This is a genomic window from Bartonella sp. AP30XZML (genome assembly GCF_042195945.1).
Taxonomy (GTDB): domain Bacteria; phylum Pseudomonadota; class Alphaproteobacteria; order Rhizobiales; family Rhizobiaceae; genus Bartonella.
The window spans coordinates 57,672-115,342 of the sequence record NZ_JBHIPJ010000027.1 but is presented as its reverse complement, the minus strand read 5'-3'; the positions used below and the strand labels follow the sequence as shown (position 1 = coordinate 115,342).

Genomic DNA, 57,671 nt, shown 5'->3' with positions numbered 1-57,671 from the left:
TCATTATAAATCAATGTCTTGTCATCTAGCTACCGTGGATCACGATGAAAATGGCAATGTGATCTATGCAACCGATGAAAATGGAAATCCTATAAGAGACAGTCATGGAAACCCACAGCTGCAATATCATTATTTAACGGATGAAAAACAACAGAATTTACAAAAAGGTTCTGATGGCAAGGTTCATGTCTCCTTTAATGGCATCTTTACTCCACCAGAGGAAGCCGCTGTTTATGTTGTTCAATATGCGAAGGATAAAAATGCACCGCTTTATTTTGTTGTGTTCCCAGAAGCCAATTCTGCTATCTCAGAACTTCTGGTCGCGGGCTATCAGAAGCTTCTGGAAGGCAGACTTTTTGGGGATTGACCAATTCAACACAAGAAGCAAAAGATCTAATGTCTCGCTATGGTAATACAGGATTGCATTTTGATGCCCATAGTTGTGGCAGTTTGACAGGCTTTAATTATGATGAATTCTTTCAAACAAGAAGGTGTAAATGGTATAGCTGGCAATACAACGATCAGTTTCCATGGACCAGCGGCTAATGTTTTAGTTGCATCCGGTCTGTTAGGTTATGTGAGTGATGGCAAACAAACCACTATTGGTTTTCAGGAAGATATTGTTGATTGTGATGACAACGATGCTGTTAAGCAGCGTATAGGATTGATCAATGGTTATTTGAAGTCAGTAGTGAAGGAAGGTTGGGTGGATATTACTGAAGGGAAGAGCCTTTTTGATGATTGTATAATAGAAAAATCTAATAGTGGTTTTGTAGATTATTGTTTACAAATTAAAGCAAATAACCTCTTTTTTTTATTTACATGAGAGAAGTAAAGGGGTTAGTTGGTTTTTTTGTTTTAAAGTCCTTACAGAAGTTCGCAGGCATAGAAGCAAAAATGGAATAATTTTTTTATTGGATGAGTCAGCAAATAATTTACATATTCACCCACAGAGGAAAATATTAAGCTCCTTACAAACTTTATCGAGCATAAAGGGCAATAAAGTAATTTATTCGACGCATTCCCCTTATCTTATTAACGACGATAATTTGGATAATTTGTTTACCGTACGTAATGAAGCAAATGATTTTGAAGCGCCTCGAATTGTTTGTGAAAGATTTCTGGAATTAACTACATCTACTGAAGAAACTGTGAGGGCTGTTGAGCCTATTGTTCAAAAAACATGGATTACACACCTTGGAACAGGAGCTGATTGGATTATAAAAAAATTTAATGGAGTTGCTGCTAATGCAAAGAAAGTAAATCACATTGCTGATTGCGTGAAACATATTATTGGTGGATAATTTTCTCAGTTTATGCCGTAAAGCTTATACTCTTACGAGTTTTATTTAAATGCTAACACCCTTTTGTAAAACTTTACGCAAACTTCGTATTGATCACTCCGAACGTCTCTTAGATATGGCTAAGAAATTAGACATATCTGTATCATTTTTATCTTCTGTAGAGATTAGCAAAAAATCTCTACCTATTGGCATGGAAGAAAAGATCATTGAACTCTATGATTTAGATCAAGAGGTAGCAGAAATTTTGAAAAGAGAATCGGATTCTTGTTGTAAAAGTTTCACTATAAAGTCTTCTGATACATTTAGATGTGAAGCTGTTGGTATGTTTGCTAGACTGATAAACATTATTTCACAAGAAGATTTAGAACTATTAAAAAATTGTTAGAGAAAGCTGGCAAAAAGAATGCGCTTTGTAAAGGAAAGAGTAAAAACCATATTCCCCTAACTTTATTTAGGCATCCCTTAATCTTTAAAAAATATATGAAGAATCAATAACTGAATAGGAATATAAAGCTATATGGTGGGCGATGAGAGACTCGAACTCCCGACATCCTCGGTGTAAACGAGGCGCTCTACCAGCTGAGCTAATCGCCCAATGCAATGATCAGCAATTGAATGGAAACTCTTTAAGGAAAAATTTTTCTAAACGCAAGAATAAAGATAGGATTTGATAATTTTTTTTAAAAATGCATAATCCTTCTTGACATAAACGCATGAACCCCTTACACGACCGCTTGTACCCAATTAAATTGGTTCGAAAAAAAATGCGCGGGTGTAGCTCAGTTGGTTAGAGTGCTGGCCTGTCACGCCGGAGGTCGCGGGTTCGAGCCCCGTCACTCGCGCCATTTCGTGATTCCTTATAAAATTTCCTTTTTAAAATATCCATATGCTATGAGTAATGTGGTGGAGTGTTTGATTGGGGAATAAATATTTTCTTTCTTTTTATATGGTTTATAAGAATAGGGCTTGCGTCTTTCTTTGCTCTGCGTTACCTATGCCGATAAGAAAAGTATCGCTCTGTATGCCTTTGAAGCAGTATGAATAGAGTTAATAGAGCGATTGTTAAATTTGTCTGTTTGGTCACGCAATATTGAATCATTGTGTTAAACTCAGGCATTTCGTTACGATGGAAGAGGGTTATGGCTTATTTATTGAGCTCTTATTTGCCAGTCTTAATTTTCATTATTGTGTCAGCGGTTATTGCTGGAGTTTTGTTGATTACACCTTATATTGTAGCATATCGTTCCCCCGATCCTGAAAAATTATCGGCTTATGAATGTGGGTTTAATTCATTTAGTGATGCACGCATGAAATTTGATATTCGTTTCTATTTGGTATCAATTTTATTTATTATTTTTGATCTTGAAGTTGCATTTCTTTTTCCTTGGGCTGTTTCATTCGAATCAATAGGTATGTTTGGCTTTTGGTCGATGATTGTGTTTTTAGCGATTTTGACTATTGGATTTATATATGAATGGAAAAAAGGAGCCCTTGAATGGAATTAAGATCTAATAATTCAACGATTGAGGCTCCAAAACCAAAAGGAATCATTGATCCAAATACTGGTGGGCTGATAGGATCTGACGATGAGTTTTTTCGTGATATCAATGCTGAATTGTCAGATAAGGGTTTTTTAGTTACCTCGGCAGATGCTTTGATTACTTGGGCACGTACCGGTTCTTTAATGTGGATGAGTTTTGGTTTGGCTTGTTGTGCTATCGAAATGATGCAATGTTCAATGCCTCATTATGATAATGAGCGTTTTGGATATGCACCACGAGCTTCACCCCGCCAGTCAGATGTGATGGTGGTGGCAGGTACTCTAACAAATAAGATGGCTCCTGCTTTAAGAAAAGTGTACGATCAGATGCCAGAGCCACGTTATGTGATTTCTATGGGATCATGTGCAAACGGTGGGGGATATTATCATTATTCCTATTCAGTAGTGCGGGGATGTGATCGTATCGTGCCTGTCGATATATATGTCCCAGGGTGTCCACCTACAGCAGAGGCATTATTATACGGCATATTGTTGCTACAGAAAAAAATCCGTCGTACCGGATCCATAGAGCGATAGAGAGTTTTCTTGTCATGGTGGATGAAACATTGGTTGAGCTTGCTGCTTATTTGGAAAACAAATTAAAAAATAAGCTTGAAGAGACTGTTCTTGCTTTTGGTGAATTGACCATTGTGGCACGTCTTGATGCAATTATCGATGTTTTAATGTTTGTTCGTGATGATTCTTGCTGTCAATTTATTAATCTTACAGACATTAGTGGTGTGGATTATCCTTCTCGCGATAAGCGCTTTGATGTTTCTTACCAATTGTTATCTCCTCGTGAGAATTTACGCTTACGTGTAAAAGTTCGTACAGATGAAAATACTCCTGTTGCTTCAGCTTGCACGGTTTATCCTGGCGCAGAGTGGTATGAACGTGAAACGTATGATATGTATGGGATTTTATTTTCAGGACATCCGGATTTGAGGCGGATTTTAACAGATTATGGGTTTGAAGGATATCCTTTACGCAAAGACTTTCCTGTGACAGGATTTGTTGAATGCCGTTATGATAATGAAGCAAAGAGGGTGATTTATGAGCCTGTTGTTTTTCGCCAAGAGATGCGTAATTTTGATTTTCTTTCTCCTTGGGAAGGAGGAGGACAGTATACTTTGCCATGTGATGGGAAAGCAGATGAAAAAAAATAATATTGGTTTTGATAAGGCATTATATTAGAGTACTGTATTTCTTAAATAATTAAATATTTTTTAGCGTGATAGATTTTTTGATATTTGATATGAAGTTTTTTAAAAAGCAAGGGGTTGATTGTGGCTGAGGTCAATGTTCGAAACTTTAATATCAATTTTGGTCCGCAGCACCCTGCCGCGCATGGGGTTTTGCGCATGGTTCTGGAGCTGGACGGTGAAGTTGTTGAGCGTGTAGATCCACATATTGGGTTGTTGCATCGCGGTACTGAAAAATTAATGGAAACAAAGACTTATCTCCAAGCTGGTCCTTATTTAGATCGTTTGGATTATGTTGCTCCTATGAATCAGGAACATGCTTTTGTTCTTGCTATTGAAAAGTTATTAGATATAAAAGTTCCTAAAAGAGGGCAATTAATACGTGTTTTGTTTTCTGAAATTGGGCGTATTCTTAATCATTTGCTTAATGTAACGACACAGGCAATGGATGTTGGTGCTTTAACACCACCGCTTTGGGGATTTGAGCAACGTGAAAGATTGATGATTTTTTATGAGCGTGCCTGTGGTGCTCGTCTTCATGCAAATTATTTTCGTCCTGGTGGCGTGCATCAAGATTTACCAGAATCTTTAGTTGAGGATATTGATGATTTTATTGATCCATTTCTTGTTTCTCTCGGAAAACTTGATGCGCTTGTGACCCCAAATCGGATTTTTAAGCAGCGTAATGTGGATATTGGCGTTGTAAGTATTGATGAAGCTTGGGCACGCGGTTTTTCTGGGGTTATGATTCGTGGAGCTGGTGTTCCATGGGATTTGCGTAAAAGTCAGCCTTATGAATGTTACGATGAAATGGAATTCGATATTCCTATAGGTAAAAATAGCGATTGTTATGATCGCTATCTTATTCGTATGGAAGAAATGCGTCAATCAGCGAAAATTATGCGCCAATGTGTGGAGCGTTTACTGAGTACTGAAAAAAATGGACCGGTTTCGAGCTTGGATCGCAAAATTGTACCACCGACGCGGAGTGAAATGAAAAGCTCGATGGAAGCACTGATTCATCACTTTAAACTCTATACGGAAGGTTTTCATACACCTCCTGGAGAAGTATATGTTGCTGTGGAAGCTCCGAAGGGTGAGTTTGGTGTTTATCTTGTTTCTGATGGAACCAATAAGCCTTATCGTGTCAAGTTGCGTGCTCCTGGGTTTGCTCATCTCCAAGCTATGGATTTTTTAACCAGAGGTCATATGTTAGCAGATGCTACAGCTATTTTGGGTTCGATTGATATTGTTTTTGGGGAGGTTGATCGCTAATGTCCGTACGCCGTCTTGCAGATGATGTTTATCAGCCTGCGGAGTTTTCTTTTACAAAAGAAAATCAGATATGGGTAAAAAATACCATAAAAAAATATCCTGCAGGGCGTCAGCAGTCTGCTGTAATTCCATTATTAATGCGTGCTCAAGAGCAAGATGGTTGGGTGACACGTGCTGCAATTGAACATATTGCTCAGATTCTTTCCATGGCTTATATCCGTGTCTTAGAAGTTGCGACTTTTTATACTCAGTTTCAGCTTAAGCCTGTTGGAACAAAAGCGCATATTCAAGTTTGTGGTACAACGCCTTGTATGTTACGTGGTTCTGATGAATTGATTAAAGTTTGTCAGAAAAAAATTCATCATGAACCTTTTGCGACCAATCAGGATGGAACCTTATCATGGGAAGAGGTAGAGTGTCTTGGTGCTTGTGTGAATGCTCCGATGGTTATGATTTTTAAAGATACTTATGAAGATCTTACAGCTGAACGCCTTGAAGAAATTATTGATGCATTTGAAGCAGGGAAGGGTTCTGAGATAGCGGTTGGTCCGCAAAATAGTCGTAAATCGTCGGAACCGATTAGTGGTTTAACTTCTCTTATTGATGATGAGAAAGAAAAAAAGATCTCTCAAGTCTTCACCAAAAAAGGATAAGGAAAGAATGGGGAACATAATTAAGTATTTTTCTTGAGAAAATATTTTATTATTCTACCCATGATGGCAACATTTAACGAAAAGTAAGAAGTCTTGAAAATATATTTAAAAATTGCATTTGAGGAAAAGCGGAAAATGCTATGGGTAATAGAAAAAAAGGTGGGGTATGCTAGCTGATAAAGATCGTATCTTCACCAATATTTATGGTTTAAAAGACAAATCATTAAAGGCTGCGATGTTGCGTGGGCATTGGAATGGTCTGAAAGAAATGATTGACAAAGGTCGTGATTGGATCATTGATGAAGTGAAGGCATCGGGTTTACGCGGTCGTGGTGGTGCTGGTTTTCCTACTGGAATGAAGTGGTCCTTTATGCCAAAGCAGAGTGATGGGCGTCCTCATTATTTGGTTGTCAATGCCGATGAATCTGAACCTGGAACTTGTAAAGACCGTGATATTTTACGTCATGACCCCCATACTTTGATTGAAGGATGTGCAATCGCTACTTTTGCTATGGGAGCCAATGTTGCTTTTATTTATATTCGTGGTGAATATATTCGTGAACGTGAAGCGCTTCAAGCTGCCGTTGATGAATGCTATGATGCGGGTTTACTTGGTAAAAAAACGAAATATGGGCATGCTTGTGATATTGTTATTCATCATGGAGCTGGTGCTTATATTTGTGGTGAAGAAACGGCTCTTCTTGAAAGTCTTGAGGGGAAAAAGGGACAACCTCGGCTTAAACCGCCATTTCCTGCCAATATGGGGATTTATGGCTGTCCAACAATAGTAAATAATGTAGAGTCTATTGCCGTTGTTCCAACGATTTTGCGGCGGGGGGCTTCGTGGTTTTCATCAATCGGACGAGCAAATAATGTTGGAACGAAATTATTTATGGTTTCAGGGCATGTTAATGCACCTTGTACATTTGAAGACGCTCTTGGTGTTTCATTCCGTGAATTAATTGAAAAACATACGAGTGGTGTTCGTGGTGGATGGAATAATCTTTTAGCAGTTATTCCAGGGGGGGCTTCTTGTCCAGTCGTTCGTGGTGAGGATATGATCGATGCGATCATGGATTTTGATGGGATGCGAGATGTCGGGTCTTCTTTTGGCACAGGGGGAATGATTGTTATGGATAAATCAACCGATATTATCAAGGCAATTTGGCGTATAGCTGCTTTTTTCAAGCACGAGAGTTGTGGTCAGTGTACACCGTGTCGTGAGGGGACGGGATGGATGATGCGTCTTTTAGGGCGTATGGTTGAGGGAAGAGCGCAAAAACGCGAGATTGATCTTTTGTTTGAAGTGTCTAAACAGGTTGAAGGACACACTATTTGTGCGCTTGGTGATGCTGCCGCATGGCCTGTACAGGGGTTGATACGTAATTTTCGTCCGGAAATCGAGCGTAGAATTGATGAATACACGCGAAATGTAGTCCAAAGCAAAAATATTGCTTTAGAAGCGGTTTAATAAAGGATTTTGTTTTAAGAGCAACCGAATGCAAATTTTAAGTGGGTTATCTGCAGGTTGGATGGGTGATGATAAATATCAAAGTTGATGGCAAAGAGATTGAAGTTCCTGATTACTACACGTTGCTTCAGGCTGCTGAGGCGGCTGGGGTAGAAATTCCACGTTTTTGTTTTCATGAATCTTTGTCAATTGCTGGAAATTGTCGTATGTGTTTAGTTGAGGTTAAAGGTGGTCCTCCAAAACCTCAGGCTTCTTGTGCTATGGGGGTTCGTGATTTACGATTAGGGACTAACGGTGAGGTACCTGAGATTTTTACCAATACGGAGATGGTAAAAAAAGCACGTGAAGGTGTTATGGAATTTCTTCTCATTAATCATCCTTTGGATTGTCCAGTGTGTGATCAAGGGGGAGAGTGTGATCTTCAAGATCAAGCAATGCTTTATGGACGAGATTGTTCTCGTTATACAGAAAATAAACGTGCTGTAGAAGATAAATATATTGGACCTCTTGTCAAAACTGTTATGACACGATGTATTCATTGTACACGGTGTGTTCGTTTTACAACGGAAGTTGCAGGTATTTCTGAGCTTGGTTTGATCGGTCGTGGTGAAGATGCTGAAATTACGACGTATCTTGAAAAAGCTATGACATCTGAATTACAGGGAAATGTTATTGATCTTTGTCCAGTGGGAGCTTTAACTTCAAAACCTTATGCGTTTCATGCCCGTCCATGGGAATTGGTAAAAACGGAATCGATTGATGTGATGGATGCGCTTGGTAGTGCTATCCGTATTGATAGCCGCGGCCGTGAAGTTATGCGGATTATGCCGCGTACAAATGAAGATGTAAATGAGGAATGGATCTCTGATAAAACGCGTTTTATTTGGGATGGATTACGGACTCAGCGGCTTGATAAGCCATATGTACGCAAAGATGGAAAGCTTCAACCTGTCAGTTGGACAGAAGCTTTTGCAAAAATCAAAATGGTAATCTCTAAAATTTTTCCAGAAAAAATTGGAGCCATTGCGGGGGATCTTGCTTCTGTTGAAGAAATGTATGCCCTTAAAGCATTATTGAGCTCTTTGGGCTCAACGCTTTTTGATTGTCGTCAAAGAGGGGGGGCTTTATCGCCAGAGTTTGGGCGCTCGAGTTATATTTTTAATCCTACAATTGTAGGTATTGAACAGGCTGATGCACTGCTTATTGTGGGATCTAATCCACGTCATGAAGCAGCTGTTTTAAATGCGCGTATTTTAAAGCGCCAACGGATGGGCAATTTTCCTATTGCATTAATTGGAGAGAAAGTCGATTTACGTTATCCTTATTCTTACCTTGGATCTGGGAGTGATACATTAACGACACTTATTCGTGGAGAGGATGTTTTTTTTAATGTCTTAAAAGAAGCGAAGAGGCCCCTTATTCTTATCGGAGAGGGAGCGGTTTCAGGAAATGAAGGTTTATCTGTTTTAAAAAGTCTTGCTAAATTAGCTGATAATATTGGTGCTCTTAGTGAGACATGGAATGGGTTTGGGGTTCTTCATAATGCAGCATCAATTGTTGGAGGGTTGGACATAGGCTTTACTTCTAAGCTTGGGGTTGCAAATATACTTAAAACCTGTGAAGTTCTATTTTTGCTTGGTGCTGATGAACTAGAATTAGCCAATACAAAAGCTTTTACAGTTTATATTGGGAGCCATGGTGATAATGGTGCACATGCTGCTGACGTTATTTTGCCTGCATCTGCTTACACTGAAAAATCAGGGCTTTATGTGAATACAGAAGGACGTGTTCAAATGACAAATCGGGCTGGTTTTGCTCCAGGTGAAGCAAAAGAAGATTGGGCTATTTTGCGTGCTTTATCGGATATTTTAGGACAAAAGCTCCCTTTTGATTCTCTCTCTCAATTAAGGCAATGCTTGTTTAACGATTATCCACACCTTTGTGCTGTTGATGATATAGTGCCTTCTGATATAAGTGGTCTTAAGGCGCTTGGTTCAAAAATGGTTTCTCTCGAGAGTCAAGCATTTACTTCTATGGTTAAAGATTTTTATTTAACAAATCCGATAGCACGTGCTTCTGCTGTTATGGCTGAATGTTCATCTCTTGCAAAAAACCATGCTACACAAACAGTAAAGTAAGGGCAAAGGAAAAGGAATAATGATGTATGATTTCTTTATGACTTGGCTGTTTCCATTACTCATTATAATCGGAAAAACACTTCTTCTTTTGGTCGTTCTTTTGGTCTTAGTTGCTTATCTTCTTTATGCAGATAGAAAAATTTGGGCAGCGGTACAATTGCGTCGTGGACCAAACGTTGTTGGACCATGGGGTTTGTTACAGTCTTTTGCAGATTTAATTAAATTTGTTGTTAAGGAGCCTATTATCCCTGCAGGTGCAAATAAGGGTGTTTTTCTTTTAGCTCCTTTTGTTTCAGCGACACTTGCTTTATCAACTTGGGCTGTTATTCCTGTCAATGAGGGTTGGGAGGTTGCAAAGATTAATGTTGGCTTGCTTTATATTTTAGCCATTTCATCTCTTGAAGTTTATGGTGTTATTATGGGGGGATGGGCATCAAATTCAAAATATCCTTTCTTAGGAGCTCTTCGTTCGGCGGCACAAATGGTTTCTTATGAAGTTTCCATTGGTTTTGTGCTTGTGACTGTCATTTTAATAAGTGGTTCGTTGGATCTCACAACAATTGTTCATAAACAAAGTTCTGGAATTGGTACAACTCTTGGTCTTCCTTTTAACAGCTTTCTCGATTGGAATTGGTTGGTCCTTTTTCCAATGTTTATTATATTTTTTATTTCTGCGCTCGCAGAGACAAACCGTCCTCCATTCGATTTGGTGGAAGCAGAATCTGAACTTGTTGCTGGTCATATGGTTGAATATTCTTCAACGCCTTACATGCTCTTTTTTCTTGGTGAATATGTTGCGATTGTTTTAATGTGCGCATTAACAACTATTCTATTTTTAGGCGGTTGGCTGCCTCCTTTAGATGTTTGGTGGCTTAATTGGGTTCCTGGTATCATTTGGTTTGTTTTAAAAGTCTGTTTTGTATTTTTTTGGTTTGCTATGGTCAAAGCATTTGTTCCACGTTATCGCTATGATCAGCTTATGCGGCTTGGTTGGAAGGTTTTTCTTCCTCTCTCACTAGCAATGGTTGTGATAACTGCTGCTTTTTTAAAGTTTACGGATTTCGTTTAAGAGGAGATGTTACGATGTCAGGTTTTATTCAGGCGGCAAAATCACTTCTTCTATTGGAATTTGTGAGTGCTTTTTTCTTAGCTATGCGTCAATTTTTTTCACCAAAACCCACGATTAATTATCCTTATGAAAAAGGTTTTGTATCTCAGCGTTTTCGCGGTGAGCATGCATTGCGTCGCTATCCAAATGGTGAAGAACGGTGTATTGCTTGTAAATTATGTGAAGCGATTTGTCCTGCTCAAGCGATTACAATTGAAGCTGGGCCACGGCGCAATGATGGTACACGTAGAACTATCCGTTATGATATAGACATGGTTAAATGTATTTACTGTGGTTTTTGTCAAGAAGCCTGTCCGGTTGAGGCTATTGTCGAAGGTCCAAATTTTGAGTTTGCGACGGAAACACGTGAAGAACTTTATTATGATAAAGAAAAACTTTTATTGAATGGAGATCGATGGGAGCGAGAAATTGCTCGAAATATATTGATGGATGCGCCTTATCGTTAAGTGTATCGTTAAATGAGGTGTCGGATATTTTTCCGATAAATTGTAATCTGGTATGAAGTTTATACCAATTGTTTGAATAATTAAGGAGAAGCCTATGCTAACAGATCTAGCGGCGGCATTTTTCTATTTGTTTGCTTTTATTATGCTAACAAGTGCAGTTATTGTTATTACAGCACGCAATCCAGTGCATTCTGTTTTGTTTTTAATCCTCGCATTTTTTAATGCAGCAGCTTTGTTTTTACTTGCAGGAGCAGAGTTTTTAGGGCTTATTCTGCTTGTTGTGTATGTTGGAGCTGTCGCTGTTTTATTTTTATTTGTCGTTATGATGCTTGACGTTGATTTTGCTGAGTTAAAGAGTGTAACTCTTCGGTATGCTCCTATTGGAGCTCTTATTGGTGTTATTATCGCTGTAGAATTGATTGTTGTTTTTATGAGTAGCTATTTTTCTCCAGTCTTGAGAACGCATGTTACGCAACCAATGCCAGATTTAGCGCAGCGAACAAATACACAAGCATTAGGTGATATTCTCTATACGGATTATGTTTTCTATTTTCAAATTGCTGGAATGATTTTATTGGTTGCAATGATTGGAGCTATTGTTTTAACACTTCGTCATAAATTAGGAGTAAAGCGGCAATCTATTGCGGAGCAAGTTTCTAGAACGGTAGAAAGTGCCATTGAAATCAAACAAGTTGAATCAGGCAAAGGTATGTAAGGGGGGCTATGCAGATGTATATTGATATTACACATTATCTCACTGTTTCTGCTTTAATGTTTACAATTGGTATTGCTGGAATTTTTCTCAACAGAAAAAATGTGATTATTATCTTGATGTCCATTGAGCTTATATTGCTTTCAGTTAATCTCAATTTTGTTGCATTTTCAGCATTTCTTCATGATCTCGTTGGTCAGGTATTCGCTTTATTTGTCTTAACCGTAGCAGCTGCTGAAGCTGCCATTGGTTTAGCAATTCTGGTCGTTTTTTTCCGTAATCGTGGTTCCATTGCGGTTGAAGATGTTAATGTAATGAAAGGCTAACCAGTGATGTATTATACGATTGTCTTTCTTCCGCTTTTGGGTTTTTTAATTGCTGCACTAGGTGGAAAAACGATAGGAGATCGTGCGAGTGAATTGATAACATGTAGCTTTATGGTTGTTGTTGCCATATTATCGTGGATAGTATTTTTCAGTACTGCACTTGGTCATATTCCAGCGATTGATGTATTGGTATTACATTGGATGACTGTTGGTGACTTAAGCTTTAATTGGGCTTTACATGTTGATGCATTAACAGCTGTCATGCTTATTGTTGTGAATAGTGTTTCGGCATTAGTGCATATTTATTCAATTGGTTATATGCACCATGACCCTTCAAGGTCTCGTTTTTTTTCTTATCTTTCTTTGTTTACATTTATGATGCTTATGTTGGTCACATCCAATAATTTGATTCAGATGTTTTTTGGATGGGAAGGTGTCGGACTTGCTTCTTATTTACTCATTGGTTTTTGGTTTCAGCGCGATTCTGCTAATAAGGCCGCAATGAAAGCTTTTGTAGTTAACCGTGTTGGAGACTTTGGTTTTCTCTTAGGAATCTTTAGTATTTTTGTTTTGTTCCAATCGGTTGATTTTGCCTCTATTTTTGCAAAAGCTGCCGACAAGAGCTTTATACAAAATATGACATTTTTAGATTGGCAATTTGATGGGCAGACGGCAATTACCATTACATGTCTTTTATTATTTATTGGTGCGATGGGAAAATCCGCACAATTTCTTTTACATACTTGGCTGCCTGATGCAATGGAAGGGCCAACCCCTGTATCAGCGCTTATTCATGCCGCTACAATGGTAACGGCTGGTGTTTTTATGATTGCGCGTATGTCGCCAATTTTTGAACTTTCTTCAACTGCTTTGACCGTGATTATTATTGTTGGTGCAACAACAGCGTTTTTTGCAGCAACTGTGGGGTTGGTGCAGAATGATATTAAGCGTGTTATTGCTTATTCTACATGCTCTCAACTTGGTTATATGTTTGTGGCATTAGGTGTTGGAGCTTATGGCGCTGCTGTCTTTCATCTTTTTACGCATGCTTTTTTTAAAGCCTTATTGTTTCTTGGTGCAGGTTCTGTGATTCATGCTGTGTCTGATGAACAAGATATGCGAAAAATGGGTGGGTTACGCAAACATATAAAGATCACCTATTGGATGATGATGGTCGGGACCATTGCCTTGACCGGAGTTGGAATTCCAGGAACACTTTTCGGGACTGCAGGTTTTTTCTCAAAAGATGCGATTATAGAGTCTGCTTTTGCATCTTATAATATTGCTTCAGGATATGCTTTTTATCTTCTTGTTTTTGCTGCCTTTTTAACAAGTTTCTATTCATGGCGACTTATCTTTATGACATTCCATGGTAAACCACGGGCAACAGTTGATGTGATGCATCATGTTCATGAATCGCCTCCAGTTATGTTGATTCCACTCTTTCTTTTATCTATTGGAGCAATATTTTCTGGTGTCGTTTTCCAACCTTACTTTTTTGGTGACTTGTATAATGCTTTTTGGAAGGGAGCATTGTTTACAAGCAGCCATAATCATATTCTTCATGATGCTCACCATGTTTTTAATTGGGTAAAATGGTCGCCTTTTATAGCAATGATTCTTGGGTTTATGTTGGCTTATTTATTTTATATTGTGGCTCCCTCTCTTCCCAAGAAAATGGCGCGTATTATGCCAGGAGTGTATCACTTTCTTTACCAAAAGTGGTATTTCGATCAATTATATAACTTTTTATTTGTTCGTCCTACCTTTAGAATTGGTTCTTTTCTTTGGAAAGTGGGAGACGGTAAGATTATTGATGGTCTAGGTCCCAATGGTATTGCAGCGCGTGTTGTTGATATTACAAATAGAGTTGTTCGAATGCAAACAGGCTATCTTTACCACTATGCATTTGCAATGCTTATCGGCGTTGCATTGCTCATTACATGGATGATGATCGGGGGCGTAAACTAATGACCGATTGGCCTATTCTTTCTACGGTTACATTTTTGCCGCTTGTTGGTGTTCTTCTGATTTTGTTTATCAAAGATGATAGTGAAGTAGCACGCCATAATATACGTAATGTCGCATTTTTTACGACTCTATTTGTTTTTATTATTTCTTTAATTATTTGGATAGGATTTGATTCTAGCAACCAAAATTTTCAAATGGTTGAAAAATCCAGTTGGTTAGGGGGTGGTATTAGCTATCATATGGGGGTCGATGGTATTTCTATTCTTTTTGTTGTTCTCTCGGCTTTTCTTTTGCCTTTCTGTATTTTAGCAAGTTGGGAGAATGTTAAAGAGAGATTAAAAGCATATATGATTGCGTTTCTTCTTCTAGAAGTTGCGATTATTGGTGTTTTTTGTGCTCTTGATGCAATGCTATTCTATGTTTTTTTTGAAGGCAGCCTCATTCCAATGTTTATCATTATAGGTGTATGGGGAGGAGCACGTCGTGTTTATGCAAGTATAAAGTTTTTCTTATATACTCTACTTGGTTCAGTGCTTATGCTGGTTGCTCTTATGGTTATGTATTGGGAGGCTGGGACACTTGATATACCAACTTTACTCAATTATCAGTTTCCTGCTCATATGCAAATATGGTTATGGCTTGCATTTTTTGCTTCTTTCGCAGTTAAAATGCCAATGTGGCCAGTTCATACATGGCTCCCTGATGCTCACGTAGAAGCACCGACAGCGGGTTCTGTTATTTTAGCTGGTGTCTTACTTAAATTAGGTGGGTATGGTTTTCTTCGTTTTTCTTTGCCTATGTTTCCTATCGCTTCAGCAGATTTTGCGCCTTTTGTTTTCACATTATCGCTTATCGCTATTATTTATACATCACTGGTTGCACTTGTTCAAAGTGACATCAAAAAACTTATTGCATATTCCTCAATAGCGCATATGGGATATGTAACGATGGGTATTTTTGCTGCGAATGAACAGGGGATACAAGGGGCTATTTATCAGATGCTATCCCATGGAATTGTTTCAGCAGCATTGTTTCTTTGTGTTGGGGTTATCTATGATCGCTTGCATACACGTGAAATTTCAGCGTTTGGTGGTTTAGTGAATAATATGCCTAAATATGCTGTTGTTTTCTTAATTTTCACCATGGCAAATGTTGGTTTGCCTGGAAGCTCAGGATTTTTGGGTGAATTTTTAACCTTAATAGGTGTTTTTCAAGTAAATAAATTGGTTGTTGTTTTAGCAACAACAGGTGTTATCTTATCGGCAGCCTATGCCCTTTATCTTTATCGGCGTGTGGTTTTTGGTTCCTTGGATAAAGAGAATTTAAAAGTATTAATAGATCTTTCTTTAAGAGAAAAATTCCTCCTTTATCCAATGGTTATTCTTACAATATTCTTTGGTATCTATCCAACGCCTATTCTTAAGGCAACGGCGTTTTCTGTAGAAACCCTCATCAATAAACTGCACTAGATAAGGGAAGAATGCACATGCAAACTGAAATAATAGCGCAATTAGTCTTAATTCTTCCAGAGCTTTTAATTACATTAGGAGCTGTCGTGCTGCTTATGATTGGTGTTTATTCCAATACACGTGCTTCTTTAACAGTGACAGGTTTAGCCATAGCACTTCTTGTGGCAACCATTATTATTCTTATAATTTTTCCGAAAAATGGTTCATTTCAAACCAATGCGCTCGTTATCGATTCCTTTAGTCGTTATATGAAAATTTTAATGCTTATTGGTGCACTCTTTTCTCTTATCATGTCTGTTGGTTTTGCCAATGCACAAAAGTTTAATATATTTGAGTTTCCAGTACTTGTTCTTTTAGCAACCCTTGGAATGATGTTTATGATTTCAGCGGGTAATATGCTGTCGCTTTATATGGGGTTAGAGCTGCAATCTTTAGCTTTATATGTTTTAGCAGCGATTAATCGTAATAATGTAAAATCTTCTGAAGCCGGTATAAAATACTTTGTTTTAGGAGCATTATCTTCAGGGTTGCTTCTTTATGGTATTTCTTTGCTTTATGGTTTTACCGGTCAAATTGGTTTTCACGAAATTGCTCTTGCTTTAAAAGATAAAAATGTACAATTGGGGGTTATTTTTGGAATTGTCTTTATTTTAGCTGGTTTGGCTTTCAAAATTTCTGCTGTTCCGTTTCATATGTGGACACCTGATGTTTATGAAGGAGCGCCCACACCGATTACAGCATTTTTTGCTGGTGCCCCTAAAGTTGCTGCAATGGCTTTAATCATCCGTATTATTGTGGTGACCTTTATTCCCCTAGGGCGTGTTGATAACGTGATGCCTGCATGGCAACAAATTTTGGTGTTCATGGCGATTGCATCAATGATACTGGGTGCTTTTGCTGCAATCGGTCAGAATAATATTAAGCGCTTAATGGCTTATTCGTCGATCAGTCATATGGGTTATGCACTTGTTGGTTTATCTGCTGGAGATATGCTTGGGATAAAAAGCGTTATCCTTTATATGACTATTTATCTTGGAATGACGATTGGTTCATTTGCCTTTATTCTTGGAATGCGCTCTCAGAATGGAAATGTTGAAAATATTTATGATCTTTCAGGGTTAGCAAAGACGAATCCGTTTATGGCTGTTGTGATGACAATACAGCTTTTTTCTTTAGCAAGCATACCTCCTATGGCTGGTTTTTTTGGAAAGTGGTATACATTTTCTGCTGCTGTCCACGCTGGACTTACGCCACTTGCTGTCGTTGGGATGATAGCGTCTGTTGTTGGGGCTTTTTACTATTTGCGAGTCATTAAAATTATGTGGTTTGATGATGCAAAAGCGCATTTTGTTGCTTTATCGAAAGAGCTTCAATTTTGTCTTGGTCTTTCTGTATTCTTTATTTTATTTTACGCGCTTTTTGGAGTTTGGTTCGCTGAGCTAGCAGAAAAAGCAGCAACAGTATTGTTTTAATGAATATGGTTTATACTTTATCAGATTTTGCACAAAAACAGGGATACACTATTGAAGCGTACGATAGTGTTGATTCAACAAATCTCATTGCGCAACGAAAAGCGCTAACTGGTCATCAAGGTAATCTTTGGATTGTTGCACAAGAACAATCACAGGGAAGAGCAAGAAGAGGGAGGACTTGGTCTAGTCCAAAAGGGAACCTTTATTCTAGTCTTTTATTAATTGATGATATTGTTCATCAAACTGCAGCTCAACTTGGTTTTGTTGCTGGAGTAAGTGTGGCAGAGGCAATAAAACAATTGATAAAAGAGGAAAAGCAGACAAACAATATTGTGAGCTTAAAATGGCCAAACGATATTTTGCTCAGAGGAGAAAAAAGCTCTGGAGTTTTGCTTGAGATTTTTAAATTGTCATCACAACAATATGCCTTGGTTATTGGTATTGGAATAAATGTGAAATATAATTATGAAGATGCACCCTATTCCACTTCAAGCTTAAAGAATATCGGTTTGCGTATTGATGCAGAACAATTATTTACGGTTTTGACGGAGTGTTTTTCTAAAAATTACCTTCTTTGGAAACAACCAAAAGGATGTGAAATAATCCGAAAAAAATGGCTTTTATATTCCGCTCATCTTGGGAAACATGTCAAAGTGGTGAATGATGAAAAAGTCATTGAGGGTGTTTTTGATGGTCTTGATAGTGATTTTAACTGCATCATAAAGCAAAAAAATGGTCAGACAGCCATTATAACAGCTGGAGATGTTCATTTTGGTTCGGCTGCTTCTATTAATGCAGGTCGTTATTAAAAAATTATTTTATCATCAGATACCTTAATGATTTGGGAGATGTTTATGGTTGCAGCCAATAGATGTGAATTTGTTTTTTTACCTCTGGGAGGTGTAGGTGAAATAGGGATGAATTTAGCTGCTTACGGATTTGGTCCCCAAAATCTTCGTGAATGGCTGCTGGTTGATATGGGGATTAGTTTTGCTGGTTCTGAATTACCAGGTGTCGATCTTGTTTTGCCTGATATTCGTTTTCTAGAAAGTGAAAAACATAATATACGGGGTCTTGTTTTAACACATGCACATGAAGATCATTATGGGGCCGTTCTTGATTTATGTCCAAAGTTACAAGTGCCGATTTACTGTACGCCTTTTACGGCAGGATTATTGGAAACTAAAAAACAATTAGATTTTGAATCTCAAAAAATTTTACTCAATATTTTTCAAGCTGGTGATTGTTTTCAGGTAGGTTCCTTTGCTATAGAGGCTATAGCCGTTAACCATTCAATACCAGAATCTGTATCTTTAGCAATTACAACTTCTTTGGGGACTGTGATTCATACTGGTGATTGGAAAATTGATCATACTCCTTCACTCGGGGCTGTAACCGATGAAAAAAGATTTCGTGCTTTAGGCAAAAAAGGTGTTTTAGCATTACTTTGTGATTCCACAAATGCATGTCGGGATGGTATTTCTCCTTCAGAACAGCAAGTTCAAGCCAGTCTTTCAGAGATTATTTCCAAAGCTGAAGGGCGCGTTGCGATAGCAACTTTTTCTTCTAATATTGGTCGGATACGTTCTATTGCTCTTGCAGCTGAAGCTGCTGGACGTAAAGTGCTTGTCATTGGGCGTTCCCTTAAGCGAAGTATTATGGTTGCACAAGAGCTTGGTTATATGAATGGTTTAGCACCATTTGTAACGGAAGATGATTATGGCTACATCTCGCGAAAAGATCTTGTTTTAATTGTCACAGGGAGCCAAGGTGAGCCATGTGCTGCTTTAGCTAAACTGTCACGTGATGGAATGAAAAGTATTGCACTTTCCGCTGGTGATACCGTTATTTATTCATCACGAAGTATTCCAGGAAACGAAAAAGCGATTATTGAGGTACAAAATTGTTTCATTGATTTGGGTATTAAAATTATTACGAATGAAGATGCACTTGTTCATGTTTCAGGTCATCCCCGTCGTTCAGAACTTTTACAGATGTATGATTGGATAAAGCCACAAATACTTGTCCCTGTACATGGGGAAGCAATGCATCTTAATGCTCAGGCAACTTTAGCACGTCAAGCGGGTATTAAAACTGTTATGGATATCAGAAATGGCCATATGTTACGTCTTGCACCAGAGTCTGTGAAGGTTGTTGATCAAGTTCCTGTTGGCCGCATCTATAAGGATGGTTGCCTAATTGGAGATGAAGATGAATTAGGAATTCGTGAACGCCGCAAACTAAGTTATGCTGGTCATGTTACTATTTCTCTCCATATAAATAGTAAGCATGAATTATTAGGGGATATAGGTCTAACAACATTCGGTTTACCTGAAAGTAATGGAAAGGGGGAAAGTTTAAAAGATATTCTTTTAGATATCGTAGAAAATACAGTTTATAATATCCCACGCATGAAACAGAAAAATAATGAACTTATTCGAGAGGCAACACGACGTGCAGTGAGAGCGGCTGTTCATGAAATTTGGCAAAAAAAACCTATCTGTACAGTTTTTTTACATCGGTCAAAATAAAAAAACTTTCCTATTACGTTATTTAAAAAGAGAAGAGCATTTTTATTTTATTGCTAAATAAGAAAAATAGAGAATAAAGCACAATAAATTTTTAAATGATAAGATCGTTATATTTGCAAGTATTCAGAATGCGGCTATAGATGAATAGAGGGTGTGATAAATTGTTCCGATATGATAGGTCTGATTAGGAGTTAATTATTTCAATGCGTCTTTCTCAATATTTCCTTCCACTTTTAAAAGAGAATCCTAAAGAAGCAGAAATTGTTTCTCATCGCTTCATGTTGCGCGCTGGAATGATTCGACAACAAACATCAGGGATTTATTCTTGGCTTCCTTTGGGAAAAAAAGTGCTTGATAAAGTTTGTAAAATTATTCGTGAAGAGCAAGAACGTGCGGGTGCAATAGAAATATTGATGCCTACAATTCAGTCTGCTGATCTTTGGCGTGAAAGCGGTCGTTATGATGATTATGGTTTGGAAATGCTCCGCATTAAAGATCGTCAAAAGCGTGATTTACTTTATGGTCCAACCAATGAAGAGATGGTAACAGATATTTTTCGCTCTTATGTTCGTTCTTATAAAGATCTTCCGCTTAATTTATATCATATTCAATGGAAATTTCGTGATGAAATTCGTCCACGTTTTGGTGTGATGCGAGCACGAGAATTTTTAATGAAAGATGCTTATTCTTTTGATCTTGATTATGAAGGCTCTGAAACATCTTATAATCGTATGTTTGTTGCTTATTTACGCACTTTTTCTCGCCTTGGCTTAAAAGCAATTCCTATGCGTGCAGATACAGGTCCAATAGGGGGGAAACTCAGTCATGAATTTATCATTTTAGCTGAAACAGGAGAGAGTGCTATCTTCTGTGATAAACAATTTCTTGAACTTACCGTTCCTGATAGTTCAATTGATTTTAGTGATAAAGCTGTTTTAGATGATATTGTTAAGCAATGGACATCTTTTTATGCAGCAACGGAAGAAATGCATAATGAAGAGGAGTGGGCTAAAGTTTCTGATCATAATCGTCTTTCAGCGCGTGGTATTGAAGTAGGGCATATTTTCCACTTTGGTACTAAATATTCCGCTCCAATGGGAGCAAAAGTTATGGGACAAGATGGAAAAGAGCATGTGGTCTCTATGGGATCTTATGGTATTGGGCCTTCGCGTCTTGTTGCGTCCGCTATTGAGGCTTCTCATGATGAAAATGGTATTATTTGGCCAAAGTCAATGGCACCGTTTGATTTTGGGATTATCAATATGAAGCCCGATGATGAAAAATGCACACAGGCATGTGAGTTTCTCTATCAGGGATTAAAGAAGGTTGGTTTTGATCCGTTATTAGATGATAGAAATGAACGCCCTGGATCAAAATTTGCAACAATGGATTTGATTGGTTTGCCAACGCAAATCATTGTTGGTCCTAACAGCATTGCACAAAATGAAGTTGAAATTAAAGATCGAAAAACAGGAATAAAAAAATCTCTAAAGGTTGAAGATGTGCTCAGCCAACTTTCTATAATTTAATAGGAAATATTATGAAGAGGCTGAAAAACAAATGCTTTTCATCTTATGAGTGGATGATCGCTTTTCGTTATATGATTCCCAATAAAAAACATGTCGTTGCATCTGTTATTTCAATTATTTCTCTTATTGGGATTATGTTGGGCGTATTTGCTCTGGTTGTTGTTATGGCGGTGATGAATGGCTTTCGTACAGAACTTCTCAATCGTATTCTTGGTATGAATGGGCATCTTATTATTCAAACAGTTGATTCTGGTTTTTCTGATTATAAGACTCTTATTTCTTCTTTAGAAACTACAAATGGTGTGAAGTTTGCTTTACCTGTTATTGAAGGTCAAGCGCTTGTTCAAGGTGAAGTTCAAGGTGGCTCTGGCGCGTTAGTTCGTGGTATGCGCAAACAAGATCTAGAAAAGCTTAAAACAGTCTCTCAAAACATTAAATTAGGATCGATTTCTCGGTTTGATCAAGAAGAAGGTGTTGCAATTGGAAGTGGCTTAGCAGAAAAATTAGGACTGACAGTTGGAAGAGATATTCGTATTATTACTCCAGATGGTGATGAGACTCCTTTTGGCGTTACCCCACGTGTGAAAGCTTATAAAGTCGTTGCTATTTTTGAAGTTGGTATGTCTGAATATGATTCAATATTTATCTTTATGCCTCTCCATGAAGCACAAATGTTTTTTAATTTGGGAGATAAGGTTCAGTCTTTAGAATTATTTCTAAATGATCCTGATGCTGTTGATCAAATAAAACCTGTTGTAGAAAAAGCAGTTGATCAACAGGTCTATTTAATTGATTGGCGTACACGCAATCAGGCTTTTTTTTCAGCCTTACAGATTGAACGAAATGTTATGTTTTTCATTCTTTCTCTGATCGTTCTTGTTGCTGCTTTAAATATTATTTCAGGGCTGATTATGCTTGTAAAAGATAAAAGTCATGATATTGCAATTTTACGCACGATGGGGGCTCAACAGAGTGCGATTTTGCGTATATTTATCATTACAGGAATGATGATTGGTTTTATTGGAACTATATTGGGTTTAGTTTTAGGTGTTATCGCGACTGCGAATATTAATCATATCCAAGATTTTATATCTTGGTTATTTAATGTCGACGTTTTTAATCCTCAACTTTATTTTTTAACAAAATTGCCTGCACAAATTGAGTGGAAACAGACCGTCTTGGTTGCTATGATGGCTTTATTCTTGTCGTTTCTTGCTGCTCTCATTCCGGCATGGCGTGCTGCTAAGCTAGATCCCGTACAAGCTTTGAGGTATGAATAATGACAGCTATTTTAGAGCTTGTAGAGATTGAAAGACACTTTTTCGAGAGTCATAAGCCTCTCATTGTTTTAGATAAAGCCAATTTTATTCTTAATCGTGGAGAGCTTGTCGCACTTGTTGCACCATCTGGTGCTGGAAAATCAACACTTCTTCATATTGCTGGATTATTAGAAAAACCAACAGCTGGTGATGTGATGTTACGGGGTGTTTCTTGTGCAAAGCGCTCTGATAGTGAGCGAACAGCTATAAGACGAAATGATATTGGTTTTGTTTATCAATTTCATCATTTACTTCCAGAGTTTACGGCGTTAGAAAATGTCATGATACCGCAAATGATAGCAGGATTAAAAAAATCCATAGCAGAAGATCGTGCGCGCAAATTATTAACGTATCTGCGTATTTCTCATCGTGCGAACCATCGTCCCTCAGAGTTATCGGGAGGAGAACAACAACGTGTTGCTATTGCACGTGCAGTAGCAAATGGCCCTTCGGTTCTTTTGGCTGATGAACCTACAGGAAATCTTGATCCAGTAACTTCAGCTTATGTCTTTCAAGCTTTATCTATCCTTGTTCGTCAGTCTGGTCTTTCTGCTCTTATTGCAACACATAATTACGCTTTGGCTAAGCAAATGCATCGTCGAATTACACTTAAAGAACAAAAGATTATAGAACTTCCTTAAAGCAAGGTACAAATTTTTACGACTAATTGAATAGTTTATATTACTTTATTCAAGGAGATTTTTTATGACAGTTTTTGTCGTTGACAAAAATCAATTAGATGCTCGTCGTCGTCGATTGATTTTTCGTGCATGGCATCGCGGTATTCGTGAAATGGATCTCATTTTTGGACATTATGTCGATGCTCATATCACTGAGATGAATGATAGAACGCTCTCTGAGCTTGAGTATATTATGTCTTTTGATGATCGTGATTTACTCACATGGATTACTGGAGAAATTTTGCCCCCCTCTGAAGTTGATAGTCCACTTTTCCGTGATATTGCCAATTATCGTACTTGCTTAAGTTATTAATCCCGATGCCTATATTTAAAAAAATTGTTATTCCCAAAAATAATTCTGTTCGTATGATTTTAGATGGCGTTACTGATGGATTTGAAGCCTTTGCGCTTGCTAAATTAAGTTCAGAAATTGCACAAGGTAAACCGCTCATCTATGTTGTCCGTGACGGAACAAAAATTGCGTATTTACAACAAGTTTTAAATTTTATTGAACCCAATTTACCCGTACTTCAATTTCCTGCATGGGATTGTTTGCCTTATGATCGCGTATCACCAGGAATTGCTGTTATGGCACGTCGACTATCAACATTGGCACACATAGCAAATTTACGGAAAGATCCACATCCTGCAATTATATTAACTACAGCAAATGCAATTATGCAAAAGTTGCCTCCTCGTGAAATGATAGAAGCTCAGCTTATTCACGCACGTGTTGGCCAGCGTAATAACATGGGAAATCTTATTCAATTTCTAGAAACCAATGGTTTTGAACGTGTTACGGTTGTCCGTGATGTTGGTGAGTTTGCTGTAAGAGGAGGAATACTTGATATCTTTTCTCCGATGGATGTTGAACCTTTACGTCTTGATTTTTTTGGAGATACCCTAGAAAGTATCCGCGTATTTGATCCAGAAAGTCAAAGGACAACAGGCCAAAAAACTGAACTTTTATTACAGGCAATGAGTGAGGTTGTTCTTACACCAGAACGCATCAGCCGTTTTAAAAGCAATTATACCCGTACATTTGGTGTATCACAAAAAAATAACATGCTTTATGAAGCAATTTCTCAAGGTCGGCGTTTTGTTGGTATGGAACATTGGCTTCCATTTTTTTATGAAAACCTTGATAGCTTGTTTGACCATTGTGGCAACTTAGCGATAGTTTTTGAACATCTCATAGAAGAAGTCTTCATTGAGCGCTATCATCTTATTGAAGACTATTATAATGCGCGCAAAGAGCGCGAAAATGATAAAGAAAATTCTACTTCTTATCATCCAATAGACCCTAGTCTTCTCTATTTAACGCCAGAGCGTGTTTTAGAATGTGTGCAACAATCTTCACAGCGTATTGATTTTTCGCCTTTTAATATTCCACAAAGTTTGGAACAAACTGTTATTCACGCACATGTTAAACAGGGATATGATTTTGTAAAAGAGCGTAATGCGCAGGAAAAAAACGTTTTTTCAAGTGTTATTGATCACATCGCATCTTTACGCGCTGCGGGCAAAAAAGTACTTTTAGCGTGTTGGAGTGAAGGATCTCTGAATCGTTTAGTACAAGTTCTCGACGAGCATGGATTGAAAAAAATAGATGTTGCAAAATCTTTGCAAACTGTCAAAGCAACACCTCGAGATCGCATATTAGCAGCTGTTATCATGATAGAACATGGTTTTGTGGCTGAAGATTTGGCTATTATAGCAGAGCAAGATATCCTTGGCGATCGTTTTATAAGATCGCCAAAGCGGCGTAAGAATAATACAAATTTTATTTCTGAAGTTTCTGCTTTAAATTCTGGTGATATTGTTGTGCATATCGACCACGGTATTGGCCAATTTGTTGGTCTTAAAACCATCACAACCACTGGAATTTTACGAGATTGCCTTGAAATTAAATATGCTGGAGGTGATCTCCTCTTTTTACCTGTTGAAAATATTGAGCTTCTCTCACGTTATGGCTCAGAAGGAACAGAGGTAACGTTAGATAAATTAGGAGGTGTTGCTTGGCAAGCACGTAAAGCTCGGCTTAAAAAACATTTATTGGAAATGGCAGGGCAATTAATCCGTATAGCTGCAGAGCGTATGACTCGTGCTGCGCCTGCTTTACTTCCACCAATTGGATCTTTTGATGAGTTCGTTGCTTGCTTTCCCTATGAAGAAACGGAAGATCAAATGAATGCAATTGATGCTGTTTTGGATGATCTAGCCTCAGGCAAGCCGATGGATCGCTTGATATGCGGTGATGTTGGTTTTGGAAAAACTGAAGTAGCCATTCGAAGTGCTTTTGTTGCAGCATTAAATGGATATCAGGTTGCGGTTGTTGTACCAACAACTTTGCTTTCACGTCAACATTACAAAACATTTATTTCGCGTTTTCAAGGATTACCGGTTAAAATTGGACATGCTTCAAGGCTTGTAAAAGCGAAAGAACTTGCACGAGTAAAAAAAGGTGTTTCAGATGGTACAATCGATATTGTCATTGGAACCCATGCATTATTAAGTGGTGCAGTTAATTTTTTACGATTAGGCCTTCTTATCATTGATGAGGAACAACATTTTGGTGTCAAACATAAAGAGCGTTTAAAAGAGCTTAAAAGTGATATTCATGTTCTCACACTTTCAGCAACTCCCATACCACGCACTTTAGGGTTAGCTTTATCGGGTGTACGTGAACTTTCATTGATAACAACACCCCCCATTGATAGAATGGCGGTTCGTACTTTTATTTCACCCTTTGATGCACTTGTTATACGAGAGACCCTGCTTCGAGAATATTATCGTGGTGGACAAAGTTTCTATGTTTGTCCTCGTATTTCTGATCTGGCTTTTGTAGAAGAATATCTCAAAACACATGTGCCAGAACTGAAATTCGTTGTGGCTCATGGACAAATGCCGGCTGGACAACTTGATGATATCATGAATGCATTTTATGATGGACAATATGATGTGCTGCTCTCAACAACCATTATTGAATCGGGGCTTGATATTCCAACAGCCAATACCCTAATTGTGCATCGTGCTGAGATGTTTGGCCTTTCTGCCCTTTATCAGTTACGTGGTAGGGTAGGGCGTTCAAAACAACGTGCTTATGCTCTCTTTACATTTCCTGCTGGTAAAGTCTTAACAGCTGCTGCCGATCGCCGTCTTAAAGTTTTACAATCTCTTGATACCTTAGGGGCCGGGTTTCAATTGGCAAGCCATGACATGGATATCCGCGGTTCAGGCAATTTTTTAGGTGAACAGCAATCGGGGCATATCAAAGAAGTTGGATTTGAACTCTATCAAAAAATGCTTGAAGAAGCTGTTGCTGAATTAAAAGATGGAGAGCTAAATGAAGATAATCAATGGTCTCCTCAAATTTCACTTGGTACAATAGTGATGATACCAGAAAGTTTCGTGCCTGACTTATCATTACGTATGGGACTTTATCGTCGTTTAACAGAACTTGATGATTTAGAACAAATTGATGAATTTGCAGCGGAGTTAATTGATCGCTTTGGTCCTTTACCCCTTGAGGTTCAACACCTTCTTAAAGTCTTTTATATCAAAACATTATGTCGAAAAGCGCATGTAGAGAAATTAGATACAGGACCAAAGGGGATTGTTATACAGTTTCGTAATAACTATTTCGCAAATAGTGTTGCTCTTGTTCAGTGGGTTGGAAAACAAGGTTCGATGGCAAAAATTCGTCCAGATCAAAGTATCGCTCTTATTCGTAATTGGTCCACAGCGGATGAAAGGCTTGTTGGAGCAGCGAATATTATGACACAGCTTGTCGAAATGGCAGAACAACATTCTGTTTAAAAAATATCTTTATTATTTCAGAACTATTACTTATTTTTATAAAATTATTCTATAAAAACAAAAAGTTATTGATTTTGTATAAGAATAAAATTTAAGTTTATAATAAAGAGCCATTATATATTTATTTGGTTTTTATTATATACGTATTGATATAATGAAGGAAATAGATTAGACGGTTTAACCGCATTAAATAGCACTTTCAATATAATAAGCTAATAAGCTCCTGTAAATTTTTTAGAAAGAATTTAGGTAAAGATAGCATGCTTTCTTCATTACAAAAGTGTCTAACTATCGTTTTTTTGTTACTCACTTTAATATATGGCGTAAAAAACGCTTATGCTGAGTTATCTTCTGATGAACAATACCAACATTTAAAAAACAAAAGAAAGAATATTAAAGAGAGCATACAATTTATTGAAGAAAGTATATCTCATTTGGATATTTGGGAAAAAAATATTTCTAAAGCAGAATACTATGAGCGTTTACAGGAACGGAATAAGTTATATAAAAAACTGAAAACTCTGAAGGATGAATATTATAATCTTGGTTCGAAATTACAGGATCTAGCTGAAAAAAAACAAAAAATTATCTCTAGAATACATATAGCGAGAGAGTATGAAGTAGGGGAGTATAAAGAAAAGTTGATTAAAGCAAAAGATTATTTAAAAAAAACTCAAACGTTTAATGAATGGGGAATGAATGAGAAAAGTGGAGGTGATGATGAGATAATGAAAAATTATCTCATATTTATTATTGCTTGCAATACGTTAGCGGATATATTGCAAAGTGATATAGGTGCTATTTTGCGCAAAGATTTTGATTGGAAAGATAAAGATTTTAGTTGGGCTAAAGGCGCAAATAATTCAATAAGTCCTAGTTTAGTCAGGAATATTAAAGAATTACTAACAGATGGCTCTTATAGTTATGAAAAACAAATATTTGACGATATAAAAAATAGTCTTACAGAAGATAATTGGTTTGTAAAAAGTGCACCTAAGCTTTGTAATACCATTAAAGAAGTACATAATATAATGCTTCCAAACAAGAAAAAGAATATTATAGATCGTATGCGTTCTCATGTTGAAGAATTATTCAATTAAAAAATTAATTATACAAATACAGAGAAATTAAGATAATATACTAAATAATAGTTTAAATATGTTAGTAAAATATATTTTAATTTTTTGTTTTTATCATTATTTATAATAAAGTAATTTATACACATAAGATATTATCTATTATTCTTATCATATAAGCTTTAATATATATATTAAATAATAAACTCATATATCTTTTTTATGTTTTCTTTTTATGCATGATTTTTTGTGCTTGTAGTTTTTTATTTTTATCTGTTTAATTATTTTAATGACGATACATTTCATATCTTAAATCTTGTTTTATTAATACGATAAGAGAGATGTTTTATAGCTCTAAGTTGTGTTATATAGGAAAACAAAATGATATTTTGAATTCATTTTTTCTTAAAACTTAAATCATTAACGATTTATATCTTTGATGTTGTAAAAGATGAAAAGAATTTATCATTTTAGTAAATTATTTTATTTGAGAAATAACTTAAAATAAATTGATAAAAGCTATATTTTTTATTCATGTTATAAAGCTGAGAGATGATATTTGTAGAGAAGTGCAATAATAGATGTATAATATATGAGCATAAATTTATTATGGCTTTAGGCACGTGAGATGATTCATAGGGGGAATCCCTTTGTTCAGTAGTTTTATCTATAAAACTAACTCTGCTTGTGATGTACAAGTGGATAAATTTTATTGATTCAATATAAGAGAGGTTTGCGCTATTAGGATCTTTCATACAATATAGAAATAGAAAAAAGATAAATTATTATTATAAATTAATATGTTATTATATTTTAAGAAAGTTTATTATAAATAAAATATTTTCAGCAGTTATAGATTTTCTCTCTAAGAAAATGTGTTGTTTAATTAAGAAAAAAGCACTTCTTTAGTAGCGTATTTTTAAACTAAACTGTTTAGTTAAACGCTATAGAATATAAAATTTTTATTACAAAAGCGTATCACCATTGTTTTGTAAACAAGGGCAGAAATTTTAGACAATCAATGGTTTTAATTCATCAAATGTTTCAATAATACCGTAGATGATTTTGTTTTTGTGTATCACACGAGGCACATAAGGAAAACTGTAAAACTTATCTGATATTTTGGAGCTTAATGCATTGCAACACCTGTTGCTAATGTTCTATAAGCTTAACATGAAGAGTAATAAATGTAAAAATTTTAATTAGTAAGTTTTTTAGAGTAGTATCAGAGTTTATTTTAATTAACATTGCAATATTGATTCGTTTGTGTAATCTTAGTTTAAATGCACAGAGGTGTTTTATGGATAGATTGCATCAAATACCAATGTGATGAAGAGGGGAAATGATATGAGTGTATAAAAATTAGAATGGCTCGTCGTATTTTTTCTCTAAATTTAACTTTTTTTTTATATTGAAGTAAAAATAGTAAAATTAATTGTTATTTCATTATAATTTAATAAATTAAGTTGGAATTATATTTAATATTTTTTTGAAGTTACTTAAGAGCGCGTTGAAAGGATTAACTTAATCATGTCGCATAAAAATGTTTATTCTGCTGTTTCAGTATTAGTTGGAGCTGCTGCCCTTTTTCTTATAGCTGGTATTTCTGCAAATGCGCAAACTTTATCACAAGGTTGGTACAAAGTTTGCAGTAAGCAGCATGATGTTGATATTTGTAATACAATGAATACTGTATTATCGAATACGGGACAACCTTTAACGGCTTTTAATCTTGTTGAAATAAAAGGGAAGCAAAATGAGAAACGTATAGGTATTCAAGTACCTACAGGTCGTTTTTTGCCAGAAGGTGTTCACATTAAAATTGGTGACGAGTTCTCTAAAAAAATTCCTTATATTATTTGTAATGGACCAAGTTGTATTGCTAATGATGTCTTAGATGATAAGCTTATAGCAGCTATGAAAAGTGGTACAAAAATGGTTGTAACCACAGTTAATTTCCGTGGTTCAGCTAATCCTATTGAGTTTTCTCTTAATGGGTTTACAGCAGCCTATACCGGTCCTGGTATGGAGGAAAAAGATTTTCAACAAGAACAAATAAAGCTGCAGCAAGCCATTCAATCAAAGCAAAAAGAAATTGAAGAGCGTATGCGGGATGAGCAAGAAAAAGCAAAACAAAAGTAATAAACCCACACCATAGAAGTTGGTCAAAACGTCTTCTATAATTGTTTATTTGAACCGCCACAATTTTCTGTGGCGGTTTTTTTAATCCTTAATTTTTCGAAAGAATTCTGCGTTTCCACCAACCAATACGTTCAGTTTTGGAAGAATCATTAGGCGTTGATGAAATAACAACGGGTTGATTAATTGTTTCTTCAATTTGGGAAGGAGAGGTTTCGATAACTTTCTCCATCTCGATTACAGTTTCTTGCTCTAATATTTTTTGTATTTGCGTTGTCTCTTTAGAAGATGATTTTTTACGTGTTCCACGTGTTGATTTTTTACTCTTTTCAAGAGCTTTATCTTCTACCTCATGAACAGCTTTGTCTGCTTTTTTTGTTTTAGTTTTATGCACCGAACTGGTTGTAGGTTTTTCTTCAAGAGATTTTTGTTCTGCAATATTTTGATCATTCTCTAAAAAAAGTTGATTTTCTACTACTTTTGAAGAACGTGTTTTACGTTTTTTAGGTTTAATACTTGTATCATTTTTTTCAGATTCACTCTGTTGTTGTATATCTAGAGCTTGTGTATTATTCTTTGTTTCTTCAAGTTCAAAAGATTTAGCAGGTGAAACACGACGTTTGCGATGCGCTGCTTTAATTTCTGCTAAAGCTTGCTTAGCAAAATCTCCCACTGGTTCTGCATAAGGAACGCGAATCTGATGAAAACTATTATCTTGATTGCGTCGACCACCACGACGTCCTCGACGACGTCCTCGACGATAAGAATCATCATTCAAGGTATCTTCTTTTTTATGAACGTTGGAGAGAGAATGATCAGTAATTTCACCGTGACGATTTTTGCGCCGACGCTTTTGGTTTGTTTCAATGGGAGAAGGATTTTCAATAGATTCACTTTTTATGAAAACAGAATCTTCAATTTCTTGCTTATTGTCATCTTCCAATGAAGATTGAAAAATTCTCTCTGCTATTGAGCCTTTAGAAATAACAAGATGTTGTGTTCCAATACTATCATCTGCTTCAATACTAATATTAAGTTTAAAGCGAGCTTCTAAATTAACAAGAATATTGCGTTTATGATTTAATACATAAAGCGCTGTTGCTACGGGGGTGCGCACGATAATATTATGTTGCGAATTATGAAGAAGATATTCTTCAATTGAGCGCATGACATGTAACGCAATTGATGATTCAGAACGTATATTTCCTGTTCCTGCGCAATGTGGGCAGGGCTGTGTCGTACTTTCTAAAACCGATATGCGAATACGTTGACGACTCATTTCTAAAAGGCCGAAGTGTGAAATATGACCTACTTGAATACGAGCACGATCATTTTTTAAACAATCTTTTAATTTTTTTTCGACCAGCTTCACATTGCGTTCTTCAAGCATATCAATAAAATCAATCACAATTAAACCAGCAAGGTCACGCAAGCGTAATTGACGCGCTACTTCTTCAGCAGCTTCAAGGTTAGTTTGTAAGGCTGTCTTTTCGACAGAGAATTCTTTCGTAGAGCGGCCAGAATTTACGTCAATAGCAACAAGTGCTTCTGTTTGATTAATAACAAGATAACCACCAGATTTTAAAGAAACCTGTGGTTGCAACATTTTATCAAGTTGAATTTCAATATTATTTCTTGCGAAAATGGGCGTAGGATCACGGTAAGGTTGCACAACTTTTGCATGACTTGGCATGAGCATACGCATAAAGTCTTTCGCTTCACGATATCCTTGGTCTCCAGAGACAAGAATTTCACTAATGTTCTTATTGTAAAGATCTCGTATAGAACGCTTGATGAGATTGCTTTCTTCATGGACAAGGCATGGCGCCGTTGACTCGAGTGTCAAAGTGCGAATAGTATCCCATAACCGCATAAGATATTCATAATCACGTTTAATTTCAGCTTTTGTTCTATTGGCACCAGCGGTTCGTAAGATAACGCCCATACCTTTTGGAACGGCTAATTCTTTTACGATTTCTTTAAGACGCTTACGGTCTTGTACGTTCGTAATTTTTCGTGAAATACCACCACCACGTGCTGTGTTGGGCATTAGAACAGAGTAACGACCAGCTAGAGATAGATATGTTGTAAGGGCAGCACCTTTATTACCACGCTCTTCTTTGATAACTTGTACCAACAAAATTTGACGTCGTTTAATGACTTCTTGAATTTTATACTGGCGCCCTTGTTTTCTTTGATAAATCGGGAGCTCTTCACGGATGTCCTCAGCACCGACCATTTCAATCTCATCATAAGAGATATTGGCATTTAATGATTCTTCTGTATTATCAATTATTATCGCTTCAGATGTGATATCATTTTCAATATCGGCTGCTATAACATTGTTTTTTTCACTTTTTTTTGTTCTTCTGGAGCGTTTTTTATTTTTAGTTGCTTCTTCCGTAAAGGTATCTACAGAATTTTCTCCTACAGCTTCTTTTTCTTCTTCTTCAAGAAGAGCAAGGCGATCAGCAATAGGAATTTGATAATAATCAGGATGAATTTCAGAAAATGTTAAAAAACCATGCCGGTTTCCACCATATTCAACAAAAGCCGCTTGGAGAGACGGTTCTACACGCGTAATACGTGCGAGATAAATATTCCCCTTGAGCTGTTTTCTATGTTCTGATTCAAAATCAAGTTCTTCAATTTTGTTGCCGTGAACAACAACAACACGTGTTTCCTCCGGATGGGAGGCATCTATAAGCATTTTGTTTGACATAAGTTAATATCCTGAAGGCGACATGCACAATTTTATTCAAACGAATGCTATAACTATTCGTAAATATAAAAGGCTGTCTGCCATAAAAGGGAGGTACCAGAAAAACAGGACGGAACACCACGTGCAAAGGCATGACTGCATTTACACCATTTCTCATCATTATTTCCATCTGTTTTTTATGACTCATATTTCTTAAAAGTCTCCGGTAAAATAATCTTTAAAACAGTTCGGATATCCGAACCAACGAATCTTAAGTAATGCAATCCTAATGTTACAACATAGAAATTTTTCATCCATAAAAAAGTCTCAACGCATAATAGACAAAAAACTTCTAAAGACAACTTAATATGAGTTACAGATAATTTAGATGACTATTATCAGCTAGGAAGCATAAATATTCTTTTATGTTGATATCATGCGTTTGGCAAGTAACAATGTAAATCATGTATAATTATAATATCTTTATGACCTTAATTTCGTTTTGAGGTGTTTATTTAGCTTTTATTGAAAAATAGATAATAAATTGGTGTATCGTTTTATGTAACCAAGATAAATTATTACAAAGGTAATGTAGAGTATTTTGCTTATGATAAGAGTTTTTTTTACCAAAAAGCTGAAAACAGCTTATGGGGATGTTATTGTGTTCGTCACATACTTTTTATTATCTTTTTTGCTACTCCAAACCAGTCTTCAAGCCGCAGATCCTCTGAGACTTATTAATTTTCGAACCATTGGTGATAGTGTTCATACGCGTATTATTGCGGTTTTTAATTCAAAACCAAATGTTCGTTTACAGATTTTGGACAGGCCAGCACGTTTGGTTATCAATTTACCTACAATTGACTTTTCGATGCAAAATACGCCTTTAAAGAAAAGGAATACATTATCCGTTATGCTTTCAGATGTGCGTTATGCTTTCTCTGACATACAGACTTCACGCATTGTTTTGACAAGTAAAACGGCTTTTGTAGTTGAAAAAAATGTCGTAAAAAATTTAAATAATGGTTTATGGCAGTTGCTGATTGATATTCGTAAAAGTACACAAGAAAAATTTGATGAGATATTAAAAAAACAGCAAAGGATCAATTTTGATACAAAAACACAGTTAATGCCAGCATATAATTTCCGTGTTGTTCTTGATCCTGGTCATGGTGGTATTGATGGTGGTGCGCGGGGGGTTACTGGAATTTTAGAAAAAGATGTGACTTTAGACTTTGCGCGTGCATTGCGAGACGAATTACAAAAGGATTCTCATATTACCGTTGCTTTAACACGAGATTCCAATATTTTTTTAAGACTAAGTGAAAGAGTTAAAAAAGCGCAAGAGTTTGATGCTGATCTTTTTATATCTATTCACGCGGATACGATTGATCTACATTCTCTTCGCGGTGCCACAGTGTATACCATATCAGACAAAGCCTCTGATGCCATTGCAAAATCTTTAGCTGAAAATGAAAATAAAGTTGATTTGCTTGATGGTTTGCCTGCAGATGAAACGCTCGAAGTTACAGATATTTTGATGGATCTTACACGACGTGAGACACATACATTTTCGGTTAATTTTGCAAATAGTGTTATTTCAAGTTTATCAAAGAATCATATTAACTTGATTAATAACCCACATCGTTATGCTAATTTTCAAGTTTTAAGAGCTTCAGATATACCCTCAGTCTTGATAGAGATAGGTTATTTATCCAATAAAGAGGATGAAAAGTTATTAAATGATCCTCATTGGAGAAAACAAATGGCAGCCTCTATTGCTCATTCTATTCGTCAATTTGCTGATTATAGGCAGAAAATGATACAGCCTCTTTAAATTTGTGAGAAAATAGAGTATCTATATGGGCTTCTAGTGTACCCTAGTATAAATAAAAGATAGAAAACGATTTCTCTTGATCTCAATCTTGTGGTGATATCCACTTGGTGTGTTTGAAGTAACGTATTTTTTCTTTAATTAATTCTTAAGAAAGCGATAGCCGTTTTTATGATGATTTTTTTAAGATATCTTCTTCGTTTTTTTATTGCTATTGGACTTTGTGGTGCAATAACGTGGGGTGTTATGACCAGTGGTCAAGCAAATGCACTCCCTGATTATGAAGTTCTTTCACTTTATGAGCCGCCGGTAATGACCCGCGTCCATGCTTCTGATGGCCGTCTTATGGCAGAGTTTGCAACAAAACATCGCCTCTATTTACCGATTCAATCAATACCAAAGCTTGTTATAAATGCTTTTATTTCGGCTGAAGACAAAAACTTTTATCATCATTTTGGTTTAGATCCTGAAGGACTTTCTCGAGCTTTGATCAATAATATTCGTAATATTGCTTCTGGAAGACGTCCAGAGGGTGCATCAACTATAACGCAACAAGTCGCTAAAAACTTCCTTTTAAGTTCAGAAACAACGTTAGAACGTAAATTTAAGGAAGCTATTTTAGCAATGCGTATTGAGAAAACTTATTCAAAAGATCATATTCTCGAACTTTATCTCAATGAAATTTATCTGGGGCGTGGCACTTATGGTATAGCAGCTGCTTCTTTGACCTATTTCAATAAATCCGTCAATGATCTGACGCTAGAACAATGTGCTTATTTGGCTGCTCTTCCAAAAGGACCAGCAAATTATGATCCATTTAAGAATACACAACGTGCTATTGATCGGCGTAATTGGGTTATAGACCGGATGATTGCAAATGGATATGTAACGCGTGAACAAGGTGAAAAAGCGAAAGCTAAACCTTTAGGAGCGATAATCCGTGGGAGTGATAGCTATGTTTTTGCGGCTGATTATTTTACTGAAGAAGTGCGGCGTCGTTTAATACATCGCTATGGGGCTAAAACACTTTATGAAGGTGGGCTTTCCATTCGTACAACGCTTGATCCGCATTTACAACTTATTGCGCGACGTGCTTTACACGATGGATTAATTAGATTTGATCATGCGCAAGGATGGCGTGGAGCTTATGCGCATATTGATGAGAAAGGGGATTGGGGGACAGAACTTGCAGATATCACAGGGCTAAGTGATGTTCCTGAATGGCGTTTAGCTGTTGTTCTTTCTACTAATCCAAACAAAGTAGAGATTGGTTTACAGCCACAGCGCGAAGCTTCAGGTATATTATCAAAAAAACGGGAAATTGCTGTTTTATCTGAAGCTGATTCAAAATGGGCACTCCATGTTGTAAAAGAAAATGGTTATCGAAAAACTGTTCAGAGCTTATCTCATGTTCTGCAAGTTGGGGATGTCATTTTTGTTGAAAAACTATCCAATACAAATAACACTTATCGTTTACAACAAATTCCAAAGGTTGAAGGTGCAATTGTTGCTATGGAACCTCATACAGGGCGCGTTCTTGCTATGGTGGGAGGATTTTCTTTTGCCGCATCTGAATTCAATCGTGCAACCCAAGCTTATCGCCAACCGGGATCTGCTTTTAAGCCTTTTGTTTATGCAGCAGCTCTTGATAACGGATATACACCAGCATCCGTTGTTTTAGATGGTCCCATTGAAGTTCGTCAATATAATGGTGAAGTTTGGCAACCCAAAAATTATGGAGGTACCTTTGCAGGACCTTCAACGTTGCGTTATGGTATTGAGCGTTCTCGTAATCTTATGACAATACGGCTTGCCAATGATATGGGAATGCCTCTTGTCGCTGAATATGCAGAACGCTTTGGGATCGTAGATAAATTGCAGCCTTATCTTCCCATGGCTTTAGGGGCTGGTGAAACAACAGTATTACGAATGGTTACAGCTTATTCAGTTATTGCCAATGGGGGACGCTCTATTAAGCCTTCTCTGATAGACAGAATTCAAGATCGTTATGGAAAGACAATTTATCGTCATGATGATCGTATTTGTGAAAATTGTAATACGAATTCATGGAATAATCAACGTGAACCCACATTGATTGATGAGCGAGATCAAGTTCTTGACCCTATGACAGCTTATCAGATTACCTCCATGATGGAAGGGGTTGTTCAGCGTGGTACTGCAGCACGTTTACGTTATCTTAATCGACATATTGCCGCTAAGACAGGAACAACCAATGACTCTAAGGATGTCTGGTTTATGGGATTTACTCCTGACATTGTCGTTGGTATTTTTGTCGGTTATGATCAACCAGCTCCGTTAGGATATAATGGAACAGGAAGTTCATTAGCTGCACCTATTTTTGGTGAGTTTATGGCAGATGCTCTTAAAGGAAAGCCAGATGTTCCCTTTAAGATGCCAAAGGGTATGATTTTAATGCCAATTAATCGGAAAACAGGAATGCTTGCGGAAAGAGGAGATCAAGATGTCATTATAGAAGCATTTAAACCAGGGACTGGTCCTGCTGATATATATCAAGTTATTGGGAGTACAAATTCTTTTCAAGAAGGTGTTCCTGCAGTAACGACTTCTCCACAAGTCAATAAAGCCCTTGAAAGTGGGACAGGTGGGCTGTATTAATCAACAAAATCTCCTTTCACCATGAGTCATGGTTTTTATCTCTTTTTTACAATGTCAGTTCTGTAAATAGAGTGATAGAATTGTACCATTTTCTGATAGCAGCTATTAAATTTGTATAAAATGCTAAGAGACACAACCAAAAAGAGTTTTTTAAAATACGGTGTTAAATTATGCGAGCAGAAATAGAAACATTAGTTGATGAAATCCAGAAAGCAATACAATTGCTAAGGGGGCATCTTTGACTGGGATCAATCACTAAAGCGTCTTGAATATCTTAATCAAAAAGCGGAAGATCCATCATTATGGGATGATGCACAACGAGCACAGGATATGATGCGTGAGCGTCAACGTCTCGATGATTCAATCAATGGTCTTTTATCATTTACAAAAACACTTGAAGAATGCATTGAGCTTATTGCGATGGGCGAAGAAGAAAGTGATATTGAAATTATCGCTGATGCAGAAAGATCAATACGTAATCTTAAAAATGAGATAGATAAAAGGCAAATTGACGTACTTCTTTCAGGAGAGGCAGATCCGAATGATACCTATTTAGAAGTTCATGCTGGAGCAGGGGGAACAGAAAGCCAAGATTGGGCTTCTATGCTCTTACGTATGTATATGCGATGGGCTGAACAGCATGAAATGAAGGTTGAAATTTTAGAAATTCATGATGGAGAAGAAGCAGGAATAAAGTCAGCGACTATTCTTGTAAAAGGGCATAATGCTTATGGAATGTTAAAAACAGAATCAGGCGTTCATCGCTTAGTGCGGATTTCTCCATTTGATTCGAATGCAAAGCGCCATACTTCTTTTGCGAGCATTTGGGTTTATCCAGTTATTGATGACAATATTGAAGTTGATGTTTCAGAGGCAGATGTGCGTATTGATACATATCGTGCATCTGGAGCAGGAGGACAACATGTTAACACGACAGATTCTGCTGTTCGCATCACACATATAAAAACGGGTATTGTTGTTCAATGTCAAACAGAACGTTCTCAACATAAAAATCGCGCTACGGCTTGGTCGATGTTGCGTGCACGGCTTTATGAAGAAGAGCTTAAAAAAAGAGAAGAAGAAACCAATGCTGCTGAATCTTCTAAAACAGAAATCGGATGGGGACATCAAATTAGATCTTATGTTCTTCAACCCTATCAGCTTGTCAAAGATTTGCGTACAGGAATTGAAAATACGGATCCACAATCCGTACTTAATGGTAATTTAGATGCATTTATAGAGGCAGCACTCGCACGGCGCATTTATGGACAAGACAAAAAAATTGAGGATATTCGTTAATTATATATCCTTCCTTCAAGCCATATAGATTTTTTCTTAAGCTGTTCGTTTTATTGATGCTGTGATGTTATATAGCCTTTGATACTTTAAAGGTTTAAAGGAGGATTTTCTTGTTTCTTTCTTCAATTTTTTCTCACACGCTAATTCTGCTTATGATATTGCAAGTGATAGGAAGAAGCTGAAATAAGAAAATTTTGCGATATTCAGGGGACTAATATAAATGTAAAACAATTCATTATCCTTATAAATCAATATATTGTAAAAATTGAATCCATTGAAAAATTAAAATCAATTAGGGGAATAACTTTTGCTTTTGAAGGTAAATCAAACACTCAATTTACAAGTTACCATTATGATATAAAAGTGTTGCAGTAGCTAAAACATTTTCAGCATGCCCAGATACGCTTACTTTGCGCCATTCTTCTACTATTATTCCATTTACATCAATTAAAAAAGTGCTCCGTTCAACTCCCATATATTTGCGTCCATACATGCTTTTCTCAACCCAAACACCATAAGCTTCGAGGGTCGTTTTTTCTTCATCAGAAACCAAGATGACATCAAGTTCATGTTTTATTTTAAATTTATCATGTTTTTTTACATTATCTGGAGAGATTCCAATAACAGCAACACCGATTTCATCAAATTTCATCTTTAATTTTGTGAAATCAAGTGCTTCACTTGTGCAACCACTGGTGTCATCTTTTGGATAAAAATATAAAACAACAGGCTTTCCTTTAAAGTCAGAAAGACACACTGTCTCTCCTCCATCGCGCAGCAAAGTAAAATCAGGAGCAAGAGCACCTTTCATTGGTCTTGTCATTGTTTTCATCTTTCTTTTTTGTGTAACAGGTATAAGATATCAGAGTACACAGAAGAAAAGAACTATTCAACTCTCTAGAAATATTATTGTTTTGAAGAGACCTTTATTTTCCTAACAAAACTCGCCCTATCACAACGATTGAATTGAAAGAACAAGCTCGACGTGAACAACATAAACAAAACAGCAAAAGATTATACTGGTTTCATCACAACATGTTTTTTCTTACCAAAAGAAAGTTTAATGGTTCCTTCTGCACTGACATCCCCTTCAATAATAAGATGTGTTTCATCCTCAATAATTTGATCATTTACACGGACACCTCCACCTTGAACGTATCGGCGTGCCTCACTATTAGATCTAGCGAGTTCTGCTTGTACTAAAAGAGTGAGCAATCCAACACCTTTTTTTAATTCTGAGGCATTAATTTCAACAGTTGGAAGATTTTCTCCCAGAGTTTTTTCTTCAAACGTCTTGCGAGCCGTTTCTGCTGCTGCATCAGCAAGAACACGTCCATGCAACATTGCTGTAATTTCTGTTGCAAGAATTTTTTTTGCTTCGTTAATTTCAGTTCCTTGTAATAGAGAAAGTTTAAGAATCTCATCCATCGGCAATGGAGTATAGAGCTTTAGAAATCGTGTTACATCAGCATCTTCTGTATTGCGCCAGTATTGCCAAAATTGATAAGGTGAAAGCTTATCCGCATTCAGCCATACAGCCCCATTCAATGATTTACCCATTTTGGCACCGGAAGAGGTTGTCAGCAATGGTGATGTTAACGCATATAATTGCGGTGTTCCTAAACGATGTCCTAATTCGATTCCGTTAATAATGTTGCCCCACTGATCAGAGCCCCCCATTTGCATACGCAACCCATAACGTTTATAAAGTTCAACAAAGTCATAAGCTTGCAGAATCATATAATTAAACTCTAAGAATGACAAAGAGTGCTCACGCTCAAGTCTGAGTCTGACAGAATCAAATGACAACATACGGTTGACAGAAAAATGCTTTCCTACATCACGCAAAAATTCTAAGTAGTTTAAATTGCATAACCATTCAGCATTATTCACAATACAAGCATCGGTTTCTCGGTCACCGAATGTCAAATAGTTAGCAAATACCTTTTTAATACCATCAATATTTGCAGCAATATCATCTTGTGTCAGAAGGCGTCGCGCTTCGTCTTTGAAGGAAGGATCACCAATCAATCCGGTCCCTCCGCCCATTAAAGCAATGGGGCGATGACCCGTTTTTTGTAACCAATAAAGCATCATAATCTGAAGAAGACTTCCAGCATGTAAACTCGATGCTGTTGGGTCAAATCCAGTATAAGCGCTTACAGTTTCTTTTGAAAAAAGATCATCTAAGCCTTTTTCATCTGAAATTTGGTGGATAAAACCACGTTCGCTCATAATGTGTAAAAAATCAGATTTAAAGGCAAACACAGATTTAATTTCCTAATTATAAGAGTGCATTATTTTATATAATAGGCGATTATATAATGAATTATTAATGCGTTATCTATCATAACTGACACACACCTCACAAGAGAAAGAGACATATTGGTAATATAAGATAATAATACAGGTATTATTTCCTTTTTACGCTAAAAAAGAGACTTTTCAGTGATAGAAAACAGGTATGCTGTTATTCTCATTTCTATCCTGAAATAAAATTTAGAAAAATTTTAAATGCAAACTGAAAAAATTACTTTGTTATGATCAGAAACGGCTTTTGCTAATTTTTTATAAATCTATCGTATTTTCCTAAGTTAGTGAAAGTATTTCAGGAGGAGGAGCGAGAAGTTCATTGGAGATATGGTTATCCAAATAGTGGGCACATCGTTCAATAAGTTTTTCATGACATCCACTGAAAAAGTGATTAGCCTCTTCCAATATTTCTTGTGTAATGATGATACCTTTTTGTGTTTTTAATTTATCGACAAGTATTTGAACATCTTTTGGAGGGGCAACTTTATCGATACCGCCATGAATGATAAGTCCAGAAGAGGGACAAGGTGCAAGAAATGAAAAGTCATAAACATTAGGCTGAGGGGCAACTGAGATAAATCCCTCAATTTCCGGTCGGCGCATTAAAAGCTGCATACCAATCCATGCTCCAAATGAGTATCCTGCTACCCAACAATTTTTAGAGTCTGGATGTTGTGTTTGCACCCAATCGAGAGCAGCAGCAGCATCTGAAAGTTCTCCTATTCCATAATCAAATTCACCCTGACTACGACCAATACCACGAAAGTTAAAACGTAAAGTTGTAAAGCCACGTTGTTGGAACATATAAAAGAGGTCATAGACAATTTTATGATTCATAGTTCCACCAAATTGGGGATGAGGATGCAAAATGATCGCAATGGGTGCATTTTTTTGTTGTGAAGGTTGATAACGCCCTTCGAGCCGACCCGCGGGACCGTTAAAAATAATTTCTGGCATAAAATGCTCCTTAATGCAATAAAAGGCTCTCTTTGACCCTGGTCGACTTTTACCATAGAATCTCTTAAATAATTATTAGATATTCTTTTTTTAGTGCACTTTTCAAGAAAAATGCGCTATTTTTTCAATCAATTCATAAGATTAATGATTGCGATGTAAAATGGTTATAAAACGCCGATATTTTGATCATAACGCAACAACACCGCTCAAAAAAGTGGCACGGATAGCGTTACTGGAATCTTTAGAGATATTTGGTAATCCATCATCGGTTCATAAGGAAGGGCGTGCCGCTAAAACTTTGTTGCAAAAGTCCCGTCGGCAAATCGCTGAAAATCTTAAAACAGATCCAGATCACGTGGTATTTACCTCTGGTGCGAGTGAAGCCGCAATGACTTTGTTAACACCTTTTTACAATATGGGGAAAGCAAAAGTTAAATTTTCTCATCTTTACCTTGGAGCGACTGAACATCCCTCTGTTGCAGAGGGAGGACGTTTTTCTAAAGAATTGATAAGCGTCATTGATGTTGATCAAGATGGGCTCATACAACAAGATAAATTAACATCACTCTTAACGGTTCACGATAAAACAAAAGGTTTACCTCTTGTTGCTATTCAAGCTGCAAATAGTGAAACGGGTGTTATTCAACCGTTAACAGAAATCGCCGCTATTGTTCGGGATTTAGGAGGCACTCTTATAGTTGATTTGACACAATATGTAGATAAAAATTTTGTGGATATTCATCAGTTAGGAGGAGACTTTTTTATACTGTCTGCCCATAAAATTGGCGGTCCTAAAGGAATTGGTGCTTTTGTTTCATGTGGTAATCTTCTCATGCCACACCCTCTTATTATTGGAGGAGGACAAGAAAAAGGTCTCCGTGGAGGAACAGAAGCATTGCCCCTTATTGCTGCTTTTGGGGCAGCAATGGCTGATTGCTTCACACAGGAGGAAATAAAACAGTTAATATATTTACGCAATAAATTAGAAGATGGACTACAAAAAATAAGTAAAAATGTTGAGATTTTTGGCAAAAGAGTTCAACGTTTGCCAAATACAACTTACTTTACCGTGAAAAATCTAAAAGCTGAAACGATGCAAATTGCTTTTGATTTAGAAGGGTTTTCTTTATCATCCGGCTCTGCCTGTTCTTCGGGAAAAGTAAAACAAAGCAAAGTGTTGGAGGCAATGGGGTATCATGTTCCAAATGGTGCCATTCGCATTTCGCTAGGGCGTGGCACAACTTCTGAAGATATTGATGATTTTCTGTCGTTTTTTTCTCAAATTATAAGCAGGAAAAAAGGGGAAGATTTATCATCAGAAAGTTATAAAAATTAGAATTATTTTAAAAATAAAATAAGTTTGATTGAAATTTTTGCACTTTACCTATAGCCTAGGAGATAACTTGCTTACTTTAATCTTGTAAAAAACAAGACTTTAGTTACCGGTTTTTGACGCCAAAAAATGGAGAAAATTTATGCCGGCAGTACAAGAAACGATACGCCAAGTACGTGAAATAGATGTTGACCAATATAAATATGGTTTTGAAACCAATATTGAAACCGATAAAGCTCCAAAAGGCTTAAATGAGGATATTATCAAATTTATTTCCGCTAAAAAAAATGAGCCTGAATGGATGCTAACATGGCGCTTAAAAGCTTACCGCCGTTGGCTGACAATGCAAGAGCCTCATTGGGCGCGTCTTGAATATCCTAAAATTGATTTTCAGGAGCTTTATTATTATGCTGCTCCAAAAAATCATACAGGACCAAAATCTTTGGATGAAGTGGATCCTGAGTTATTAGCAACGTACGAAAAACTTGGCATTCCCCTTAAAGAACAAGAGATTTTGGCAGGAGTAAGAAAACAGTCTGATCCCTCCACTTTTGATGACAGTATGTCTGTATCGGGGCAGGTGGCTGTTGATGCAGTCTTTGATTCTGTTTCTGTTGTAACAACATTCAAAAAAGAGCTGGCACGTGCTGGTGTGATTTTTTGTTCTATTTCAGAGGCGATTATTGAACATTCTGAGCTTATTAAAGAATATTTAGGAACAGTTGTACCTATAAGTGATAATTATTATGCAGCCTTAAATGCAGCTGTCTTTACAGATGGTTCATTTGTTTATATTCCCAAAGGGGTTCGTTGTCCTATGGAGCTTTCAACTTATTTTAGGATTAATGAACGCAACACTGGCCAATTTGAACGAACATTGATTATCGCCGCTGAAGATTCCTATGTTTCTTATCTTGAAGGGTGTACAGCACCCCAACGTGATGAAAACCAACTTCATGCTGCTGTTGTTGAGCTTATTGCCCTTGAAAATGCAGAGATTAAATATTCTACAGTACAAAACTGGTATCCTGGCGATAAAGATGGAAAGGGTGGTATTTATAATTTTGTGACGAAGCGTGGAGATTGTCGAGGTGATAGCTCTAAAATTTCATGGACACAAGTTGAGACTGGTTCTGCGATTACTTGGAAATATCCATCCTGCTTACTCCGTGGTGATAATGCGCGTGGAGAATTTTATTCTATTGCTGTTGCAAACGGTTATCAACAAATTGATTCTGGTACAAAAATGATTCATTTGGGAAAGAATACATCCAGTCGCATTATTTCCAAAGGTATTTCTGCAGGTTTTTCAAATAACACTTATCGGGGACAAGTCACAGCTCATCGAAAAGCACAAAATGCGCGTAACTTTACGCAATGTGATAGTTTGTTAATCGGAAATGATTGTGGTGCGCATACAGTTCCTTATATTGAAGCAAAAAATGCAACAGCTCAGTTTGAACATGAAGCCACAACATCAAAAATTTCTGATGACCAACTTTTTTATGTTATGCAAAGAGGAATTCCCGAAGAAGAAGCTATCGCATTAATTGTAAATGGTTTTGTAAAAGAGGTCATTCAAAAACTTCCCATGGAATTTGCTGTCGAAGCACAAAAGCTTATTAGTATTAGCCTTGAAGGTAGTGTTGGATAATTTTATTTAATTAGATAAATAGAAGACTTTATGTAAAAAGGCTGTAACGGTAGCACATAATGCTAAAAATGACCTCTATGGTAATTACAAAAGTAGATGGATGCTAAGGTAAAATAATACGCATTGATATCTGAAAAACAGCCAAAACAGGATTAAATTATGTTAGAGATCAAAAATTTGCACGCCCGTATTGCTGAAACCGATACAGAAATTATTCGTGGTTTAAACTTGACAGTTCAAGATGGAGAAGTTGCTGCTATCATGGGACAAAATGGAGCCGGAAAATCAACTTTATCTTATTTGCTTGCTGGTCGTGATGATTATGAAATAACAGAAGGAGATATTCTCTATAATGGACAATCACTTTTAGAAATGGATCCAGCAGAACGTGCTGCATATGGTGTTTTTCTTGCATTTCAATACCCAATGGAAATACCAGGGGTAGCAACAATGGAATTTTTAAAAGTTGCGATGAATTCTCAACGCAAAGCGCGAGGTGACGAAGAACTTAAAATTCCTGAATTTATAAAATGTGTTAAAGAAGTTTCAGCCAAACTTGAAATAGATATGGATATGCTAAAGCGTCCATTAAATGTAGGTTTTTCAGGTGGAGAAAAAAAACGCGCTGAAATTTTACAAATGGCACTTCTTGAACCTACACTTTGCATTTTAGATGAAACGGATTCTGGTTTAGATATTGATGCACTAAAAATTGTTGCAGATGGTGTTAATAAGCTTCGGGATTCAAAACGTTCATTTTTGGTGATTACCCATTATCAACGGCTGCTTAATTATATTATTCCTGATACGGTACATGTTCTTTATAAAGGACAAATTATCAAAAGCGGTGATAAATCCTTAGCGCTTTATTTAGAGCAAAATGGGTATGCTGATCTTATTAGAGAAGCGGTTTGAGGTTATTAAATATGAATGCACAGCAAAACTTGTTAACGGTTGAAGAAAATATACTCAGTAATTTTAATCAGTATGTAAACCACTTACCTGGTGATAAAGCTGTACAGGAAATCCGCAAGAAAACTATTGAGCAGTTTCAAACGACACGGCTTCCTTCCCGTAAAATAGAAAGTTGGCATTATACCAATTTGCGTACCTTACTGAAGTCTATTAGCAATTTTTCAAAAGTTCAAGACAATCAATTGGTTGATGCATTGCTTTCAGAAAGTGCTGTTTTCTCCATAAACAATGGAAAAACATCGATAGAGTCAAAGGTAGACAACATTGCAGTAAAACGCCTTTCAGACGCATTAGAAGATAATTCTGTACAGATAAATCAAAACATTTCTGATGAAGATTTTATTGGACAGTTAAATACAGCTTTTGTTACAGATGGTTGGCTTTTTCACATCCCTGAAAATACAAAGTTAAATATCCCCATTGAATTACAAAATATACAAATGGGGGGACAATCTCATATTTTTTCGGATATAAAAGTTGATAAAAATAGTCAAGTTATGTTTATTGAACATCAGGTTGGCAATGATAAAGATACCTTTGTCAGTTCAATATTTTCATTAAATGTTGCTGCTGATAGTGATGTTACGTGGATTCTCATTCGCAATCGTGATTTTAATTCTACACAATTTGGTCGATTTTGTGCTGTTCTTGATCAAAGAGCGAAGTTATCACTTTATGTCATTAATATAGGGAGCCAATTAAATCGCCAAGAAATCAATATTGAATTACAGGGAGAAGAATCTGATTTTCAATTACGCGTCATAAATTTATTATCAGGACAAACACATAGTGATCTTACAATGACTGTTCGTCACGTGGAAGAAAAATCAACATCAACCGAAATTATACGCAATGTGGTTACAGATAAGGCTGTTGGTGTTTTCCAAGGAATAATACGTGTTTCTCAAAAAGCGCAAAAAACAGATGCACGCATGGCTTGTAATAGCCTTATTCTTTCAGATGATGCAGAATTTAATGCAAAGCCTGAACTGGAGATTTTTGCTGATGATGTTGCATGTGGTCATGGTGCAACAGTTGCTAATATTAATCATGATTATCTTTTTTATCTTATGACACGTGGTATCCCTTTTAAAACGGCTCGTGCGCTTTTGATTAAAGGATTTATCTCTGAGCTCATTGATGACATCAAGCAAGATAATATTCAAATCGTTTTAGAGAATATCATTAGTAAATGGCTTGAAAAAAATGTTTAAGGTAGAAAAAATGGAAAATAACGTACAAACATTTACTTATAATGTCGAAGAAATTCGGCGTGATTTTCCTATTTTGCACCATCAAGTTTATGGAAAGCGATTAGCATATCTTGATAGTAGTGCTTCTGCCCAAAAACCAATGTCAGTACTCAATGCAATGAATAATTATTATCACTATAGTTATGCTAATGTGCATAGGGGAATGTATTTTTTAGCCAATATAGCAACACAATCCTATGAAAATTCTCGTGAAACCGTTCGTGTTTTTCTAAATGCTCAAAAAGCTGAAGAAATTGTTTTTACGAAAAATGCAACAGAAGCTATTAATACTGTTGCTTATGGTTGGGCGATGCCAAAACTCAAAGAAGGTGATGAGATTGTTCTAACGATCATGGAACATCATTCAAATATTATTCCTTGGCATTTTCTCCGTGAACAAAAAGGTGTTAAACTTATTTTTGTTCCTGTCGATGAAAATGGTGTTCTGCACATTGAAGATTTCCAAAAGGCTTTAAGCGAAAAAACGCGGCTTGTTGCTATAACGCATATGTCCAATATATTAGGAACTGTGCCTCCTGTTAAAGAGATTATTAAGCTAGCACATCAAAATTCTATTCCTGTTCTTGTTGATGGTTCTCAAGGAGCAGTACATTTAACCGTTGATGTACAAGATCTCGATTGTGATTGGTATGTCTTTACAGGTCATAAGCTTTATGGTCCCACTGGTATTGGTGTTTTGTATGGTAAAGAAGATAGATTAGAAGAAATGCGTCCTTTTCAAGGGGGAGGGGAAATGATCGAGGAGGTAACAACCGATAAGGTTTTTTATAATGCTCCTCCTTACCGTTTTGAAGCAGGCACTCCTCCTATCGTTGAAGCTATTGGATTAACTGCGGCTATTGATTATATACAAGAGAAAGGTCGTAGCACAATTCATGCCCATGAGAGGTCCCTTTTAGCTTATGCACAGGAAAAACTTAAAATGGTTGAGTCATTGCGTATTTATGGTCATTCTCCCAATAAAGGAGCTATTATATCATTTACAATTGAAGGGATTCACGCCCATGATATCGCTATGTTTATTGATAGAAAAGGGGTTGCGATACGTGCGGGAACTCATTGTGCACAGCCTTTATTACAGCGCTTTGGTCTAACATCTATTTGCCGCGCATCGTTAGCCATGTATAACACTCAAGAGGATATAGATCAATTAGTAGAAGCATTGCAAGAAACAAGGACATTTTTTAATGGCTGAATCAATTGAAGAGCGTCATTCTACAGAATCCGTTGAAACTGTAAGCGAAAATAAAAAATCTTACATATCAGCAATTCCAGCAGACGAAATTGATCGTATGACAAATGATATTATTTCTGCTCTCAAAACAGTTTATGACCCAGAGATTCCTGCTGATATTTATGAGCTAGGACTGATTTATCGTATTGATATTGAAGATGATCGTTCAGTAAAAATTGAAATGACTCTTACAGCACCGGGATGTCCTGTTGCGGGTGAAATGCCAGGGTGGGTAGAAAATGCAGTCAGTGCAGTTGAAGGGGTTTCGTATGTTGAAGTCACTATGACTTTTGATCCACCATGGACACCTGATTGTATGTCAGAAGAAGCTCAAATTGCTGTCGGATGGTACTAAAAGTATTGTTAAGAGACTCTAATTTAGCCATTCATGAATAAGCTGTTTACTTTTCATAAGCGTTTAAATTTAAGGACGATCGCATGAGTTATAATAAACAAAAACTAGAACTCACTTGGATTGGAAAAGAAAAACGCCCAAAACTAGAACCTCGTATCTTATTAGAAGATCTTGAAAAATCTTATCACGCTTCGCATCGAATATCATCCCAAGATATTTTTGATAATAAACTTATTTTTGGTGACAATTTGCTCGCACTCAAAGCGCTTGAACAAGAATATATGGGGAAGGTAAAATGTATCTATATCGATCCGCCTTATAATACAGGCAATGCCTTTGAACATTATGAAGATGGTTTAGAGCATTCCATATGGCTCAGCCTTATGAGAGACAGGCTAGAATTGTTACATCATTTACTGGCGGATGATGGAAGTATCTGGATATCAATTGATGATGATGAACAAGCCTATCTTAAAGTGATGATGGATGAAATTTTTGGTCGCCAAAATTTCATCAACAATATTATTTGGCAAAAGAAATATGCTCCACAAAATGATACAAAATGGCTTTCTGATAATCATGATTTTATAATGGTTTATGCCAAAGACAAAACGATTTGGCGCCCTCAATTGCTTCCTCGTTCAAACGATATGGATGCGCGCTATAAAAATCCTGATAATGATCCTCGCGGTCCTTGGAAATCTGGAGATTTATCTGTAAAAAGAGTAACACCTAAGGATATTTATGAAATCATCACACCTTCTGGACGCAAGGTAATGCCTCCTAATGGTAGAAGTTGGGCTATGAATAAAAAAAAATTCTTTGAATTATTGAATGATAATCGTATTTGGTTTGGTCCAACAGGAAGTAATGTTCCTTCTATGAAACGTTTTTTATCAGAGGTAAAAAATGGTATGGTTTCAATGACCATTTGGCCTTATCAGGAAGTTGGCCATAATCAAGATGCAAAAAAAGAAGCCAAAGTCTTCAATTCTGATAGTGTCTTTACAACTCCTAAACCGGAACGTTTAATGGAACGCATTATTCAACTTGCCACTAATCCCGGTGATCTTGTACTGGATTCTTTTGCTGGTTCTGGCACAACCGGTGCTGTTGCCCATAAAATGGGAAGGAAGTGGATTATGATTGAACTTGGTGAGCATTGTCACACCCACATTATCCCTCGTTTAAAACAAGTCATTGATGGAACTGATCAAGGGGGAATTTCCAAAAGTGTCAATTGGCAAGGTGGCGGTGGATTCCGTTATTATCGCCTTGCACCTTCTCTGTTGCAAAAAGATCCATGGGGACAATGGATTATTCGTCGCGAATATAATGCTGCCATGCTATCAGAAGCCATGTGCAAACATATGGGATTTACCTATGCACCGGATGAAAATCATTATTGGATGCAAGGGTATTCAACCGAAACAGATTATATTTATGTCACAACGAGCGCCATGACCCATGCACAACTCTGTATAATGAGTGAAGAGGTAGGCTCTCATCGCACGTTGCTGATTTGTGGTACAGCCTTTGATACAAAATCAGCATCCTTTGAAAATCTGACACTCACTAAAATCCCCCGTGCAATATTAGAAAAATGCGAATGGGGAAGGGACGATTACAGTTTAAATGTAGCCAATCTTGAACCAGTGATTGTGGTAAAAGAAAACAGCAAAAATAAAGATATTGCGCAAGCAGAATTAGATCTATTTGAATAATATATAAAAAGCGGAGTTTTTCATGAACACTGTTGAAAAAAGGATTTCTGCTCGCTTATCGTTGCGTGATCCTCAACGTGAATCTTTAAATATTTTGGTAAAAATCTTAGAAAATATAGAGCTTTCTAAAAATGCTGATTTGGTTGCAGAGTTAGAAGTGATAAAAAATCTTTATCCTTCTGTACAAGATTTTGAACGAAACTTTCCCTCTTTTTGTTTTACCTTAGCAACGGGTGTTGGGAAAACGCGACTTATGGGGGCTTTTATCAGCTATCTTTATTTAACAGGTCGTAGTCGCCATTTTTTTGTTTTAGCGCCAAATTTGACTATTTATGAAAAGTTAAAACAGGATTTTAGTCCCAAAAGTCCGAAGTATGTTTTCAGTGGAATGAGTGAATTTATTGCCAATAGACCCGTTATTATTACAGGTGAAGATTATGAAAGTGGTAAAGGTATTCGCGTTGATGAACACCATATTCAAGGACAAAAGCGTTTGTTTGAGAATAGAGATACGGCCTTTATCAATATTTTTAATATTTCTAAAATTAATACAACGGATAATAAAAAAGGCGCACTAAAATCTAGTATTCCGCGAATTAAACGCTTACAAGAAACGATTGGTGAAAGTTATTTTGATTATCTCGCAAATCTTCCTGATTTAGTTTTGTTAATGGATGAAGCACATCGTTATCGAGCTTCTGCTGGTGCGGCAGCAATTAATGAGTTAAAACCTGTTTTAGGAATAGAGCTTACAGCGACACCAAAAACAATAGGTGCAAAACCCGTAGATTTTAAAAATGTTGTCTATAGTTATTCACTTGCAGAGGCTATGAGAGATGGTTTTGTAAAAGAGCCTGCTGTTGCTACACGTAAAGATTTTCAACCTCAAAATTATACATCTGAACAATTAGAACATATCAAATTACAAGATGCAATTCATGCTCATGAAAACGTGAAAGCAGATTTAATTGTCTATGCAAAAGATTATAACAAAAAGTTCGTTAAGCCTTTTATTTTAGTTGTCGCTCAAGATACAAATCATGCACAGAAATTGCGTGATTTATTGGAATCAGATGATTTTTTTGCAGGAGCTTATAAGGGAAAAGTTATAGAGATTCATACAAAACAGTCGAATATAGAAGAAGATCAAAATATTCAAAAGCTGATTGCAATTGAAGATTCTCATGACCCAACAGAAATTGTTATTCACGTTAATAAATTAAAGGAGGGGTGGGATGTTACGAATCTCTATACTATTGTACCGTTGCGTGCATCGGCTTCAGAAATTTTAACAGAGCAAACAATTGGGCGTGGATTGCGTTTGCCTTATGGGTATAGAACAGGCGTGGAAGCTATTGATCGTTTAACAATTATTGCGCATGATCGTTTTCAAGATATTATTGATCGTGCAAACGATCCAAACTCAATTATAAAAAAGCATATTGAGATTGGAACAGGAGGGAATATCCCCTTTGAAAAGACCGATATAGTGACAGTTCCAAGTCAAGTAGAAGCTTTATTGATGCAAACGATGGTAATACGTAATTCCGATATAAATGGAGCATCTTCTGATTTACAAGGTATCATATTACGTCATACAGATTCCCCTACATTAACACCTGAAGAGCAAGATATTGCAGCGATCGCGTGGGATCTTATCAAAGAGAATGATAAATTGCCAAGTTCTCAAATGCTTTGTTCTGCACAGATACAAGAAAAAATTGCTAATAAAGTTATGAATATTAAGCCTTCATCACAAAAGTCTCTTGTATCAAAAGTGGTGACAATTCTGACAAAACAATTAACAGAACTGATAATAGATATTCCAAATATTATACTCATACCTTTGCGTGATGTTACTTATGGTTTTTATGACTTTGATTTAAAAAATCTAGAAAGCTTAAATTTTCAACCTGTTAGTAAAGAACTTTTAATTCGAGAATTGCGTACCCATAAAAGCATTTTTCTCACATCTAAGAATGAATATGTCAAAGAGCCTTATCTTGAAAACTACATCATTCGTGGTTTGATTGATAATGACTTTGTCGATTATGATAACCATACGCTCTTATTACGAAAATTAGCTAGTCAGATGGTAGAACATTTCCGATCTTATTTACCCAATGATACAGCTGTTGAGAACGTATTAATTCACTATCAGCACAAGCTTACTAGTTTTATTGTTGCGCAATTAAGAGAACATCAATGGGAAACGCAAAAAGATTATGCGGTTAAAGTTACACGGGGTTTTACAGCTTTATCACCTATCCATTATGTGTTACCGCAAGGGATGTCTCCTCTTGATTTTCGTAATATTCCTGCCATTAAAAGTGATATTAAAAAACTTGTATTCAGCGGCTTTAGAAAATGCTGTTATCCTTTACAAAAGTTTGATTCAGTAGAAGGGGAATTACGATTTGCTCAAATATTAGAGGATGATGCACAAGTCTTGAAATGGATGAAACCCGCTCGAGGTTTTTTCAAGATAGAATATGATAAAGGATCAATCTATGAACCAGACTTTGTTGTAGAAACGAAGGATGCCAAATATCTTTGTGAGCCTAAAAAAGCCTCTGAAATGCAAAATCCTATTGTTTTAAAAAAGAGAGAAGCTGCAGTTCAATGGTGTTGTCATGCAACGCGCTATGCGGCGACTTATGGCGATAAAAAATGGTATTATGTTCTTATTCCCCATGATGTTATTAAAGCAAATAGTAGTTTTGAAGGTTTGTGTGCGGAGTTTACCATTTCAGAATCTATACTTGAGAGCTCTTAACTTTTTTCTAACGACGTTAAAATAAAAGGAAAAATGTATAGAAAAGTTACACAAGATTATGCTTTTTTATGGTGATTTGTAGTACATTTACAATTTTTTATAAAAGTACAATCTTATTTTCGTTATGTGAAAAGATCTTTGAGTTATAGTTATAAATTAAAAAAATATTTTAATTTTATTGAGTAATTTAATAAATGTTCTTTTTTTAAAAAACTTAAACAGTTTATTGTTCTTTCATTTAAAACGCCTGAATATAATGAAATACCCAGAGGATAAAAGGGGGAGTTTTTCATATGACTTTAAATTTAACAAACACTGTTTTTAATTTTTTAAAGAAAAACCCGACAAAAAAGTTTACAGCTCGAGAAATTGCTCAATGGATATTTGAAAATTACCCAGAAAAATGCCGTCAAAAACAAAAGCATTCAACGGCGATAATCAATCCCCTTAATAGTGATGCAGCTCTTATTCAGCAAATTGTTGCTGAAATAGGATCGCAGCGCCCTCAATTACAAAAGCGTTATCCAGAAATTAAAACCACTGAAGGACGACCGCGACAATATTATTTTACTAAACAAACAGATAGTGCTGAAATTGATGCAATAGAGGACAATGCAAAGAGTAGAACAGAAGATGGCTCTGTTAAAGAGCATGATCTTTATCCGTTATTATCTAAATTTTTATGGTCAGAACTTGCAGTTTATAGCAAACGCATTAATGAGAAATGTTCTCGTAATAAACATGGTGCAGGCGGAAATAAATGGCTTTATCCAGATCTCGTAGGGATGCAAGATTTAAGCAAGGAATGGAATCGTGAAATCAAAGACTGTGTTTTGCAATATTTTGATAAAAAGACAAAGCTTTGGTCTTTTGAAGTAAAAATTCTCATCAATCGTTCAAATTTACGAAAAGCATTTTTTCAAACAGTTAGTAATTCTTCATGGGCTAATTTGAGTTATTTAGTTGCTAGTGAAATTGAAGGAGTTGATACATTAAAAGAGCTTCGGATGCTTTCAAGTTTGCATGGAATTGGATTTATAAGACTTAATAAGGAAAACTCTTCCGAGAGTGAGATCTTAATTCCTGCCAAAGAACGTAGTGATATTGATTGGGATACTGCTAATAGATTAGTGGAGGAAAACAAAGATTTTCTTGATTATATTAAGCTCATTCGTCAATTTTATCAAACTGGTGAGATACGTCCACTAGATTGGGATCATATGTATCTATAAGGGGTATTTTTAAAAAGACTCTATTGTTTAAAAGCCTTTTTTCAGAGTGATGAAAAATTACTCTAACTATTTTGTTTGACTTATTATATTGATATTGTATCAATTAAAATTTTTCTCACGTACCTCATGAGTAGGGTTGAGTAGGGGAAGAGTAAAAATTCTGTTTTAGTCCTGTTCTATTTTGTGCATTGAGCGTGATTCCATTAGATACTAGACTTAATGATTATAATTTATTATAAATTTGCTATTATAGAGGGTGAAATTCGACTTTTTTGCTTTGTTTACATCAAGCATGGAAAATATTACTTCCTCATATTGAAGTCTTCTTACGGAGAATTTACACTACTATTTCTTTAATTTCCATTACTGTTCATTTTGATGATTATTAAGCTTTTTGTTATCCGAAGTAAACATTCAAAAAAACATTAATTTTATAAAATATTCACATAGTTTACTCAATTTCTTGAAATAGATTAAAAAAATAAATTTCTCTCACACCTTATGGTAAAGGGAGTGTGTACTGTCGCAGTCTGCCACAATACTCTCTTTATTTTTCAATAATACCGCACGCTAAACGTGCTCCACCTCCGCCAAGCGGTAATGGTTTATCTGATTGATTATCAGCCCCTAAATGAATGACTAAAGAGCGCCCTTTAATTTCAGAGATTTTTTTTAATCGTGGAGCAAGAACGCTCATTATGGCATATCCCTGCTTATCAACATAAAGTGCTGGTAAATCACCAAGATGACCATTGACATTATAAGGTCCTAAATGTTTTCCGGTATGTTCCGGATCATAATGTCCACCTGCGCTTCCACCAATTATACCATCTTTTGTATCACATAAAGGATTTACATGTACATGAAAACCATGCATTCCTTCTGATAAAGTAGATAAATTAGGGATGAAAATCAAACCGTATGTGGTTTCTTCAATTTTAATGCTACCAATAGCCTTTTTGGAATTGTTATCTTCTAATTTATAAATATTTACTTGTTTTGATAGTGCTAATGCAGAATTTTTATGAATTAAAAATGCCATAAAAAACAATAATGATAATAATATTTTTTTCATGAAGTACCTTTATACTTATCTTTAAATAGATTATTATCTATAAATAATAATCTATACTAATTATATGTTATATAAGTGTCTTAAATTGAACTTTAAGAAAAATAATTTACATAGAAATATTAGTTTTTATAAAGAGCAAATAAATTAAAGTATGTTTATATATATTTCTGAACATAAATTTTATTTTTTGATCTATAAAAAATACAGCTTTTATGGATGGATAATTATATCTCACTTACATTTCTTCAAGAGATGTTTTTAAAAAATCTACTTTTTGAGGTATAATAAGAAATTAAATAAGGAATTTTAGTAAGTTAGATGTTATTTCATTTATAATATGATAATCGTTTCATCAAAAAAAGAACATATAATTTGTTGATGATTTAATTGTTTTTCATAGAAAAAATGACGAGAAATTTCTATGCATTATGTAATTTATAAGAGAAAAAATTATTATGATTCATATAAATTTCCCAATAAAATACAGCATATACCGACACTCCCTCCCATTCCTGATCCTATCAGTGCTCCTATTATTATTCCGGAAGAAAGTGCTACTCCTATACCCATTGCGATAACTGGACCAAATCCAGGAAGAGCAATATAACCATAAGCTGCAAGAATTGCCGCGATAGCTCCTGATATGCTACCATTTAAACCGCCAATGAAAGCAAATTCTTTAATAGAATGGCAGTACTTTTTTAATTTTTTTTTCTTACAGCTGTGAAAAGAAACGTTGCTGTAAGTTTTTAAATCAATCATATTCTTTTCTTTCATTTTGAATGCTAACTGTTCCTGAATAGTCAACGGATACGAAAAAATGGGACTTTTTAAATTTTACTAAAGCACGCCAGATACCATTGTCATCTAAGCGCAATCGTTTAATATTCTCAAAACCATTTTGCATAAGACAATTTTTAACTTGTGAGGCAGTAAATGAGTTCTGACCTATTTTAGTGACCTTTTGAGTAGAGCTATAGGTAAAGGTTTGACAATAAGGAAGGTGAAAAACTTCACTTATTGAAGTCGTGACTATCAACGAGACACATGCAATCATTATAAAAAAAGTACTTAATTTCAAAAAATTATTTAGTGTCATCTTGTTACCATTTGTTGAAACAACACTTCATTAACCTCTGTGTTACTAACAGGTTCCAAAGATGATTTTATTTTTAATATTATACTTAACAATAAAAATTTTTGAAAATATATTGATTAAATAAAACCGTTTTTTTTATTTATTTTCTTATTAAAATTAATTTTATAAAATAACTTTTTCAAAACGGTATTATTTTTCATTTTCTTTATAGTGCTAAATTTAACAGCTATGATTTAGCAAGATATCTTTATAATTTAATTTGTAGTATATAATTCAGTTTTCTCTTATTTCATATCAACATACTAAATATATATAATAATTTTTAATAAAAAATAATTTACAGTTATATTAATTATAACATGTTATTATTATAAATAAATCAAATAAATATAATTAATTATTTTAATATAATTTGTTACTTCTTATAAAGAACAAAAATATTTTTTATATCAGTAATAGATATGATTGCAAAATGCAATTTATTATTTATTATTTTACGTTATTATCCATTATTGCTTAGTAGAGCTGTTTTGATGTTTTTGTTGGAAATATTTGCATAATTTCCTTAAATCCATAACCGGGATACATTCCTTCGCGCATAAATAAATTACGTAATGGTGGGAAACTATGCAACAAACCAAGCCCAATGCTTCGTATGATATGAACAGGCAACATATGAGAAAGTAGGGCAGAGTTCAGTGTATGAACAGCTCCACTTCGGATTAATATATCTGGTTTGCGGCATTTGTTATAATGTGCAACAATCATTTCAGAGTTAGAATTGGATATTTTATTGGGTAAAATATCCATTAAAGTTTGGACATCACGGAATCCTAAATTCAATCCCTGTGCTCCAATAGGGGGAAAAACATGAGCGGCTTCACCCACTAAAATTGTTCGATTAGCAGCAAAATGATGAGAAAGAAGTCCGAAAATCGGCCATGCTTGAATTGATGTTTCTAAGCTTAGCTTTCCAAGCATTGATTGCATTTGGTTTT

The 57,671-nt window shown here is 36.0% G+C and carries 45 protein-coding genes, 2 tRNA genes and 2 pseudogenes (2 of these 49 cut by a window edge); 40 read left to right on the top strand and 9 right to left on the bottom strand.

From position 1 onward, the window contains the following. The 4 genes and pseudogenes from ACFIL2_RS01990 to ACFIL2_RS01975 form a co-directional block, all read left to right on the top strand. A protein-coding gene (locus ACFIL2_RS01990) for a hypothetical protein (RefSeq protein ID WP_375680307.1) crosses the window boundary here: on the top strand, nt 1-367 show its 3' portion. 56 nt of this gene lie to the left of the window's left edge; the window shows 367 of its 423 coding nt (coding positions 57-423); the start codon falls outside the window, past its left edge; it ends in the stop codon at nt 365-367. Nucleotides 368-466: 99 nt separating this feature from the next. Further along, complete coding sequence (locus tag ACFIL2_RS01985) at nt 467-826, top strand: hypothetical protein (RefSeq protein ID WP_375680306.1); 360 nt, start codon at nt 467-469, stop codon at nt 824-826. Beyond that, complete coding sequence (locus ACFIL2_RS01980) at nt 777-1,304, top strand: AAA family ATPase (protein ID WP_375680308.1); 528 nt, start codon at nt 777-779, stop codon at nt 1,302-1,304. Before ACFIL2_RS01985 ends, ACFIL2_RS01980 begins: the two co-directional genes overlap by 50 nt. Before the next feature lie 49 nt (nt 1,305-1,353). Then, nucleotides 1,354-1,799, top strand: a pseudogene (locus tag ACFIL2_RS01975) (XRE family transcriptional regulator). Nucleotides 1,800-1,822: 23 nt separating this feature from the next. On the opposite strand, the gene ACFIL2_RS01970 reads toward ACFIL2_RS01975, so the two are convergent. Further along, nucleotides 1,823-1,898: transfer RNA gene (locus ACFIL2_RS01970), tRNA-Val, on the bottom strand. 174 nt (nt 1,899-2,072) lie between these two features. Here ACFIL2_RS01970 and ACFIL2_RS01965 point away from each other — a divergent pair. From ACFIL2_RS01965 to ACFIL2_RS01850, 24 genes and pseudogenes are all read left to right on the top strand, one after another. Then, nucleotides 2,073-2,149: transfer RNA gene (locus tag ACFIL2_RS01965), tRNA-Asp, on the top strand. A gap of 294 nt (nt 2,150-2,443) precedes the next feature. After that, nucleotides 2,444-2,809, top strand: a complete 366-nt coding sequence (locus ACFIL2_RS01960) for an NADH-quinone oxidoreductase subunit A (protein WP_005773599.1) — start codon at nt 2,444-2,446, stop codon at nt 2,807-2,809. Then, nucleotides 2,800-3,381, top strand: a complete 582-nt coding sequence (locus ACFIL2_RS01955) for a NuoB/complex I 20 kDa subunit family protein (RefSeq protein WP_375634040.1) — start codon at nt 2,800-2,802, stop codon at nt 3,379-3,381. The genes ACFIL2_RS01960 and ACFIL2_RS01955 overlap by 10 nt, the downstream gene beginning before the upstream one ends. A gap of 14 nt (nt 3,382-3,395) precedes the next feature. Next, complete coding sequence (locus ACFIL2_RS01950; RefSeq protein ID WP_375634042.1) at nt 3,396-4,010, top strand: NADH-quinone oxidoreductase subunit C; 615 nt, start codon at nt 3,396-3,398, stop codon at nt 4,008-4,010. A gap of 120 nt (nt 4,011-4,130) precedes the next feature. Next, on the top strand, nt 4,131-5,321 hold the full coding sequence (locus ACFIL2_RS01945; protein ID WP_375680305.1) for an NADH-quinone oxidoreductase subunit D: 1,191 nt from the start codon (nt 4,131-4,133) through the stop codon (nt 5,319-5,321). Then, nucleotides 5,321-6,011, top strand: a pseudogene (nuoE, locus tag ACFIL2_RS01940) (NADH-quinone oxidoreductase subunit NuoE). Before ACFIL2_RS01945 ends, nuoE begins: the two are co-directional and overlap by 1 nt. 129 nt (nt 6,012-6,140) lie before the next feature. Then, nucleotides 6,141-7,445 (top strand): NADH-quinone oxidoreductase subunit NuoF, encoded by a 1,305-nt coding sequence (nuoF, locus tag ACFIL2_RS01935; protein WP_375680304.1) that lies wholly within the window; start codon nt 6,141-6,143, stop codon nt 7,443-7,445. A 68-nt stretch (nt 7,446-7,513) separates the two neighbouring features. Next, nucleotides 7,514-9,583, top strand: coding sequence for an NADH-quinone oxidoreductase subunit NuoG (gene nuoG, locus ACFIL2_RS01930; protein WP_375634045.1), 2,070 nt, complete (start codon nt 7,514-7,516; stop codon nt 9,581-9,583). Nucleotides 9,584-9,605: 22 nt separating this feature from the next. Then, on the top strand, nt 9,606-10,652 hold the full coding sequence (nuoH, locus tag ACFIL2_RS01925; protein WP_375634682.1) for an NADH-quinone oxidoreductase subunit NuoH: 1,047 nt from the start codon (nt 9,606-9,608) through the stop codon (nt 10,650-10,652). 14 nt (nt 10,653-10,666) lie between these two features. Next, the gene (nuoI, locus tag ACFIL2_RS01920) at nt 10,667-11,158 is read left to right on the top strand and encodes an NADH-quinone oxidoreductase subunit NuoI (RefSeq protein WP_375634047.1); all 492 of its coding nucleotides are present in this window, start codon (nt 10,667-10,669) and stop codon (nt 11,156-11,158) included. A 94-nt stretch (nt 11,159-11,252) separates the two neighbouring features. Next, nucleotides 11,253-11,873, top strand: a complete 621-nt coding sequence (locus tag ACFIL2_RS01915; RefSeq protein ID WP_375680303.1) for an NADH-quinone oxidoreductase subunit J — start codon at nt 11,253-11,255, stop codon at nt 11,871-11,873. A 14-nt stretch (nt 11,874-11,887) separates the two neighbouring features. Next, nucleotides 11,888-12,196, top strand: a complete 309-nt coding sequence (nuoK, locus tag ACFIL2_RS01910) for an NADH-quinone oxidoreductase subunit NuoK (RefSeq protein WP_273791275.1) — start codon at nt 11,888-11,890, stop codon at nt 12,194-12,196. A 6-nt stretch (nt 12,197-12,202) separates the two neighbouring features. Then, on the top strand, nt 12,203-14,167 hold the full coding sequence (gene nuoL / locus ACFIL2_RS01905) for an NADH-quinone oxidoreductase subunit L (RefSeq protein WP_375680302.1): 1,965 nt from the start codon (nt 12,203-12,205) through the stop codon (nt 14,165-14,167). After that, nucleotides 14,167-15,636: an NADH-quinone oxidoreductase subunit M gene (locus ACFIL2_RS01900; protein WP_273791287.1), complete on the top strand. Its 1,470-nt coding sequence runs from the start codon at nt 14,167-14,169 to the stop codon at nt 15,634-15,636. The genes nuoL and ACFIL2_RS01900 overlap by 1 nt, the downstream gene beginning before the upstream one ends. 17 nt (nt 15,637-15,653) lie before the next feature. Then, nucleotides 15,654-17,108: an NADH-quinone oxidoreductase subunit NuoN gene (nuoN, locus tag ACFIL2_RS01895; protein WP_375634053.1), complete on the top strand. Its 1,455-nt coding sequence runs from the start codon at nt 15,654-15,656 to the stop codon at nt 17,106-17,108. Beyond that, the gene (locus tag ACFIL2_RS01890) at nt 17,108-17,917 is read left to right on the top strand and encodes a biotin--[acetyl-CoA-carboxylase] ligase (protein ID WP_375634054.1); all 810 of its coding nucleotides are present in this window, start codon (nt 17,108-17,110) and stop codon (nt 17,915-17,917) included. The genes nuoN and ACFIL2_RS01890 overlap by 1 nt, the downstream gene beginning before the upstream one ends. Nucleotides 17,918-17,962: 45 nt before the next feature. Then, complete coding sequence (locus ACFIL2_RS01885; RefSeq protein WP_375680301.1) at nt 17,963-19,639, top strand: ribonuclease J; 1,677 nt, start codon at nt 17,963-17,965, stop codon at nt 19,637-19,639. A gap of 203 nt (nt 19,640-19,842) precedes the next feature. Continuing rightward, on the top strand, nt 19,843-21,168 hold the full coding sequence (proS, locus tag ACFIL2_RS01880; protein ID WP_375680300.1) for a proline--tRNA ligase: 1,326 nt from the start codon (nt 19,843-19,845) through the stop codon (nt 21,166-21,168). Nucleotides 21,169-21,179: 11 nt separating this feature from the next. Further along, nucleotides 21,180-22,448: a lipoprotein-releasing ABC transporter permease subunit gene (locus tag ACFIL2_RS01875; protein ID WP_375634060.1), complete on the top strand. Its 1,269-nt coding sequence runs from the start codon at nt 21,180-21,182 to the stop codon at nt 22,446-22,448. Further along, complete coding sequence (locus tag ACFIL2_RS01870; RefSeq protein WP_375621231.1) at nt 22,448-23,128, top strand: ABC transporter ATP-binding protein; 681 nt, start codon at nt 22,448-22,450, stop codon at nt 23,126-23,128. Before ACFIL2_RS01875 ends, ACFIL2_RS01870 begins: the two co-directional genes overlap by 1 nt. Before the next feature lie 64 nt (nt 23,129-23,192). Next, nucleotides 23,193-23,480 (top strand): succinate dehydrogenase assembly factor 2, encoded by a 288-nt coding sequence (locus ACFIL2_RS01865; protein ID WP_375634061.1) that lies wholly within the window; start codon nt 23,193-23,195, stop codon nt 23,478-23,480. A 5-nt stretch (nt 23,481-23,485) separates the two neighbouring features. After that, complete coding sequence (mfd, locus tag ACFIL2_RS01860; RefSeq protein ID WP_375639708.1) at nt 23,486-26,986, top strand: transcription-repair coupling factor; 3,501 nt, start codon at nt 23,486-23,488, stop codon at nt 26,984-26,986. 260 nt (nt 26,987-27,246) lie between these two features. Continuing rightward, nucleotides 27,247-28,086 (top strand): hypothetical protein, encoded by an 840-nt coding sequence (locus ACFIL2_RS01855; protein WP_375680299.1) that lies wholly within the window; start codon nt 27,247-27,249, stop codon nt 28,084-28,086. 1,506 nt (nt 28,087-29,592) lie between these two features. Continuing rightward, nucleotides 29,593-30,204, top strand: a complete 612-nt coding sequence (locus tag ACFIL2_RS01850; protein ID WP_375634064.1) for an invasion associated locus B family protein — start codon at nt 29,593-29,595, stop codon at nt 30,202-30,204. A gap of 88 nt (nt 30,205-30,292) precedes the next feature. Here ACFIL2_RS01850 and ACFIL2_RS01845 read toward each other — a convergent pair whose 3' ends face one another. Further along, nucleotides 30,293-32,923: a ribonuclease E/G gene (locus ACFIL2_RS01845; RefSeq protein ID WP_375636720.1), complete on the bottom strand. Its 2,631-nt coding sequence runs from the start codon at nt 32,921-32,923 to the stop codon at nt 30,293-30,295. 586 nt (nt 32,924-33,509) lie between these two features. On the opposite strand from ACFIL2_RS01845, the gene ACFIL2_RS01840 reads away from it, so the two are divergent. From ACFIL2_RS01840 to prfB, 3 genes are all read left to right on the top strand, one after another. Then, nucleotides 33,510-34,739: an N-acetylmuramoyl-L-alanine amidase gene (locus tag ACFIL2_RS01840; RefSeq protein ID WP_375634067.1), complete on the top strand. Its 1,230-nt coding sequence runs from the start codon at nt 33,510-33,512 to the stop codon at nt 34,737-34,739. Nucleotides 34,740-34,907: 168 nt separating this feature from the next. Next, nucleotides 34,908-37,373, top strand: coding sequence for a penicillin-binding protein 1A (locus tag ACFIL2_RS01835; protein ID WP_375680298.1), 2,466 nt, complete (start codon nt 34,908-34,910; stop codon nt 37,371-37,373). Between the two features lie 170 nt (nt 37,374-37,543). After that, a protein-coding gene (prfB, locus tag ACFIL2_RS01830) for a peptide chain release factor 2 (RefSeq protein ID WP_375634070.1) occupies nt 37,544-38,672 on the top strand; the annotation gives its coding sequence in 2 pieces (ribosomal slippage) (nt 37,544-37,612 and nt 37,614-38,672; 1,128 coding nt in all). A 337-nt stretch (nt 38,673-39,009) separates the two neighbouring features. Here the strand turns inward: prfB and ACFIL2_RS01825 are convergent. The 3 genes from ACFIL2_RS01825 to ACFIL2_RS01815 form a co-directional block, all read right to left on the bottom strand. Beyond that, the gene (locus tag ACFIL2_RS01825) at nt 39,010-39,495 is read right to left on the bottom strand and encodes a peroxiredoxin (RefSeq protein ID WP_375634072.1); all 486 of its coding nucleotides are present in this window, start codon (nt 39,493-39,495) and stop codon (nt 39,010-39,012) included. Nucleotides 39,496-39,686: 191 nt separating this feature from the next. Next, nucleotides 39,687-40,940 (bottom strand): tyrosine--tRNA ligase, encoded by a 1,254-nt coding sequence (tyrS, locus tag ACFIL2_RS01820; protein ID WP_375634667.1) that lies wholly within the window; start codon nt 40,938-40,940, stop codon nt 39,687-39,689. Nucleotides 40,941-41,261: 321 nt separating this feature from the next. Continuing rightward, nucleotides 41,262-41,942, bottom strand: a complete 681-nt coding sequence (locus tag ACFIL2_RS01815; protein ID WP_375613441.1) for an alpha/beta hydrolase — start codon at nt 41,940-41,942, stop codon at nt 41,262-41,264. Between the two features lie 160 nt (nt 41,943-42,102). Between ACFIL2_RS01815 and ACFIL2_RS01810 the strand changes: the two genes are divergently transcribed. The 9 genes from ACFIL2_RS01810 (at nt 42,103) to ACFIL2_RS01770 (ending at nt 54,499) form a co-directional block, all read left to right on the top strand. Further along, nucleotides 42,103-43,278 (top strand): cysteine desulfurase family protein, encoded by a 1,176-nt coding sequence (locus ACFIL2_RS01810; RefSeq protein WP_375634076.1) that lies wholly within the window; start codon nt 42,103-42,105, stop codon nt 43,276-43,278. Between the two features lie 139 nt (nt 43,279-43,417). Then, nucleotides 43,418-44,929, top strand: coding sequence for a Fe-S cluster assembly protein SufB (sufB, locus tag ACFIL2_RS01805; RefSeq protein ID WP_375634078.1), 1,512 nt, complete (start codon nt 43,418-43,420; stop codon nt 44,927-44,929). A 159-nt stretch (nt 44,930-45,088) separates the two neighbouring features. Continuing rightward, nucleotides 45,089-45,844, top strand: a complete 756-nt coding sequence (sufC, locus tag ACFIL2_RS01800; protein ID WP_375618156.1) for a Fe-S cluster assembly ATPase SufC — start codon at nt 45,089-45,091, stop codon at nt 45,842-45,844. 11 nt (nt 45,845-45,855) lie between these two features. Continuing rightward, complete coding sequence (gene sufD, locus ACFIL2_RS01795; RefSeq protein ID WP_375634079.1) at nt 45,856-47,118, top strand: Fe-S cluster assembly protein SufD; 1,263 nt, start codon at nt 45,856-45,858, stop codon at nt 47,116-47,118. A gap of 10 nt (nt 47,119-47,128) precedes the next feature. Beyond that, nucleotides 47,129-48,373 carry a cysteine desulfurase gene (locus ACFIL2_RS01790; RefSeq protein ID WP_375618154.1) on the top strand — a complete coding sequence of 415 codons (1,245 nt, stop codon included), beginning with the start codon at nt 47,129-47,131 and terminating at the stop codon, nt 48,371-48,373. Further along, a complete protein-coding gene (locus ACFIL2_RS01785) occupies nt 48,366-48,767 on the top strand; it encodes an SUF system Fe-S cluster assembly protein (protein WP_375636727.1) in 402 nt (133 codons plus the stop codon). The genes ACFIL2_RS01790 and ACFIL2_RS01785 overlap by 8 nt, the downstream gene beginning before the upstream one ends. 83 nt (nt 48,768-48,850) lie before the next feature. Continuing rightward, the gene (locus ACFIL2_RS01780) at nt 48,851-50,491 is read left to right on the top strand and encodes a site-specific DNA-methyltransferase (protein WP_375675846.1); all 1,641 of its coding nucleotides are present in this window, start codon (nt 48,851-48,853) and stop codon (nt 50,489-50,491) included. Nucleotides 50,492-50,513: 22 nt separating this feature from the next. Further along, nucleotides 50,514-53,267: a DEAD/DEAH box helicase gene (locus ACFIL2_RS01775; protein WP_375636729.1), complete on the top strand. Its 2,754-nt coding sequence runs from the start codon at nt 50,514-50,516 to the stop codon at nt 53,265-53,267. Nucleotides 53,268-53,560: 293 nt separating this feature from the next. Then, complete coding sequence (locus ACFIL2_RS01770; RefSeq protein WP_375643112.1) at nt 53,561-54,499, top strand: COG2958 family protein; 939 nt, start codon at nt 53,561-53,563, stop codon at nt 54,497-54,499. Nucleotides 54,500-55,046: 547 nt separating this feature from the next. On the opposite strand, the gene sodC is transcribed toward ACFIL2_RS01770, so the two are convergent. The 4 genes from sodC to ACFIL2_RS01750 all read right to left on the bottom strand — a co-directional run. Then, nucleotides 55,047-55,574 carry a superoxide dismutase [Cu-Zn] SodC gene (sodC, locus tag ACFIL2_RS01765; RefSeq protein WP_375634661.1) on the bottom strand — a complete coding sequence of 176 codons (528 nt, stop codon included), beginning with the start codon at nt 55,572-55,574 and terminating at the stop codon, nt 55,047-55,049. 453 nt (nt 55,575-56,027) lie between these two features. Then, nucleotides 56,028-56,351 (bottom strand): hypothetical protein, encoded by a 324-nt coding sequence (locus tag ACFIL2_RS01760; RefSeq protein ID WP_375634660.1) that lies wholly within the window; start codon nt 56,349-56,351, stop codon nt 56,028-56,030. Then, entirely contained in the window at nt 56,329-56,673 is a 345-nt protein-coding gene (locus tag ACFIL2_RS01755) for a hypothetical protein (RefSeq protein WP_375611907.1), read from the bottom strand. The genes ACFIL2_RS01760 and ACFIL2_RS01755 overlap by 23 nt, the downstream gene beginning before the upstream one ends. A 516-nt stretch (nt 56,674-57,189) precedes the next feature. Further along, nucleotides 57,190-57,671 carry the final stretch of a UbiH/UbiF family hydroxylase gene (locus ACFIL2_RS01750; RefSeq protein ID WP_375680297.1) on the bottom strand. Its footprint extends 745 nt past the window's final position, so only the last 482 of its 1,227 coding nucleotides appear in the window; its start codon lies off the right edge, out of view; its stop codon occupies nt 57,190-57,192.

What these genes read in the sequence shown, in the direction of transcription:
- nuoN (WP_375634053.1), top strand. Translation starts at nt 15,654, where the DNA reads ATGCAAACTGAAATAATAGCGCAATTAGTCTTAATTCTTCCAGAGCTT.
- ACFIL2_RS01890 (WP_375634054.1), top strand. Translation starts at nt 17,108, where the DNA reads ATGAATATGGTTTATACTTTATCAGATTTTGCACAAAAACAGGGATAC.
- ACFIL2_RS01985 (WP_375680306.1), top strand. Translation starts at nt 467, where the DNA reads ATGATGAATTCTTTCAAACAAGAAGGTGTAAATGGTATAGCTGGCAAT.
- sufD (WP_375634079.1), top strand. Translation starts at nt 45,856, where the DNA reads ATGAATGCACAGCAAAACTTGTTAACGGTTGAAGAAAATATACTCAGT.
- ACFIL2_RS01785 (WP_375636727.1), top strand. Translation starts at nt 48,366, where the DNA reads ATGGCTGAATCAATTGAAGAGCGTCATTCTACAGAATCCGTTGAAACT.
- ACFIL2_RS01915 (WP_375680303.1), top strand. Translation starts at nt 11,253, where the DNA reads ATGCTAACAGATCTAGCGGCGGCATTTTTCTATTTGTTTGCTTTTATT.
- sufB (WP_375634078.1), top strand. Translation starts at nt 43,418, where the DNA reads ATGCCGGCAGTACAAGAAACGATACGCCAAGTACGTGAAATAGATGTT.
- ACFIL2_RS01875 (WP_375634060.1), top strand. Translation starts at nt 21,180, where the DNA reads ATGAAGAGGCTGAAAAACAAATGCTTTTCATCTTATGAGTGGATGATC.
- ACFIL2_RS01775 (WP_375636729.1), top strand. Translation starts at nt 50,514, where the DNA reads ATGAACACTGTTGAAAAAAGGATTTCTGCTCGCTTATCGTTGCGTGAT.
- nuoF (WP_375680304.1), top strand. Translation starts at nt 6,141, where the DNA reads ATGCTAGCTGATAAAGATCGTATCTTCACCAATATTTATGGTTTAAAA.
- ACFIL2_RS01755 (WP_375611907.1), bottom strand. Translation starts at nt 56,673, where the DNA reads ATGACACTAAATAATTTTTTGAAATTAAGTACTTTTTTTATAATGATT.
- ACFIL2_RS01760 (WP_375634660.1), bottom strand. Translation starts at nt 56,351, where the DNA reads ATGAAAGAAAAGAATATGATTGATTTAAAAACTTACAGCAACGTTTCT.
- sufC (WP_375618156.1), top strand. Translation starts at nt 45,089, where the DNA reads ATGTTAGAGATCAAAAATTTGCACGCCCGTATTGCTGAAACCGATACA.
- proS (WP_375680300.1), top strand. Translation starts at nt 19,843, where the DNA reads ATGCGTCTTTCTCAATATTTCCTTCCACTTTTAAAAGAGAATCCTAAA.
- ACFIL2_RS01815 (WP_375613441.1), bottom strand. Translation starts at nt 41,942, where the DNA reads ATGCCAGAAATTATTTTTAACGGTCCCGCGGGTCGGCTCGAAGGGCGT.
- nuoG (WP_375634045.1), top strand. Translation starts at nt 7,514, where the DNA reads ATGATAAATATCAAAGTTGATGGCAAAGAGATTGAAGTTCCTGATTAC.
- sodC (WP_375634661.1), bottom strand. Translation starts at nt 55,574, where the DNA reads ATGAAAAAAATATTATTATCATTATTGTTTTTTATGGCATTTTTAATT.
- ACFIL2_RS01865 (WP_375634061.1), top strand. Translation starts at nt 23,193, where the DNA reads ATGACAGTTTTTGTCGTTGACAAAAATCAATTAGATGCTCGTCGTCGT.
- ACFIL2_RS01950 (WP_375634042.1), top strand. Translation starts at nt 3,396, where the DNA reads ATGGTGGATGAAACATTGGTTGAGCTTGCTGCTTATTTGGAAAACAAA.
- ACFIL2_RS01780 (WP_375675846.1), top strand. Translation starts at nt 48,851, where the DNA reads ATGAGTTATAATAAACAAAAACTAGAACTCACTTGGATTGGAAAAGAA.
- ACFIL2_RS01845 (WP_375636720.1), bottom strand. Translation starts at nt 32,923, where the DNA reads ATGTCAAACAAAATGCTTATAGATGCCTCCCATCCGGAGGAAACACGT.
- ACFIL2_RS01955 (WP_375634040.1), top strand. Translation starts at nt 2,800, where the DNA reads ATGGAATTAAGATCTAATAATTCAACGATTGAGGCTCCAAAACCAAAA.
- ACFIL2_RS01810 (WP_375634076.1), top strand. Translation starts at nt 42,103, where the DNA reads ATGGTTATAAAACGCCGATATTTTGATCATAACGCAACAACACCGCTC.
- ACFIL2_RS01840 (WP_375634067.1), top strand. Translation starts at nt 33,510, where the DNA reads ATGATAAGAGTTTTTTTTACCAAAAAGCTGAAAACAGCTTATGGGGAT.
- ACFIL2_RS01855 (WP_375680299.1), top strand. Translation starts at nt 27,247, where the DNA reads ATGCTTTCTTCATTACAAAAGTGTCTAACTATCGTTTTTTTGTTACTC.
- mfd (WP_375639708.1), top strand. Translation starts at nt 23,486, where the DNA reads ATGCCTATATTTAAAAAAATTGTTATTCCCAAAAATAATTCTGTTCGT.
- ACFIL2_RS01790 (WP_375618154.1), top strand. Translation starts at nt 47,129, where the DNA reads ATGGAAAATAACGTACAAACATTTACTTATAATGTCGAAGAAATTCGG.
- nuoH (WP_375634682.1), top strand. Translation starts at nt 9,606, where the DNA reads ATGTATGATTTCTTTATGACTTGGCTGTTTCCATTACTCATTATAATC.
- ACFIL2_RS01825 (WP_375634072.1), bottom strand. Translation starts at nt 39,495, where the DNA reads ATGACAAGACCAATGAAAGGTGCTCTTGCTCCTGATTTTACTTTGCTG.
- ACFIL2_RS01900 (WP_273791287.1), top strand. Translation starts at nt 14,167, where the DNA reads ATGACCGATTGGCCTATTCTTTCTACGGTTACATTTTTGCCGCTTGTT.
- ACFIL2_RS01770 (WP_375643112.1), top strand. Translation starts at nt 53,561, where the DNA reads ATGACTTTAAATTTAACAAACACTGTTTTTAATTTTTTAAAGAAAAAC.
- ACFIL2_RS01835 (WP_375680298.1), top strand. Translation starts at nt 34,908, where the DNA reads ATGATGATTTTTTTAAGATATCTTCTTCGTTTTTTTATTGCTATTGGA.
- ACFIL2_RS01870 (WP_375621231.1), top strand. Translation starts at nt 22,448, where the DNA reads ATGACAGCTATTTTAGAGCTTGTAGAGATTGAAAGACACTTTTTCGAG.
- ACFIL2_RS01960 (WP_005773599.1), top strand. Translation starts at nt 2,444, where the DNA reads ATGGCTTATTTATTGAGCTCTTATTTGCCAGTCTTAATTTTCATTATT.
- ACFIL2_RS01850 (WP_375634064.1), top strand. Translation starts at nt 29,593, where the DNA reads ATGTCGCATAAAAATGTTTATTCTGCTGTTTCAGTATTAGTTGGAGCT.
- ACFIL2_RS01885 (WP_375680301.1), top strand. Translation starts at nt 17,963, where the DNA reads ATGGTTGCAGCCAATAGATGTGAATTTGTTTTTTTACCTCTGGGAGGT.
- nuoI (WP_375634047.1), top strand. Translation starts at nt 10,667, where the DNA reads ATGTCAGGTTTTATTCAGGCGGCAAAATCACTTCTTCTATTGGAATTT.
- nuoL (WP_375680302.1), top strand. Translation starts at nt 12,203, where the DNA reads ATGTATTATACGATTGTCTTTCTTCCGCTTTTGGGTTTTTTAATTGCT.
- nuoK (WP_273791275.1), top strand. Translation starts at nt 11,888, where the DNA reads ATGTATATTGATATTACACATTATCTCACTGTTTCTGCTTTAATGTTT.